39 protein-coding genes, 2 pseudogenes and 1 riboswitch (1 of these 42 running past the window's edge) are annotated in these 57671 nt (G+C 46.4%); of the genes and pseudogenes, 13 read left to right on the forward strand and 28 right to left on the reverse strand.

Going from position 1 to position 57671, the window contains the following annotated elements; genetic code table 11:
* Nucleotides 1-105: 105 nt before the first annotated feature.
* The 3 genes from J4772_RS37145 to J4772_RS24755 all read right to left on the reverse strand — a co-directional run bounded on the left by J4772_RS37145 (nt 106) and on the right by J4772_RS24755 (nt 2863).
* Nucleotides 106-645, reverse strand: a complete 540-nt coding sequence (locus tag J4772_RS37145) for a DUF6431 domain-containing protein (protein WP_247740843.1) — start codon at nt 643-645, stop codon at nt 106-108.
* 428 nt (nt 646-1073) lie between these two features.
* Nucleotides 1074-1769: a hypothetical protein gene (locus tag J4772_RS24750; protein ID WP_209071834.1), complete on the reverse strand. Its 696-nt coding sequence runs from the start codon at nt 1767-1769 to the stop codon at nt 1074-1076.
* A complete protein-coding gene (locus J4772_RS24755) occupies nt 1769-2863 on the reverse strand; it encodes a ParA family protein (protein ID WP_209071835.1) in 1095 nt (364 codons plus the stop codon). The genes J4772_RS24750 and J4772_RS24755 overlap by 1 nt, the downstream gene beginning before the upstream one ends.
* Before the next feature lie 184 nt (nt 2864-3047).
* Between J4772_RS24755 and J4772_RS24760 the strand changes: the two genes are divergently transcribed.
* On the forward strand, nt 3048-4406 hold the full coding sequence (locus J4772_RS24760; protein WP_209071836.1) for an IS4 family transposase: 1359 nt from the start codon (nt 3048-3050) through the stop codon (nt 4404-4406).
* A 257-nt stretch (nt 4407-4663) separates the two neighbouring features.
* Here the strand turns inward: J4772_RS24760 and J4772_RS24765 are convergent, their stop codons facing one another.
* The 3 genes from J4772_RS24765 to J4772_RS24775 form a co-directional block, all read right to left on the reverse strand.
* Entirely contained in the window at nt 4664-4966 is a 303-nt protein-coding gene (locus J4772_RS24765) for a hypothetical protein (RefSeq protein ID WP_209071837.1), read from the reverse strand.
* A 157-nt stretch (nt 4967-5123) separates the two neighbouring features.
* Entirely contained in the window at nt 5124-7697 is a 2574-nt protein-coding gene (locus tag J4772_RS24770; RefSeq protein ID WP_209071838.1) for a hypothetical protein, read from the reverse strand.
* Between the two features lie 1173 nt (nt 7698-8870).
* Entirely contained in the window at nt 8871-10613 is a 1743-nt protein-coding gene (locus tag J4772_RS24775) for a recombinase family protein (RefSeq protein ID WP_209071839.1), read from the reverse strand.
* A 1077-nt stretch (nt 10614-11690) separates the two neighbouring features.
* On the opposite strand from J4772_RS24775, the pseudogene J4772_RS37150 reads away from it, so the two are divergent.
* A pseudogene (locus tag J4772_RS37150) lies at nt 11691-11977 on the forward strand (ABC transporter ATP-binding protein); the annotation flags it as partial.
* Between the two features lie 6 nt (nt 11978-11983).
* Nucleotides 11984-12395 (forward strand): annotated as a pseudogene (locus J4772_RS37155) (ABC transporter permease); the annotation flags it as partial.
* Between the two features lie 148 nt (nt 12396-12543).
* On the opposite strand, the gene J4772_RS24780 reads toward J4772_RS37155, so the two are convergent.
* Together J4772_RS24780 and J4772_RS24785 are read right to left on the reverse strand one after the other, a co-directional pair.
* Nucleotides 12544-14148, reverse strand: coding sequence for an ABC transporter permease (locus J4772_RS24780; RefSeq protein WP_209071840.1), 1605 nt, complete (start codon nt 14146-14148; stop codon nt 12544-12546).
* Nucleotides 14148-15044, reverse strand: a complete 897-nt coding sequence (locus J4772_RS24785) for an ABC transporter ATP-binding protein (protein WP_087568938.1) — start codon at nt 15042-15044, stop codon at nt 14148-14150. Before J4772_RS24785 ends, J4772_RS24780 begins: the two co-directional genes overlap by 1 nt.
* 148 nt (nt 15045-15192) lie before the next feature.
* Between J4772_RS24785 and J4772_RS24790 the strand changes: the two genes are divergently transcribed.
* The 8 genes from J4772_RS24790 (at nt 15193) to J4772_RS24825 (ending at nt 22488) form a co-directional block, all read left to right on the forward strand.
* Entirely contained in the window at nt 15193-15789 is a 597-nt protein-coding gene (locus tag J4772_RS24790) for a TetR/AcrR family transcriptional regulator (protein WP_087568939.1), read from the forward strand.
* Between the two features lie 932 nt (nt 15790-16721).
* Nucleotides 16722-16871: riboswitch (cyclic di-AMP (ydaO/yuaA leader) on the forward strand.
* 130 nt (nt 16872-17001) lie between these two features.
* Nucleotides 17002-17421 (forward strand): universal stress protein, encoded by a 420-nt coding sequence (locus J4772_RS24795; protein ID WP_209071841.1) that lies wholly within the window; start codon nt 17002-17004, stop codon nt 17419-17421.
* Between the two features lie 24 nt (nt 17422-17445).
* Entirely contained in the window at nt 17446-18108 is a 663-nt protein-coding gene (locus J4772_RS24800) for a potassium channel family protein (protein WP_209071842.1), read from the forward strand.
* 31 nt (nt 18109-18139) lie between these two features.
* Nucleotides 18140-19492: a TrkH family potassium uptake protein gene (locus J4772_RS24805; RefSeq protein ID WP_209077419.1), complete on the forward strand. Its 1353-nt coding sequence runs from the start codon at nt 18140-18142 to the stop codon at nt 19490-19492.
* 94 nt (nt 19493-19586) lie between these two features.
* Entirely contained in the window at nt 19587-20189 is a 603-nt protein-coding gene (locus tag J4772_RS24810; RefSeq protein ID WP_209071843.1) for a TetR/AcrR family transcriptional regulator, read from the forward strand.
* A 22-nt stretch (nt 20190-20211) separates the two neighbouring features.
* The gene (locus J4772_RS24815) at nt 20212-21066 is read left to right on the forward strand and encodes an ABC transporter ATP-binding protein (protein ID WP_087568943.1); all 855 of its coding nucleotides are present in this window, start codon (nt 20212-20214) and stop codon (nt 21064-21066) included.
* Nucleotides 21063-21779: a fluoroquinolone export ABC transporter permease subunit gene (locus J4772_RS24820; RefSeq protein WP_209071844.1), complete on the forward strand. Its 717-nt coding sequence runs from the start codon at nt 21063-21065 to the stop codon at nt 21777-21779. Before J4772_RS24815 ends, J4772_RS24820 begins: the two co-directional genes overlap by 4 nt.
* The gene (locus tag J4772_RS24825) at nt 21760-22488 is read left to right on the forward strand and encodes a hypothetical protein (RefSeq protein WP_209071845.1); all 729 of its coding nucleotides are present in this window, start codon (nt 21760-21762) and stop codon (nt 22486-22488) included. The genes J4772_RS24820 and J4772_RS24825 overlap by 20 nt, the downstream gene beginning before the upstream one ends.
* A gap of 538 nt (nt 22489-23026) precedes the next feature.
* Here J4772_RS24825 and J4772_RS24830 read toward each other — a convergent pair.
* The 4 genes from J4772_RS24830 to J4772_RS24845 all read right to left on the reverse strand — a co-directional run bounded on the left by J4772_RS24830 (nt 23027) and on the right by J4772_RS24845 (nt 27875).
* Entirely contained in the window at nt 23027-24424 is a 1398-nt protein-coding gene (locus J4772_RS24830) for a sulfatase family protein (RefSeq protein WP_209071846.1), read from the reverse strand.
* A gap of 16 nt (nt 24425-24440) precedes the next feature.
* Nucleotides 24441-25328, reverse strand: a complete 888-nt coding sequence (locus J4772_RS24835) for a carbohydrate ABC transporter permease (protein ID WP_209071847.1) — start codon at nt 25326-25328, stop codon at nt 24441-24443.
* Nucleotides 25322-26221 carry an ABC transporter permease gene (locus tag J4772_RS24840; RefSeq protein ID WP_087569051.1) on the reverse strand — a complete coding sequence of 300 codons (900 nt, stop codon included), beginning with the start codon at nt 26219-26221 and terminating at the stop codon, nt 25322-25324. The genes J4772_RS24835 and J4772_RS24840 overlap by 7 nt, the downstream gene beginning before the upstream one ends.
* 79 nt (nt 26222-26300) lie before the next feature.
* Complete coding sequence (locus J4772_RS24845) at nt 26301-27875, reverse strand: extracellular solute-binding protein (RefSeq protein WP_209071848.1); 1575 nt, start codon at nt 27873-27875, stop codon at nt 26301-26303.
* 215 nt (nt 27876-28090) lie between these two features.
* Here J4772_RS24845 and J4772_RS24850 point away from each other — a divergent pair, with 215 nt between their 5' ends.
* On the forward strand, nt 28091-30295 hold the full coding sequence (locus J4772_RS24850) for a helix-turn-helix domain-containing protein (protein WP_209071849.1): 2205 nt from the start codon (nt 28091-28093) through the stop codon (nt 30293-30295).
* 456 nt (nt 30296-30751) lie between these two features.
* On the opposite strand, the gene J4772_RS24855 is transcribed toward J4772_RS24850, so the two are convergent.
* From J4772_RS24855 to galA, 3 genes are all read right to left on the reverse strand, one after another.
* Nucleotides 30752-33427, reverse strand: a complete 2676-nt coding sequence (locus J4772_RS24855) for a hypothetical protein (RefSeq protein WP_209071850.1) — start codon at nt 33425-33427, stop codon at nt 30752-30754.
* A 232-nt stretch (nt 33428-33659) separates the two neighbouring features.
* Entirely contained in the window at nt 33660-35162 is a 1503-nt protein-coding gene (locus J4772_RS24860; RefSeq protein ID WP_209071851.1) for a sulfatase family protein, read from the reverse strand.
* 68 nt (nt 35163-35230) lie between these two features.
* Complete coding sequence (gene galA / locus J4772_RS24865; RefSeq protein ID WP_209071852.1) at nt 35231-37729, reverse strand: beta-galactosidase GalA; 2499 nt, start codon at nt 37727-37729, stop codon at nt 35231-35233.
* Between the two features lie 233 nt (nt 37730-37962).
* On the opposite strand from galA, the gene J4772_RS24870 reads away from it, so the two are divergent.
* Nucleotides 37963-38838 (forward strand): helix-turn-helix transcriptional regulator, encoded by an 876-nt coding sequence (locus tag J4772_RS24870; RefSeq protein WP_209071853.1) that lies wholly within the window; start codon nt 37963-37965, stop codon nt 38836-38838.
* A 64-nt stretch (nt 38839-38902) separates the two neighbouring features.
* Here J4772_RS24870 and J4772_RS24875 read toward each other — a convergent pair whose 3' ends face one another.
* The 13 genes from J4772_RS24875 to J4772_RS24930 all read right to left on the reverse strand — a co-directional run.
* Entirely contained in the window at nt 38903-41854 is a 2952-nt protein-coding gene (locus tag J4772_RS24875) for an OmpL47-type beta-barrel domain-containing protein (protein ID WP_209071854.1), read from the reverse strand.
* A gap of 148 nt (nt 41855-42002) precedes the next feature.
* Entirely contained in the window at nt 42003-43664 is a 1662-nt protein-coding gene (locus J4772_RS24880; RefSeq protein ID WP_246608276.1) for an ABC transporter substrate-binding protein, read from the reverse strand.
* A gap of 131 nt (nt 43665-43795) precedes the next feature.
* Complete coding sequence (locus tag J4772_RS24885; protein WP_246608859.1) at nt 43796-44698, reverse strand: carbohydrate ABC transporter permease; 903 nt, start codon at nt 44696-44698, stop codon at nt 43796-43798.
* A 21-nt stretch (nt 44699-44719) separates the two neighbouring features.
* A complete protein-coding gene (locus tag J4772_RS24890) occupies nt 44720-45682 on the reverse strand; it encodes an ABC transporter permease (protein ID WP_209071855.1) in 963 nt (320 codons plus the stop codon).
* 213 nt (nt 45683-45895) lie between these two features.
* On the reverse strand, nt 45896-48094 hold the full coding sequence (locus J4772_RS24895; protein WP_209071856.1) for a helix-turn-helix domain-containing protein: 2199 nt from the start codon (nt 48092-48094) through the stop codon (nt 45896-45898).
* A gap of 106 nt (nt 48095-48200) precedes the next feature.
* A complete protein-coding gene (locus J4772_RS24900; protein WP_209071857.1) occupies nt 48201-49673 on the reverse strand; it encodes an alpha-L-fucosidase in 1473 nt (490 codons plus the stop codon).
* On the reverse strand, nt 49670-51088 hold the full coding sequence (locus J4772_RS24905; RefSeq protein ID WP_209071858.1) for a sulfatase family protein: 1419 nt from the start codon (nt 51086-51088) through the stop codon (nt 49670-49672). Before J4772_RS24905 ends, J4772_RS24900 begins: the two co-directional genes overlap by 4 nt.
* Nucleotides 51081-51518, reverse strand: a complete 438-nt coding sequence (locus tag J4772_RS24910) for an RbsD/FucU family protein (protein ID WP_209071859.1) — start codon at nt 51516-51518, stop codon at nt 51081-51083. The genes J4772_RS24905 and J4772_RS24910 overlap by 8 nt, the downstream gene beginning before the upstream one ends.
* Nucleotides 51519-51660: 142 nt before the next feature.
* A complete protein-coding gene (locus J4772_RS37625) occupies nt 51661-51975 on the reverse strand; it encodes an S-layer homology domain-containing protein (protein WP_371822741.1) in 315 nt (104 codons plus the stop codon).
* 244 nt (nt 51976-52219) lie between these two features.
* On the reverse strand, nt 52220-52492 hold the full coding sequence (locus J4772_RS24915) for a hypothetical protein (protein ID WP_209071860.1): 273 nt from the start codon (nt 52490-52492) through the stop codon (nt 52220-52222).
* Nucleotides 52462-52794 carry a carbohydrate binding domain-containing protein gene (locus J4772_RS37630; protein WP_209077421.1) on the reverse strand — a complete coding sequence of 111 codons (333 nt, stop codon included), beginning with the start codon at nt 52792-52794 and terminating at the stop codon, nt 52462-52464. Before J4772_RS37630 ends, J4772_RS24915 begins: the two co-directional genes overlap by 31 nt.
* A gap of 250 nt (nt 52795-53044) precedes the next feature.
* Entirely contained in the window at nt 53045-54007 is a 963-nt protein-coding gene (locus tag J4772_RS24925) for an aldose 1-epimerase (RefSeq protein WP_209071861.1), read from the reverse strand.
* 96 nt (nt 54008-54103) lie between these two features.
* Nucleotides 54104-57671 carry the 3' portion of an S-layer homology domain-containing protein gene (locus J4772_RS24930; protein WP_209071862.1) on the reverse strand. It continues 1958 nt past the right edge of the window, so only the last 3568 of its 5526 coding nucleotides appear in the window; the start codon falls outside the window, past its right edge; it ends in the stop codon at nt 54104-54106.

Here is a 57671-nt window from a genome sequence, read left to right on the forward strand (position 1 = left end):
TGGCGGAACGGTTCCCAGTATAACAAGTGGCGCTTTCTGTTTTCAAAGAGCAAATTTCTTCATTACAGGAATGGCTCCTTTAATAGACTTCGATTCGAGTCTACCTCAGGGTCTTCTGGACAAAAATGCAGAACGGGTATGTAGCCAATAATTTGCGTTGACGATGGGGCGGACAATTCTCGCTAGCCAGCCGGGTGCATCGCCAACATAACGTCCGATTCTCTGGTGTGTGGACCGCAAAGATGAGGACGAAGTCTCTGCAGGCTCTTGATGATAACGGATTGAAATGGATGAAAGACATCCAAGGAGGTACGTGGTCTGCTCACGAAACCAGCGCCGCCAGCGGTACAGCGTAGCATTGTCTGCAGCTACATCCGAAGCTTGTTGGGACTCAGAAACCACTTGTTCCACACAAACTGATTCATAGCGCTTGTAAGGGACTATGCAATCCGGAAGCTCATGATGGATCTGTCTGCAGCTCTTGCAACGAAGTCTGCGAATGACAAGCAACTTAGCTTCACCTGTGTTAATAAGTAGCTTACGTTTCCGGCTTCCAATAACACGTAGACACTTCCCACAACAAGGGGAAAGAACTGTCTCCACACACCGAACAAAAAACGCTGGGGAACTTCTCAACCAGCTCATATTTTGATATAATGACCATAGGTGTTTTATTGAGGGATGTCTCCAGTGAACCTGCTACCAACAGGCCACATTAATGGAGGCATCCTTTTCCTTTATAGAGATATGGTCATTATATTCGGCAATCCTCGGACAGGCAATCCCGTCAGCTTTTGGACCTTATGAACTAGCTGCAACACCATAAGCATATCCTTTCAAAAAATAATGCTGGTATCCTTAGCAATGTCTTTTTTGTGAAGTTCGCTAATCACGAGTTCGAATTACTTCAGGGATTAAACCTTAGCCAACGCCAAGCTAACAAGTCCTTTCGTCTCGTCTTCGTCCTACTTGTAAGTCGATTCACCACGCTATCTGTAACAGCAAGTTTTGTAAATCAATAAACGAAGGACAGGTTTTGCTAGCCCTTCGTTTATCTTTGCATTAATATTTATTTAAATGTCCCACTTTGATATTCTGGGTAATCCGAAATCCATTTCAGCTTCACCAACAAGCTTCATAACAAAATTGTGGTAATCAGATAACCAGTTATATTTCTCAAATAATCCTGGTTTTGTTACATCGGCTTTACTCAGAAGTTTTAAAATGACATTCTCATGTTGCTTATACTCTCTACCTTCTAAGTAATTAACAAAACTCCGAGTGTCAGAATCCACAGCCAATAAGATCTGCAGTTTTTCAATTAACTTTTCCTTGGAAATAGCCGTTGCAAGAATCAAATCTATAAGATTATTATCAATAATAATTCTTGGTACTCGGGCATTTTGAGATTCTAGTGTATATGCTTCAATTAAACCCTGGCTGAAAACAATATCACCATTCGAATAATGTCTTCCTATAGCAATGCCTCCACGAACTAAAACGCCATTAGATACCATAAACCATTGAACATTTGAAGCTGCATCAATTATTTTTATGGAGTTTTCAACAGAATAGTCAATTGAAAGAACAATCGAATCAGAAAACTGACGTAGCTGTAACCCCTCTTCTAACAACATAGGTCGTAAGGATGACAGCATAGTTTCTATAATCGGTAGAAAAACTGGGGCTTTTGTTCCTGAATCATTCAAAACCATTTGTTTGAATCCAAGAATATCGATAAAACAAACTATACCAGTAGGTAATCCCATTACTTATCCCCCAGAACCTCTTTAGCCTTTTTAAGACGGGCTTCTAAAGAGCCAAAGCTCTCTCTCCATTCACTCATTCTTCGTTGTGCATCTTCCCATACTGAGCCAGTATATTTATAGCCATTAGAGGAAATAATTGAAGTATCCTCTTGTGAAAACCCAAATATTGGCTTTGATAGTTCATGCATTAAAGTTATTAAACTACTAAAATCAGGGAGTTTAGTGGCTCGGGTATCCCCGAAATCATTACATACCTTAAGCAGTTCAATATTAGAATCTGAATATTTCTTTAAGACAGGCACTAATTCTTGTTCTATCCTTTGAGGTATCCGTTCCATCCACATTTCAAAACCTGTTCTTGCTCTCCCACCTCTTGAAATTTTATAGTTTTGAACGATACTACCTAAGAAAAGAGGCCTTCCTTCTGAAATAGGTAACCCTAGCGATTTATAATCATCTATTATCTCTTTGTGCTCCTTCATCCATTTATCAATAATAACAGAAAGAGAACCTATAGCCTGTGTATTAAAGCGGTCAGGAGCAACTGGTACAAAGAAACTGTCACAAGATAAAAAGAATGTACGTGTCAACGCGCCCGCACTTGGTCCTACATCAATCAAAATATAATCTGCATCTATACTTTCTCCTAACCTTCTGACCATATCTGAAACAGCAACATATAGAAATTTAAAATGCATCATCCCTGAACTTCTTTGAGTATGGGCTTGTGAGAAGTCATCCTCAGCTGTACTTAAGCCTACATCCCCCTTGAATAGCGTTAAATTACTGGTATGAGGAGAGGGAACTAATTCAATTTTCTCAATATCAACACTTGAACTAGCTCCACTTATTCTCGGTTTTAAAGCATCTAATAACGTTGTACCCGGTACTAGTGGTATTTCACCTGTAAATGCATACTCTAAATCCAATCTCTCAAATACTGGGCCCATGAATAATTCTGTTAAGTTACACTGAGGGTCTGCGTCTATAAGCAAAACTTTATATCCAGATTGAGCTAAGGCATGCCCAAGGTTGAATGTTGTTGTAGTTTTTGAGACACCGCCCTTGTGATTGTAAAGAGTACAAATAATCACTTAATCCCCTCACTTTCAACCATGTTATTAACTCAACTTTCGCAGAGCACAAATCATCTTGAGAGCATGTCGTTGTAGTCTTTCAAGGTGATCAGGTATTGGGCTTGTAAATAGAAAAACACCGCTTCGTTTGCTAAAGTGAGAGTGTCGAGCAATCACTTCAACCGAAGAGGTGTCTACCCTAATGATAGCCCAACCATCCGAATTGAATCAACTGCCTAACGAACTAAAACCAGCGTTCCAAGAACTGAAAGTCATGCAGCATCTGCAACAAGCTGGATTTCGTAAACGCTTTGGCTTTAGCTGTGCCCGACTATTCCAACTTGTTTTCGTTTTGTTGTTCCATCAGAAAAACTGGTTTCGCCTGCTTGAGAGCCGCAAGGACGATTCCATGCCTGGCAAAGATGCGGTTTATCGCTTTCTCAATCATGCCGGCTTTGCATGGCGCCGATTTCTGACTTCGCTTAGCGTGGCTACCGTGAAGAAAGTGGATGCGCTGACGTCTGCGGATCGGGATGTCGTCTTCATCGTCGACGATTCGATGTTCGAACGCAATCGCAGTAAAGCCGTTGAGTTGCTCGCCAGGTTCAAAGATCATGCCACGGGTGCGTATTACAAAGGTTTCCGCATGCTGACGATGGGGTGGTCGGATGGTCATACGTTCTTACCCATGGACTTTGCGCTGCTAAGCTCTAGCAAGTCGGCAATCACCGGCATGAGCGAATCCATCGACAAACGAACACATGGTTACAAGCGCCGGAAGGAAGCACTTCTGTCGGCTCCTCAAGTCGTTGCGTCCATGCTGGATCGCGCCTTGGCAGCCGGAGCAACCGCCTCTTATGTCTTGATGGACAGTTGGTTCACGCACGCGCCGCTCATTCGCGAAGTCGTCTCCCGCGGACTCGATGTGATCGGCATGGTCAAGAACGACAATAAACGATTCCTTGTGCAAGGCCAGAAGCTGTCGCTTAAAGAGCTTTACTTAGCAGCCGCACCTGTAGCGAGCCAGAAGCGCAGTATTCTCCGCTCGATCCGAACGGAGCTGGCTTGCGGTACGCCGGTGCATGTGGTGTTTGTTCGCAACCGCTCGAAGAAAAATGATTGGCTCGCCGTTTTGACGACCGATTTGACGCTCTGTGTAGAGGACGTCATCCGAATTTACGCCATTCGCTGGGACATTGAGGTTTTCTTCAAATGCACCAAGTCGCTGCTTCGTTTGCAAAAGGAGTTTCAAGGCCGCTCTTATGATTTGCTGATCAGCCATACGACAATTGTCTTCTCACGCTACCTTCTACTAGCCTGGCAGCATCGGCAAAGCACTGATGCACGTACGTTCGGCGGTTTGTTTTATGTGCTGTGCGACGAAGTCGGCACACTGGATTGGACAGTCGCCTTACAACAACTGCTCGATCTTGTCAGCGAAATCGCCACGAAAGCAGGAAAGAGGCTTTCAGTTTTGATTCAGCGTCAACTTCAGCAATGGATTGCCAGTCTGCCCAGCTACATCAAGGCTTGTTTGCCAATTTCATGCTGCGAAAGTTGAGTTATTAACTTTTATACTACTATATATCCCCTTTCCTTTCCAACTGATTGAAAACTTACCGTTACTTGTGATACAGTTCAGCATATCATCTATAGGGGTGAAAAACTCCAAGCAGAGCATGGACAAAAAGTCACTGCTCATTAATTGCAATAATCAAATATTCGTGCATTTTAAGTCTGTAAAATTAAGATGATCCACTCAGTAAATCCTCATAACAGCAGGAACTCTCCAAGTACCTCCGAAAAAATCTATGAAGATCAATGCAATATTTGCTTTAAAGAAAATCCTTCAATTTCTATTTTCAAATTGTATTCTTCCCATAAAAATATTCCATGCCTCGGGAATTTGAGTACCATTTTATTCATTTGAAAAGCATTAATAATTTCATCACGAAATCGTGTTTCACCGAGACGTAAATAACGTTGAAGCCTAGCAGGAAGTCCATCTATTTGGTAAAACTGCTGTATGAATTCAAACGGTGCAAAATGACAATACTCAATTCCTTTAATGTCAACAACTTCTCCATCTCTTAAAAATGCTACAGCAAGGTTTCTTTCCATAAAATTAAGCGCCATAGTTCCAAAATTATTATGAACAATATAGTCTGATCTACAAAGTTGGGAGATCGATTCTTCGATCTCCCTATGAAACAACCGACAATATGCGGATTTGGCGAAGTCATTCACACGATATTGAATTGCCCTCGCCTCCCTCAAATTATGGTCCTTTAAGTTCCAATGTAACTTTATTCGTTGCCAATGTTTTATATTCCGCAAGACTTTCATCCAAAGCTTTTCGTAATACATTGTCAATGGATGATACTGTAACTTGCTCAGCCATTAGGGCTTTAAAGAGATCCCTATAAAATATCTTCCGTGAATTATTGATTTTCACAGAATGCTTACAGAAATTATCGTAAAGATGACAGAGTACCTTTACATTCAAAAAAACCGCTTGTGTGTCATAACTATCATCAAGATGTTCGTAGAAATGTTCGCTCATGGTCTTAAAGTTATTTTCCCTAAACTGGTTAGAAATAAAGATATGACCACTTAATTGATGGCGATCGCTAAACGCCCTAATATAATCATTCTGATTCAACGTGTTTACATACTGCACTGCTTTTCTTTGTTCACTGATATTAAGGTCATATCCCTTACCGTTTGTATTTAACTTACAATCATATGAGAAAACCTTTTGATACACCTTATTTTCTTTATCATCCCTGTATGAAATGGTAAAGATGCCTTCTGGTACCTCTTGACCAGACATTTCTTTCCCCCACTTTTCTGCATTGGGGAAGATGTCCTTTAATATAGCAAATACATGGTCTTCAAACATCTTATCGGTATACTCTTTTTGACTTAACTTTTCTTCTGAGAGATTTGAAATAGCCTGAAATGCAGCATTTGCCGCTGCAGAAATGTATGTCTTAGTTCGACGTTCTAAGGTTTCGTAAATATCATCCAATAAAGACGAGAACTCACGTTCCCCTTTAGTATATATTTTACCAAAGTTTATAGGTTCCACGCAACTATAATCACTATAGTCAATCATCCGTTCTTGTTGACCAATTAAAATTAATAATGTTGGCTTCATCTGTCTATTTAAATACCTAAGTACACTTTTTTTGATCGACTTATCTGCAAAAACAAGCTGTAATTGCCTTTCTTCGTTTTGTACTGCTGCTAAATGCATGCACCTTAGTTTAGTTGGCCCCAAGTTTAACTCGTTCTCTCTGCTGATGAACCATGCATAACTTTCAACTTTAATACGATCTTTTGTAAATTTGTAAACTTCGTTTATATTGACACTTAAAACAGAACCAACTTTAGTTTTAATTTGTTGCCCATCACAACCATCACATTCGTTTGGAACATCTTCCGGATCCTGATAACTATAATCAATCATACAATTTAAACAATAGAAGTACTTAGTGACATTCTCTTCAAGTATCCTCTGCTCTTTTAATGAAGTTATTATTGATCGTTCGTACGGACTAGGCTTTTCCACACTGGAAGCTGTTAGTAGGTAATCGATTTTATCCGCTTTTCCTTCCTCGAAATGTTCGTTTGAAATTTCTCTATATAAAGGTATTCCAAACTTATCAACAAATTTTTTTTCAATTGCTTTTTTTGCAAATTGATCTAAGTTACTATCGTCCATTGAAAAAATTACATTGCCATTATCCAAAATTGTAGATTTTATCAAACGACTTCCTTCAGAAGATTTAAAATGTAGGCTTTCCAAGTCTTTCAGGCTTTCAATGTTAACCGCCCCTTGGGCATGCGCCTCCTCAACCGAAGGCCAAATATCTAAATCATCTAATTCTAACGTTACTTTAGGAGAGTTTTTTAAAGGACTATTACGAAACCTTACTTTAAAAACAGTAAAATCCTCTATCGGTTGGCCAATGGCTGTTGTAGTTGACCCCTTAATAATTGTATTTATGAAAATTTCTTTGCTGTACTCTGTATATACCTGAGTTTGTACGTGACTCAATGGAGACCCCAGTGTTTGCTCTAAGTATCTCTTAATTGAAATTTCTTCTGTAGTTAACGCTTTAATTTCCACTGTTTTCTTTTCAACATCAATAAGAAACAGAGCTGGGGAGACTTCTCTATTTCTTGGTGCAGTAACAAAATCTGGCCGGGGCGCATCATTTATTAGACGATAAAGAAGAATCAAAACTTTGTTACTAACAGCTGAACTTGAAAAAACTCTATAGTAATTTTTACTACCAGATCCCTGAAACAGGGCATCTCTGAGTTGTATATGAAAATTGTATTCTCTTGCTATGTTATAGGCCACAGAAGAAGATATATTCTTGTCGAAAACGAAAAGCTTACCCGATGCCCTGTTATCCCATAGAAACCACGTGAAAATTTGAATAAGATGAACTGGATTGATCCTATAGAGATGAATAAGCTTTGCTAAAGAAGACTTAGTGTATTGGGTTTCTTCTAGTGATAAACTATCATAATATTTATAGATAGATTTCTTTTTTCTATTAGAAAAATCATGTAAAAACAGGATTAGATGTCTTTGTTCCAGTGGAAGTGAGCGCAGTTGATCTTTTATACTTTCTTCATTATCCATTTTAGCAATATCGTATAATTGACATAACTCTAATAGTGCAGGCATTTTAAATGAGTCCAACATAGCCTTAATTCTAGCACTCAATAAAATTGATTCTGTTTCAGTAATTGCATCACTTTTAACTCCTATTTCCCTCCAAAACCCATTATCAACTTTACTCGCATCCTGATACTGAAAATTTAGAATATGCAAGTTCATCCCCCCGTCTTACATAAATTTATTACAATCTAAATATTTCCACAATTATTCCGTTAATCCTGCACCAAGAGACTAATATTGACAAAGTACAAACACAACGTAACCCTCACGTCCTGTTTTAGGGCAGCTCTTCACCCCTAAAAGCGATTAATGCGAAAAATTTCGCCCTACTTGTGAAATGGTTCACTCTCATTCTCTTAAATAACCCCTCCGCTATCTGATCAGAAAACCAATAATCTTTGATTATTCTAATTCAACTTTCGCAGCAAGAACGGCAAACCAGCCTAGGTAAAGAAGCAATCCCCCAGATGAACTTTGCCCTACACAGTTCTAACAAGTCGTCGATCGATGGTAACGAATGCATGTTTATAAGCATCGCCAGAGAATCGCTTCTGTCGGCCCCACCAGTAATCACAACCATGCTTATTCGTGCGCTCACTGCCAGAGCCACCGCATCTTAGTCTTCATGGACAGTTGAGTCACCAATGCACCACTCATTCGTGAAATAATAAGCACCGATAGCGCGATCTTTGAGCATGGCAAGCAGTTCGACAGCTTTGCTACGATAACATTCGGGCATCGAATCATCGACGATAAGACGGCATCAGGTACTAGATGTAAGAGCGTTTACCTTTTACGTTGCAAAGCTATGCGATATTAAAAATCGACTCCAACTAGGCCGGCATGATTGAGATAACGGTAAACAGCATCCTTGCCGGATATCCTGTCACCCTTGCTGCTCTCCGAGTAGATGGAACTAGTTTTACTGATGAAACAAAAGAACGAAAACGAGTTGAAACATCGCTTACGAAATCCAGCTTACTGTAATGTTTGAACCCGTTCAGTTCTTGAAAAGAAGGCTTTTTTCTTTTGATAGTTGATTCAGCTTGGTCTTTTGGTCGATAACGATGGAAGATTCCTCTTCTGTCTGGTAGTAGAAGCTTGACACCCTCACCTTAACAAACGAAAATGGTGTTTTTCTATTTTGCAAGCCGGGTGTCTGATTACTTGGTGGCCTTATAGCATCAAGCATTCAGGAACATTTTTGCTTTACGAAAGTTGAGGTGCCGACATCAAGAAAAAGCTCACGTTTTCTCAACGTGAACTCTTCAGATTTGATAAAAAAGGTGTTTTTTGAAAATAAGGTTAGGAGTACTCGATTAATTGTCAATCCGATGCAACGACACTACCGCTTCCACATGTGTTGTCTGGTGAATGGGGACATGCATCATTCCTCTCTGCTACTGCCAGCTTTTTTTGGCTTTGCATTCCGCCCTTGCCTTTAATACTGCTCTTAACGCCGGTTTTAAATACAAAGGTTAATTGATACGGCTCTACGCTACCGTCATCCTGTTCTTCACCCATTACAACCTTTTCAATGACACTTTCGAAAACACTTCGATCGAATTCAGAAAGAACGGTATTGCTTTGAAGCACGTTACGAAATTGCTGTAATCTTTTTTCAACGTCAACTTCTTCTTGAGCCGATGCCTCCAGTTGTTCTCTCACTTCAATTAATTCTGTTAAGGTGGACTCCAGTTCATCATATTTACGTTCGTAAGCAGATCGATCAATTTTCTCGTTCAGATGGAGATCTATCAGATTAGAACGCTTTTGTTCAAGAGCCTGGATTTCGTGCTTCACTTTGCTTAACTGCTTGTGATGCTGTTGCTCATTAAGCACAGACTCCATCCTTAACAGAAGCTCATTCAGCACATCCTTATGATTGCCGCATACCCGATTGTACGTTTCAACAAAAGCTCCCTCAATTATTGTCTCCTCAATCCCTTTGCTATGCGGACAATATTTCTTTCCTTTTTTTGAGAAAGAGGTACATTGCCAAATGACTTTTGCGTAGGTGGTTCTGCTATTCCAGCTTCTCCGAGAGTAGCTTTTCCCACAGAATCCGCACTCAAGCTTACAACTGAACGTGAACTTCCGACTGTATTTCTCTCGTTTACCTCCGTTTTCAAGTTTCCCCCGCGGCCTTCCCCGTCTGTACAAAATATCCTGAGCCTTCTCAAAAATTTCATTACTTATGATTGGCTCATGATGATTCTTTATGTAATATTGATCCTCTTCGCCACGATTATCTAATCTGCGTTTAGATATAGGATCTAGAGTAAAGGTTTTCCCTTGAAGAAGGTCCCCCTTGTATTTCTCATTCTTAATAATACCGAGTACCGCAGTATCGCCCCACTCCAAATTCCCACGCTTCGTTTTATGTGGAAGTTTGGTTAACTCCTTGGCGATCACTGAGGCTCCAACTCCAGCAATGTAGCGATCAAAAATATATCGAACAACCTCAGCTTCCTCTTCATTTACTGAAATTCGTTTAGTTTTGAGATCATAGTCGTAGCCGAGACAGCTTTGGAAACCAACAAGCTCGCCGCGTTGCATTTTCATCTTCAAGCCCATTTTTACAATAGATGAGATATTCTCAACTTCTTGCTGGGCTACTGAGCTTAGAATGGTTAGCAACAATTCACCGTCCATAGTTAAGGTATTAATGTTCTCTTTCTCAAAAAACACAGCCACATTTCTTTCCTTGAGCATGCGGACATATTTTAAGGTATCTACCGTATTCCGGGCAAATCTTGAAATGGACTTAGTGATAACCATATCGATCTTCCCATCCAGGCAATCGTTAATTAGTCTCTGAAAATCATCACGCTTTTTTACCTGAGTACCAGTGATGGCTTCATCCGCATAAATATCAGCCAGTAACCAGTCGCTTCGCTGACCAACTAACTCTTTGTAATAGGAAACCTGTGACTTATAGCTGTTGAGTTGCTCCTCAGTGTCCGTGCTTACACGTGCATAAGGAGCCACTCTCAGGATTTCACGTTGCCCTCCGGTACGATCTGACAGTTTACGATTCGCTTTTATAACCTCAACTGAAAATGACATTTCCGTTTCCTCCCCTGAGTTGTTCTCTACGCTATTAGCGTAATAAATTCAGGCGAATTCAACAAAGGTGTAATTTTGAGATTTTTAATATCAGCTAAAAAAGAACGAATGTGCGGGCTTATCCAGAAGTAAGATCTGAATAGATGCCATAATCACGCATGGTTCGTTTTTTGAGCAAATCGAATTCTTGTTCATTTATCAAGGATAGTGTCAGCAATTGCCTGAGCAATGCAATTTGCATACTGTACCTCAATAAATCCGTTTTCAAGCGATCATCCCCTCAAACCGAATTTAGGTAGCGATATGGCCAGTAGAAACGAGGCCTTCTACTAACCCTTTCATTTTGAGGGTCAGATCGGGTACCTGATAACCAATATTATGTTTGTTAAACAAACAGCCCCACAGCACTTCGGCAATATGACCGAAGATTCGCAGGGCATTAATATTTTTCTTGCAGGTCACTACACAAAATTTCACAAAAGAAACCAGACTTATCAACTCTTAAAATACGGTCTCCTATCGTCAATAACCTTGCCGTGATCGGCATAAATGAAGACATGCGTAATGTCCATAAATACCCATTTTCACATAGCTACAGAAGACCAAGTTAATGATCCCCATGACAAACTAAAAAATCTCGGACAACAGCGTAAAACTTTAAAGGCTGGCACAGATGGATTAGATCAAGAGAGCTATGGATAACTTCAACTTTGGAACGCGTTCCTTGCTAGCAAAAATCAAGACCAGAATTGGAAAGAAAGTGGCAAACTCTCTATAATTCAAGATATAAAGCGCATATTCCTGTTAATCGTTTCTGTCGGCCTTTTCGAAAGCCTCTCTGCTTATAAAAAGTGATAGGCCAACTGACACCTATGGTTCTTGTTGCAGGCGCCCCCATATAAATGAAACTAGGAAGCAAGCGATTAAAAAACGAACAGAATGCTTCTGGGTTATCGACCAACATGACTAGCAGCAGCAACAATGGCCTGGACTCTATCAGGATACAAATGCGCAAATTTTTGAATCACAAAACCTCCTCCGGAAAACCCTATACTAACAAATCCGCATAATTTTCCTGCCGACCGTAGAGTTTCCAATTATTTGGGCGATATGAGCCGCAAGCTAGACATCGCAATGAGACTTATCGGAAAACCGAAGATTATCTTCCTTGATGAACCGACCACCGTGCTTGACCCGAACGGCGCATGGAGACGGCCAAAGCGCTTGCCGAAGGCGGCATGAGGGTATTCCTGACCACGCAGTATCTGGAGTTAGCTGAATACCTAGCACACCGAATTTCCATATTGCATGAAGGTAGAATTATCGTAAGTGACACTCTCTCAGATCTGAAACAACCGTTCCCGTCCTTCGAGCGATTCAACTCTATGCCGATTGCTCGTACCACAATCATTCTCGTAGCGATCGTGATAAGCTTTCGCTGGACGGCGGGAATACTGTCATAGGCTGTGGCCGATATACTCGCGCTCTTTTCAATGGCCTTGACATGGATCACGGCGATTGCCGGACTGTCGGCAAAATCAGTGGATGATGCAGGCACTTTTATTTCCCTTCTATTTATTAACTCGGCGTTTGTACCCACCGAATCTATGCCGTCAGTCATCCATGTTTTTACTGAAAACCAGCCCGTGACTTCAATTGTGGAAGCCCTAAGCGCACCTATGTCGGCAACCTTTCGGAAATGTTACTGGGGTTGCGCTCGCGTGGTGCCCAAGGATACTGATTGTCGCATATCTATTTGCCATGCGAGCATACAAAGGAAGAGCGTTTAATGTTTGCAAACTATTCCAACACATTTATAACTACGAGTACACGGCGGTTTATATATGAGATCATAGCTGAATAATCGTCAACCATCCTCACCTTGTAACAAAGTGCGGATGGTTGACGATTAACTTGTTTGGCTCTGGGGCTACGGCGCCTCAATATCTCGTCTTCTGAACCCGACAAAGCCTGCCACAATTAACGCAATAGCGATTGCGCCAAGAACGAATAGCGGCAGGAACGCCACTTCGTCAAGAGGTGCGCGCGGCACATAACCATAGGGAGTAATCCGTTTCGTCCACTCTGGCAGCTGCAACAGTCCTCCCATGTACAAGACAACAAACGAATAAATCAGATACAACCAGTTCAGATTGGTCAACTTCGGGAAACAGCCTGCGAATAAGATCGAGATGCCAATCATGACAAGCATGGCTGGATAATAGGCCAACGCCGCTCCGTAAATCGTGCTGAAGCTTAAGCCGTTCTCCATCGAAGCGTTCCCGGCTGACCATAGGCCAAGCGCAGAAAGTGAAAACATCATGAAGCCGTTTAGAACCGCAGCGACCAAATAACCTCCAAGCAGTCGGGAACGGGATACCGCTCTGCCGAGCAGCGGTTCGATTAGCCCCTTCTTCTCTTCGCTTCGGAACCTGTGTACAGCTAACATCGGCGGAATCGTTGCTGCAAGCGTCATGACTGTCATGAGCATCGCAATGAATTGATCCGTTAACGTCACACCTTCAATCTCTCCCATTAGTTGACCCAATATTTCGTTGTTTCCAAGGAATGTTTCCAGATCGCCCAGAATCGAACCGTACGATGCACCGAGGACGTAAATTCCGATAGCCCATGAAAACATCGCAGTGCGCTGCAGTCGAAACACAAGACCAATTGGGCTTTGCAGAAAACGAGAGGCGTGAGTTCTGCCCGACCTTGTCGGCATAAAGCCCTTGTCCAGGTCCCGAATGGCATTCAAACCGATGGCCGCGATAAAAAGAAGCAGAGCCAGTGCAGCCATCAGACCGACAGGCCCCCAATGATTAGTCGAATAGACGCCTGTCTTCGTCACCCATCCAAGAGGAGACAGCCATGACAATGTTTCATTGCCGACGTCGCCCAGTGCACGCACCAAGTAGGAGATCATGAGTACGGTAATGGAATAGCCGAATGTCCCGCGGGAGCTGTCCGAAAGCTGGGCAAACAGTACTGCTACGCCCGTGAATACCAGACCGGTCGCGCCAAGGACAACCCCATACAACAACGAACCTTCCAAGTCCATACTTTCGACTCCGAGCATCGACAGACCGAATCCTGTAACCATCGCGAGCAGCGTAAAAACGCCAATTTGTACAATCAGTGTCGCGTTCAGCCAAGAAAGACGGCCAACCGGGAGCGATCGGATCAGCTCCAGACGCCCCTCTTCCTCATCTCCCCTCGTATGACGCGCCACGAGCAGAATAGCCATGAGTCCGACTACAAGAGCTGTCAAAAGCAGCATCTGGTGTGCGGTCATGGCCCCGACTGTATAGTTCTCCAGATCACCGGGCCCAAGCATCGCCAGCATGGCAGGGTTGGCCATTGTCAATGCCATAACATCCCTATCTTGCTGTGAACCGTACATTTCGGACAAGGCTGGCGGTACAATGAAGGTGAAAAACACAATGCCGATCATCCATAACGGAATGCGAATTCGGTCAAGCCTCGCGATAAATCCGATCAATCGGCCCGTTCTTGCCCATAACGGATTGTCCATCACCGAACGCCCCCTCCAGTTCCTTCATAATGCCGAATAAACAAGTCTTCGAGCTTAGCCGGCGAGCATTCCAGCTTCACAATGCCGAACTGGCTAAGATGCCGAATGACGTTGTCCATCTCTTCAGTATCCATTTGGAATGACAACTCTTCGCCTTTCTCTTCCAGCTCATAGATACCCTTAAACCGCTCAATGGAAGGAATAGCCTGCTTTGTCTCCACCTTAACGTGTGTACGGGTTAAGTGACGCAATTCACGCAATGTCCCGCTTTCAATGATTTTCCCCTGCCGGATAATCCCGACCTTATCGCACAGGCGCTCCACTTCAGACAAAATATGGCTGGACAGGAGTACGCTTTTCCCTTGCTCTTTGACTGCCATCACACAATCCTGAAATACATTCTCCATCAAGGGGTCCAGCCCGGAGGTAGGTTCATCCAAAATATACAAATCCGCATCAGCAGAAAATGCAGCGATAAGCGCCACCTTCTGCCGGTTACCTTTGGAATAGGTTCGACACTTTTTTGTCGGGTCCAGGTCGAATCGTTGAATAAGCTCTTCTCGTTTGCTTTTATCGCTCCCTCCGCGCAATTTAACAAACAAATCTATGACCTCGCCACCGGTCAAATTGGGCCATAGATTGACGTCGCCAGGCACGTAAGCGAGACGCTTGTGAATCTCAACCGCATCTTTCCATACATCCTTGCCAAACAATTGAGCCTCTCCGGAGGTGGCTCGCAGTATACCAAGAAGCACACGAATCGTCGTCGATTTACCCGCGCCATTAGGGCCAATGAATCCAAAGATTTCCCCGCTGCTCACTTCCAGATTCACACCGTCCAGCGCTGTCGATGCACCAAACTTCTTGGTTAAGTTCCTGACTCGCAACAAAGACATGGTCTCACCCTTCCGTTAATGTTTTGAAATATAGTTATTCATATATTTCATATTATATGATGGCGATTCATTTTACAACATGTTTTGAACTTGGTTAATTGTTATATTTCATAACTTAAGTTAAACTATTTACAGAGAGGTGGATGAAATGGACGGATACCAGAAACGTAGAGACCAGAAAAAAAAGGACATCTTGCGAAGTGCCGTTGATCTGTTTTTGACCTACGGCATCCAGAAAGTGTCCATTGCAGAAATAGCAAGCAAAGCCAACGTATCGCAAGTGACGATTTACAACTATTTCGGAAGCAAACATAATCTTGTTGAAGAAATGCTCGTATTTTATCTCGATCAGATCTGGTCGGAGTATGAAAAAATGCTGACCAACGACATGCCTTTTATCGAAAAGATCAAAAGCGTGATGTTTGCCAAGATCGATTCCGCCAATAATGTGCACCCCGATACCTTTACCCATTTCATGAAAAAGTACGCGACCGGCGTCCCTTACCTGGAAAAGATGATGCAGGAAAAAATCATGCCGGGGCTGATGACGCTAATTGAAGAGGGAAAACAGCAAGGGTATGTCGATCCCGGCCTATCTAATGAATCAATCCTTGTGTTCATTCAAATGTTCAAGGATTATATGCAAAAAGAAGAGGCCTTTCCGCACCTGCAAAAGATGACGGGGGACCTCAATAAATTGTTCTTTTATGGACTTGTCGGAAGCAAACATAATTGGGAGGAATGACTAGTTACCTTGCCGATCGCTCTCCGGTCTTAAACATTTCCCTGATTTTAATCTTGGTTCAGGATGTTAGAAATAGGAGGCATCTCTAGACAATCAGAACTTTCTCCTCGGGATACCGGAATTTCTCCCGACTGTGTTTTTGCGACAATGCAAATGCAAGTGTTGTTCGGTAAAAATAATGTGTTAGACTGATGTCGTTGATTTAGCGCGTTTTTTGAATTGATGAATCGTCAGCTTTTAAAAAATAAGTTTTAGACTGATCAATTAATGAAAGAGCGGCAGACCAAGATTTGATAAATAATGCCTTAGACTGCCGCTGTTGTCATCCAACTAACGTTCTCCGTTAGGTTAAAGATGTTGAACTGTTTTATTGCCATTATTATCAGCCAATATGAAAGACACCAATTTTGGTTTTCCCATCAACATCATATAGCGGGATATCACGACCACCCGAAGGTCTATTCTTCTGTATGGCAAGTGCTTCCTCAGGTGTCTTAAATCAGGTCCCGTTTCATTGGAAGTGGCGTCTGTGTCAGAACCGTATGTCTGTCCGTTCTCAATGCCGAAGTGACTTCGAAAAGAACCTCTTTAAAATCCTGCAATCACCACACTCACGGAAATAACCATGACTGTCAAGGCGCGCATAACATAGATAATACGACCACTACCAGCTCACTATAAACTATAAGTCATAAATCCAAGACCGCCAATCTGATTCAAGTGGGGCAAATCTGAACTTATGAAAAACATAACGAATGATCCCCTTTCCATTGCCCACTCAAAAGAAATTGAAACGTCTTTGCTCTATCTTCGTATTATTACCTGAAAATACCACTACATTCAACCATAACTATGCAAGCAACCCATGATTGATTTCCCGGATCAGCTGTTTACTTTTGAAATTAACTGCTTTATGATAAGTTACAACAATTGTATATTCATCGCTTAATCCTCTTTTGAGGAGCGGGGGAACCAACGAAGCATAATCGCTTCAGGGGTGAATTCTTTCTTTTGCAGAAAGAACGGGGACTCTCAGACCCGAATCCGACAGCTAACCTCGTAGGCGTCATGAGAGAGATCATGAATGCGTCTTTGGTTTGTCCTGACATAGCAATCCGAAGCTTGGCAGCAGAATTTCTCTGCTCCAAGCTTTTTTGTCGTTTCACAGCAATCATTCTGTTACTTTCAAGTTTCAGCAAAGGAGTATAGCCCATGTTAAGCAGTGAGAAAATTATGGTATGTGTGTACCACGGGCCAAACGGAGAACGGCTGATCCGGCGAGGAGGCCGATTAGCTGCCCTTTATCAATGCCCATTGTTCGTACTGCATGTACAGACTGAACAAGAGAATAACCAGATTAGCCAAGACAAAAGTGAGCGCATTCTCCATTGGAAAACGATATCCGAAGAATGCCATGCCACGTTTATGACCAAAACTCGTGGCAATCACAAGGTCTCCGATGTGATAGTCGATACGGCTGAGCAAATTCAAATCACACAATTAATCATCGGGCACCCCGGTATGACACGATGGCAAGAGATTTGGAATGGCTCCATTGTCAATGAACTATTAAAGAAAATTGGAGAAATCGATATTCATATTATCGCCTTTCAAGAGGGTCGGGATAGATAGACATAAGGAAAGGATGTGCTATGCATGAAAAAACAGTTTATAGTGATTGGCCTGGGCCGATTTGGGTCTAGCTTGGTGCACACTTTGATTCAGAATGGTCACGAAGTACTCGCCGTTGATAAGGATGAGCAGCTCGTACAAGACATATCCGGCGTAGCGACTCATGCTGTGCAAGCAGATTGTACAGATGAAGGAGTACTGAAAGAACTGGGCGCACGAAACTTTACCCATGCGATTGTTGCTATCGGAGAAGATCTGCAGGCGAGCATCTTGGCAACCTTGTTGCTTAAAGAATTGCATATACCGAAAATAACGGCCAAAGCTAAAAACGAAATGCATGGGCAAGTTCTAATCAAAGTAGGGGCAGATCATATTGTGTATCCAGAACGAGACATGGCTGCTCGCCTTGGAAATCAATTAAGCTCCGACAATCTGATTGACTACATTGAGTTGTCTCCCGTTCACAATTTGGTTGAACTGAAGGCCCCACCTGCAATGAATGAACAGACTCTTCAACAATTAAATATTCGGGCCAAATACGGATGTACCATTATGGCGATCAAAAAAGGAGTTCATATCAATATTTCACCAAAGGCAGAGGATGAAATTAACACGGGAGATATTCTGGTGATAATCGGCAGTAACACGGATATTCGAGACTTGGAAGAAGACTATGAACAGAAATGAAGATCGTATGCATAGCCGTTCTCTTTTCACTATGCTTGTCGCCATCGTAAATCGGCTGAAAACACGAACAAGCCCTCCCCAACTCATCTTGATGATCTTTTTTTGCTTGATCTGGGTAGGCGCTTTGCTTCTAATGCTCCCCTATTCATCATCATCCGGCCAATCGATCGGCCTGCTGAATGCCCTCTTTACGGCAACCTCCGCCATTTGTGTCAATGGCCTGGTTGTCGTGGATACGGGAAGTGTGTTCTCTACCTTCGGGCAAATCGTCATTATGATGCTCATTCAGGTCGGCGGCCTTGGCTTTATGACCGTCGGCGTAATGGTGGCTATCATGATCGGCAAAAGGATCGGTCTTCGCCAAAGGCTGATCATTCAGCAGGCCACGCATTCGACATCATCGCAAGGCTTGGTCAAATTGTCGATCTTTATGGTGCTTATCGCATTTGCATTTGAGGCAATGGCGACATTGGTACTCACCTTGCGTTGGCAAGCCGATATGGGTTGGGGTCAAGCTGCTTATTATGCGCTCTTTCATTCCATTTCAGCGTTTAACAATGCGGGCTTCGCTTTATGGTCGGACAGTTTATCTCCATTTGTTGGCGACCCTGTAGTCAACATCACCGTCATCCTGCTGTTTATTATCGGGGGGCTTGGCTATATTGTCGTCGTGGATGTTTTTCGCAAACGTTCATGGCGCAAATTATCCCTGCATGCCAAAGTTGTCTTGCTTGGTTCCGGTATTTTGTTTGCCGCGGGCTTCTGCTTGATCTACCTGTTGGAAAGCTGGAACCCCGCAACCTTCGGCTCCTTGTCTGCCGGGGAGCGGATATGGGCCGCCTTATTCCAGGGGGCTACGCCCAGAAGCTCCGGGTTTAATACTATAGACATTGGCAGTATGTTGGCCGCGTCGCAATTCCTGATCATCATTTTAATGTTCATTGGTGCAGCTTCCGGTGGAACAGGTGGAGGCATTAAAGTCAATACGATGTTTGTGCTCGTACTTGCAACCATTAATACGTTCCGCGGCGGCGGGCAAATTCACGCCTTCGAGCGCAAAATTGCCATCGAGACGGTCATGCGCGCATTGGCTGTTGTGATCAGTTCCCTTGCGGTAGTCCTTTTGGTCTCCCTTCTTCTGACGATTTCAGAAGGAATGCTGGAGGAGCACTTTCTGGAGATACTCTTTGAGGCCACCTCGGCCTTTAGTACAACCGGATTATCCATGGGCCTCACAAGCGATTTGTCTCCGCTTGGCAAAATCATCGTGACCATTACCATGTATGCCGGTCGTTTGGGTCCCCTTACACTGGCCTTTGCTTTAGCCCAAAAAAAACGTTCTTCCAAAATCGGTTATCCCGAGGATCATATTCTGATTGGCTAGACAGGAGCGGACTTCCGCTCCTATTATTTTTAGCTTGCATCATTTTAATGAATGAAATATAATTTTATTCATACATTCACTAAGAGGTGCCTTTATGCCAAGAAAATTTGATGACAATGAAAAGAACAGAATTCATAACAAATTGCTGGATGCCGGATATGAATTGTTTTCACAGTATGGATTTAAAAAAACAAGCGTCAGTGATATTGCTAAAGCTTCCGGCATTGCTTCCGGGACTTTCTATTCCTTCTATGCTAGTAAAGAAGAACTGTTCTTCGCCTTAATGGAGCAAGAAGAGCAGCGCATTCAACACAGCCTGCTTCAGCAGCTCCACAGCGCTCTCGTGAACAAGGAAGCGTTTATCGTTTTTTTAAAGCAATCTCTGGAACTGATCATCGACAATCCAATTTTGAAAGAAGTGCTCTTGCCTGAGCAACTTGAGTCCATCATCCGCAAAGTGCCCGCTTCCCAGTGGGAAGGCAACTACGCTGGAGACGTCGAGAAGCTCGGGCCGCTTATCGTAGAATGGCAATCACGCAACGTTGTGCGCGCCGACCTGGAGCCCGCGCTGATTGTCAATCTCATTCGTTCGCTGGTTCTGCTTTCGCTGCAAAAAAAAGCGATTGGCAATTTTTCGGATACTTTCGAGCATTTAGCAACTTCGGTTGCACAATACTTAACGACCACTGACCATTAATTAACCCTACGAGGTGAACGATATGATCGAGGCGACCCATTTAGCCTATGTCTATCCTGCTGCCAAACGTCCTGTCCTGGATGGACTTCACTTTCACATCCAGAAAGGAGAAATCTTTGGATTTCTTGGACCTTCCGGGGCTGGAAAAAGCACAACGCAGCAAATTCTTATCGGGAAACTAAAGAAATATAGCGGCTCAGCTCGAGTGCTAGGCCAGGAAATTCGCTCAGCGAATGCAGCGTTTTATGAACGCATTGGCGTCGCTTATGAATTCCCTCATTTCTACAATCGCTTTACGGCGCTTGAGAATCTGCAGCACTTCCGTTCTCTTTATCGGAATCAACTGACCAATCCGGTTGCGTTGCTGAAGCAGGTCGGGCTGGAGGATGCCGCCCACAAAAAAGTAGAAAGCTTTTCCAAAGGCATGAAAATGAGGCTTAATTATTGCCGTTCCGTTCTAAACAATCCGGAGCTGTTGTTTCTCGACGAGCCGACTTCTGGTCTCGACCCCGTACATGTCGACAATCTGAAACGCCTAATCGAAGCCAGACGCCAAGCCGGAGCGACAATTGTCATTACGACCCATAACATGCAAGCCGCCGAGCAGCTATGCGACAGGGTGGCTTTTATGATGGACGGGCAAATCCGCTTTATTGACTCGCCCCGAAACTTAAAGTTGCTGAGCGGCGAACGAAAAGTACGTGTGGAATACGAGCTTGGAGAAAAGCGAGCGACGGAGGATTTTCCAATAGAGGGTATCGGGGTAAATGAGCGTTACCTGTCACTCATTCGCTCGCATCGAATCGTAACCATGCATACGTTGGAAGCATCGCTTGAAGACATCTTTATCGCCGCTGCTGGAAGCAAAACGCCATGAGGTTATCGCGACTGGTTTGGTTCGATGTCTGCTATCAATGGCGGCATCGCTATTATCTGGTCTATCTGATCGTCTGCTCCGTGTACGTTGGCATTTTGCACGCGATCCCGGATTCCTACGCTGAGCACGTACTTGTATTGCTCACCTTTTCCGATCCATCAGCGCTCGGGCTATTGCTTGCCGGCAGTATCCTTCTGCTTGAACGGGATCAGGGAATCTGGAATGCACTTTTTTCAACTCCCTTGCGGGCTTGGGAATACCTGACCTCCAAGTGCTTATCTCTTGGCTTTTTGTCTCTGTTGGCTGCATTGGCTATTCATTTACCTGTTAGCGGTTTGCCGAAATCTCCCTTTGCTTTCCTACTTGGCATCACGCTAACATCGTTTTTCTTTACCCTGTTGGGCATGGCTGCTGCCTTGAACAGTCGCTCGATCAACGGCTTTTTGATACGTTCACAGCTTTATGCCCTACCCTTTACACTTCCTATTCTGGGATATTTAAATGTGGTTCAAATTCCATTGGACCGTCTACTACCATCCAATGGCTCTCTTATTCTAATCTCAGGGTCTGCTCGTCCGCCTGCACCAGCCGAGACTGGATATGCGTTTGCTATTCTGACCCTATGGATCATCGGTGCCGGAATCATCACCTTGTCTTTACTAATTGCGAATACCAGACAGCGGGAGGATCGTCATGGCTCCGAACAAATATAGCGCATTGCTGCGCCAGGATTTAAAAAATGGGTTGCGCGACCCCATGCTTATGCTTATTTTCATTGGTTCTTTGTTGATTATTGTTGTATTTCGATACGGTTTGCCTTTACTAAGTAATTGGCTTTTCGCGAAGCTCGGGGTTGACTTGCAGCCTTATCATTCACATATCGCTGCCTTTCTCCTCTCATTAATTCCGCTCCTTATCGGTTCTGCAGCAGGATTGCTCATGCTCGATGAAAAAGACGAACGCATTGTGGACTACTATGCCGCCACTCCCTTGCGCAAACAAGGCTATTTCATTTATCGCCTGCTCTTGCCTGTGACACTCTGCAGTTTGTTCCTGCTGCTATTTAAAGGGGTCAGCGATAATCCTTCAGCACATTCAACATTGCCTTTGCTGTTGCTTGCTCTTGAAGCCCCCCTGTATGCTTTGTTCCTGGCAAGCGTTGCATCCAACAAAGTCGAAGGACTGGCCTTAACCAAATTTATCAGTCTTTCCGTCCTCGGTGCAATATGCTCAAACTTAGCGACTGCTCCCTGGCATTGGTTGGGAAGCTGGCTTCCGGCTTTTTGGCCGTTTCAGCTTTACCTTAGCCTTGGTCATACAGGGTCCATCCAGGCTGCTCATCTGGTTCAGTTCCTGATGGGCCTCGCTTTTCATTACCTTCTTCTATATGCTGGATTAAGATGCTTCTCCCGCCAAATATAAGCTTCTTACCTAACCCTCGATGTACCGAAAAATCGGAACTAAGCAAAGTACGGTCACTCGGAACAATGTTGTTTTGTAAATGGTCGATTTTATGGAACTGGGGATTGATCACTTTACGATAACCTGCTCTTGTTCTAAATTTTTGGCCCTGCGCAAAAAGGATCATCTCATTGCAAGACAGTGAAGGACTTCGGCATATTGCTGACGATGTGCTCTGTGAGGCATTTCAAGAAGAACTGGGACTCACGTCTAACTCAGCCGCTCAGCTCAGTCGTAAACACGATCAAGTGTATCCAGAGCTGCTGCAGCAAATGTTAGAGCGCATTGTCAAACGGATTTTGCCACATACCGAGCCCCAACTCACCGCCATTCGACGTAAACAGACCCTCATGGATGGATTTCCATGGCTCTGTTGTGTTGAACTCCTAAGTCAAAGAAATTCATCTCACGGGTTGTGGCCATTGTTATCTCGATATTGACAACTTCTATTTTAAGGACACTTAACTCAAAAATGATCGGCTTTTTGAGATGTAATAAGTTAATACACCCATGTCCGAGGCAGAGGCCGTTCTACCTGCAGCGTTCTGACAAGCATTCGCTTACGCATCTCCTGCAGCAGCTCTCTATGCTCTGGTTCGTCTGCCAGATTCATATACTGCATGGGATCCATACGAAGATCGAACAGCGACTCCTTCCCGTCAGACTCGCAGACGTAGCGATGATGCTTCGTGCGAATATTCTTCCAGCCGTGGAACTCCATAAGCGCTTCTTCCTTGCCTTCAAACGACTCATTGCGCAGCAGCCTACGGAACGATTCGCCCTGCAATGATTGATGAATCGGAATGCCCGCACATTCAAGCAGGGTCGGCAAAACATCTACGGCTTCAACGAGCCCATCGAACTTGCGGCCAGGCTCTGCTATGCCTCTTGGCCAACGTACGATGCAAGGTACACGACTGATACAGTCCTCGCCTGGATAGCCCTTCTGATAGCGGAGATGATCGCCCAAATATTCTCCGTGATCGGACGTGAAGAGCACAATCGTATTGTCGGAGAGACCCAGCTCCTCTAAGCGATCCAACAGCTTCCCGACATAATAATCCACTTCACTAATCATGGCATAATAGCCCTGTTTGACGGACCGAAGCTCCTTGTCGGAGAAATGGGTATCGCTTCGCATTTGATTGATACGGGGCGGATAATGAGGAAGCGACAGCTTCTCAGGATCATACAAGTCCAAAAATCGCTGCGGCGCTACCCAAGGCGTATGGGGAGAATAGAAGCCGGCAATGCATAACCAGGTATCCTCCCGATGCTGCTCCATAAACGACTCGGTTTGCTCTGCCACAAAGGCGGAATGCGTCAGATGATCCCGCCCCGGGAACGCTGCGGCATGCTTCGGCTCACGCTCAGGATGTGTCACTTCGTCCTTCACACCCATAATACGATAATAATCCTCTGCTGCAGGCGGGAGGCCCAAGCTTAGATGCTCCAGTTGGTCAGGCTCCTTCGCCCTCACCCATGCCCGATAAGCGTCCTCGTAGCAGCCCGGCTCATCCGAAATTTCCAGGTGGTCAAAGTCATAGCTGGGATGAATGTCACGATGATCCCGATTGGAGTGAGGAAGAAAATGAAGCTTGCCGATATTTCCAGTAACATAACCGTAATTTTTCACCAGCTTGGGCAAGGTGACGACATCCTCTGGTACAGGCACCGCCATATGCGTAATGCCAAGCGTTGAAGGGTATTGGCCGCTTAGGAAGCTGATTCGGCTTGGCATGCAAATCGGATTTTGCACAAAATAATGGGATAGATTCACACCTTCTGCTGCCAGCCGATCCAGATTCGGCGTCAATATTTCCGAATTGCCATTGGCCCTGAGCGCATCCCATCGCTGTTGATCTGTATAGATGAGTAATATATTGGGTCTGTTCATGCCAGTCACTCTCCTCCTAACCTTTCACCGATCCGATTAAAGCGCCCTTAACAAAATATTTCTGAAGGAAGGGATAGACGCAAAGAATGGGCAGCGTAGACACCATAATGGTGGCATACTTCAGAGCTTCCTCGGAGATGGAATAGCTTCCTCCTGAATAGCCCTCATTGTTCATCATCTGTCCCGCTAACACGATGTTCCGAAGAATGACTTGAAGCGGATACAGATCTGAATTTCGCAAATAAATGAGAGGCGTCATGTAATTATTCCAGATAAACACGGCATAGAACAAACCTACAGTCGCCAGCACAGGCTTGGATAGCGGCAAGCACATTCTCCAGAAGACGCCAAAATCGTTCAGCCCATCCAGCTTGGCGGATTCTTCAATTTCTGTGGGAAAGCCTTGAAAAAACGTCCGCATAATAATGAGGTTCCACGTAGAGACCGCACCCGGAATAACCATTGCCCAAATCGTGTTGACTAGTCCAAGCTCCTTCACAACAAGGAAGGTTGGAATCATGCCGCCGCTGAAGAACATGGTAAATATGATGAATAGCATTGTTGGCCTATTGAACACCATCGATCGCTTGGATAACGGGTAAGCGCCCACAGCGGTTATGGTCAGCGAAATCATCGTACCTAATGTGACATACAGCAAGGTGTTTCGGTAACCATTCAAGATTCGCCCGTCCTCGAATACATAACTGTACATATCCAGCGTAAAGCCCTTAGGCCACAGATATACTTCTCCCCTTGCGATATAAGAGGGGCTGCTGAATGATACAGCAGTCATATATAAGAAAGGGTATAAGGTTATGACGACGACTACGAACATGAAAAGAAGGATTACGACGTCTGACCATCCGATATTTTTATTCACGCTGTACCGCCTCTCTCTTACCATAAGCTGTTTTCCCCGAACTTTCGACTTACTGCATTCGCGGTATAGACAAAGAAGAAACTGATAAATCCGGTAAACACATCAATAGCTGTGGCATAGCTATAATTGCCCTGTACGAGCCCCACTCGATATACATAGGTACTAATAATGTCAGCCGTGGAATACGTCGAAGGCGTATACAACAAATATACTTTCTCGAAGCCGATCTCCAGAACGTTACCGATATTGAGCAGCAGCATGATGACGATTGCCGGCGCAATGCCAGGCAAGGATATGTGGAACATTTGGCGAAGACGGCTCGCTCCATCCATTCGTGCCGCTTCATACAACCCAGGGTCGACGGCGGTTAATGCCGCAAGATAAATAATCGTCTCCCACCCCATATGCTGCCAAATTTCGGAGGACACATAGATCGTTCGGAACCATTCCGGCATACTGAGAAAGTTAACCTTCTCCAGCCCAATCGCTTCCAGCAGTTGGTTGATCGGCCCTCCACTCGGAGACAAAAACATAACGACCATACCGGCAACAACCACATTGGATATAAAATGCGGCATATAGCTTACAGATTGGACAAATCGTTTAACGACCTGGAATCGCACCTCGTTCAGTAATAGGGCGAACAGGATGGGAATCGGGAATCCGAAGGCCAGCTTGTATATGCCAAGCAGCAGTGTATTGCGAATCAGCTCAAAAAAATCGGGATTGTTCAGAAACATATGAAAATACTTCCACCCAACCCACTTGCTCTCCATGACGCCGCGAAATAAATTGTAATCCTTAAAAGCAATCAGAATGCCTGCGATCGGCAAATATTTAAACAAAATGTAGAACACTACGATGGGCAATAGCATAAGCAACAGCACTCTATCCTGCCTCATCCGTTTCCATATCATCATAGGTGTTATCACTCCCTGGCAGAAAGGGCGGCAAGCATCGTTTCTTTCACTCCTGTCCGCCCCTTGAAGTTATGCTTTATTGCATAGTAAGCGCTCGATCGTGAGCATTCTTGAACACTTCCACAACTTGAGGAACGCCTAGATCATTTGCTTCCTTCACGTATTGGTCCCACTCAGAGAGGCTTCTTGTGCCAATAATGAAACGAGCTATATTCTCTTGATAGTGCTTCTGTATGCCCTGTCCAACCGTTGCCAGCACTTGAAGCTCCTCCTCCGTCATCGCTGGACGCGGCTGTGGAATCGCCTCGTATTGTTCGACCATACCAAATGCATCGTTTAAGGTATCGGATGCCAGCGCCAGATACGCGTCGAAATCCATGGCGGCATAAGAGCCATTGGTTACCATTCCAGTCTGAATACGCAGATCGCCAAAGTCTTTGAAGTCCGTTTTGAACTCTTTCTTCTCATTTACGATCTGGAACGACTCGCCCTCCTTGCCCCAGCTGACAAGCTCGATGCCTTCCGGCGAATACATGAAGTCCATGTACCGGATGACGGCATCCAGCTTCTCTGTAGTCGATGCGATGGCGAAGCCTGATGTCTGGAAGGCAGTAAACGGATTTTGTTGCTTGCCATTTGGCCCGCCAGCTATTGGCGGCATGTAGGCCAGCTGGAATTCCGGCTTATCCGGAATTGCAGCCTTATATTCGTCAATAATGCCGATGAAGTCCGCCGACATGAACCCCTTGTCTTGAGCGAACAAATCCCGGCTTTGATTTCTCTGAAGCGACATGAAGTCTGGCGGGATCAGCCCTGCCTGATAGAACTTGCTCAAATACTCCAACATGGATTTGAAATTGTCCTCAATAGGACCATATTTCCATTGCTTCGAGCCGTGGTCAAAATAAGCAAGCTCCGACGTGCCATTATAAGCGCTTGTGCCAAAATTGGGGGCGATATTCGTCACCGTTGTCAAATTATCAAAAAAATTCAGCGGGTAGCTTTCGGGATACAACGTTTTCAGCTCCAGAGCTACGTCATAAAGTTCATCATAGTTGGTTGGCACATTCAGCCCATGCTTCTCAAATACATCCTCCCGATAAAGCCAGACGCGCCGGAACTGTTCCCCAAGCCCGTAGTTCGGCATGATATAATTTTTCCCGTCTGCGGACGTAACCGACTGCTTGATATCAGGATGCGCTTCCAAGAACGCTTTGTAATTCGGCATCTTATCCAGATGCTCCGTCACATCAACAAAAGCGCCTTGAGCTCCGAATCGATTCGCCTGCTGAGGGTTGTTCAGAAAGAGAAGATCCGGCAGGTCGCCTGAAGCGATAGTTAGATTTAATGCGTTCTCATAATCCGCTCCTGGGACACCTTCAGCATCAAAGCTGATGCCTGTCGCCTCTTTAATGTTCTGGTATACAGGCCAGTTCTCGTTAAAAGGCCATACTGGATGATTGACAACCATCATACGCAGCGACTCAGGTTCCTTGTCTTTAACTGGCTCCTCTGAAGCGGTTGGCTTATTTCCTTCTGATACGGCTTCATTCCCATTCCCATTGGTTCCCCCGCCGCTGCATCCCGCTATAAGGACAGCTCCTAACAGGATCAACGTCAGCAGATAATGAATACCTCTCTTCTTGTTCATGCGCAACTCCCTTTCTCATGTCGTATTTGTCGTTCACAAGGCTAAGCTTAGTCCCCAGGCAGGGCATGTGGATAGACACGCTTCCCCATATGATTGGCAAAGTTCTATAAATCTGTATACATGACAATAATCTTTAAAGGCGTCAATACCGCTGCATTGCGATATTCTTATAAAATAGATATGATGTTATAGCATCGCAGGAAGGAGTTTCCTCCATGATCACAAAAAGGTCAAGTCTCTTCACCAAAATATTTCTTGGATTTCTAACGATCATCATCTTACTATCTATTATTCTGCTCGTATCCTTTGGCATTTTTCGCAACAGCGTAAGACAGGAGATCGTAAGCTTCCACGAGTTAAGCCTGGCGCATACCGTATCCAATTACGAAAATCGACTCAATATAGTAAAAAACTTATTGCTTACCATGTATTACGATGAGGAAGTCAGTCTGCTGTATCAGCAGCTGCAGCGCGGCAACAAACAAAATGTCGACTATTTGCGTCTTAACAACATCTGGTCAGACATTCGAGCCCATGCTGCCAATCCCCTCTTGAATATTGAAAATATCGCTTTATACTTTGCCCCCTTGTCTTTCGTTGTCGAAAAAGATGGTACCCATGGGGCTGATGAGTTTTTCTCCAAGTACCTCTCCAGCCCTGACTATACACTTGATTTCTTCGACCAGCAAATGTCGACAAGTCAGCTGCTGCAGACGTTCCCAGCTGCCTCATTCAAAAATTATTATCAGGCTTCGAAGGAACTCTTACCTGTCGTATTAAGCACGCCGTCCAATCATTATTTGATTGCGGGCTTCTTGGACGCGGATAAAATGTTCAATACCCTGCACCCATCAGCAGATGGAAACTTCTATATATATAACAAGCATGGCGGCTTGCTTTATACATCAGCCGCTGAATACGAAGACGATTCCATCTTTAACGATATCAATGCTAATCAAGGATACCTTACACAAAACCATCATTATTATTTTTATCATAAAGGCGCATCTACGGGACTTATCTACATCCATGAAGTACCGATGAACCGTATCGCAGCCCGAATCAGCTCCCTTAATCAAATTGCTGGAGCCCTTTTTATATTTGCAGTAGCCCTTAGCATTATATTGGCCATATGGATGAGCCGGAGATTCAATCAGCCTTTGCTGCAGCTTATCCAAGCTGTTGTGAATCAGAAGCCCCCTTCATCCATGACGAACAGCCCGGCGGAGTTTCATCTGCTCCTGGACAAGCTCTCGCACATATTTACGGAAATCAAACGCAAGGATGCCGTGCTTACCAACTACAGCTTTATGAATCAAATGAGAAGAATTCACTCCAGCTCACCATTTCCCATACCGCTGGATCATCGCGATGGTTCCTTCATTCTGGTACTTTGCCATATCAATCTAAGAGAGCACGAGGAAGGGCAGCCAGTGGAGAAGGTTTCATATTTCATAAGAGAATTTATCGACCTGTTCATGTCTGATCGATTCTCCAAGTCTCGTACCTTCCAAATGGATGTCAATGAGGTGCTGACGGTTGTCTTCGATGTAGAGGAGCGACAGCTCCTGACCGAAGCAGCTGCACGAATGAAGCAGATATATGATCAGGATGTCGACCATTATCTGATCACCGTGTGCATAAGCGGAGAATACCAACGCACACAGGAATTTGAAGAGGCGTACCGGCAGGTGCAGCAACTGCTGCGGCAACGAATGATGATTCAAGAGACACAAATCATCTCGGAGCTTGCCACTCATATCGACTTTCCGTTATATCGGGAAAGCGATCTAGAGATTCTGTTCAATCATCTTGAGCAAGGGAATGCCTCCGCCGTCATTGAGCTGACAGACACGCTGATTGAACAGCTAAGGAGGAAGAAAGCTCCTGCCTTACAATATAGACAGCTGGCGGAACGAATCGTTATTAAACGTGACGAGTTGGCGTTCCTTATCCAAGGTCAGTATCAATCAGACCGCCTCAAGGATCGAGACGAAATTAATGGATGTCTCTCTGCCGAGGAGCTATCCGCTTATCTCAGAGGTGTCATTTATGATATTTGCGTCAAAATCGAGGAGCGAAAGCTGGCAAAAGACGATGTCATAGATTTTGTGCTTCATTATGTGGAGCATCATTACAATGAAGATTTATCGCTGGACTCTGTTGCGAGCAAAATCAACTTATCTTCGGGTTATTTGTCCAACTATATCAAACAAAAGACCGGTGTAACCTTCAGTGAGCATATTATGGAGGTGCGAATTCGGAAGGCCAAGGAGATGCTGAGGGATTCGTCACTACCTATAGGTGTTATCGCGGAGAAGATCGGCTACTATAGTGCAACATCATTTAATCGATGGTTCAAGAAGGCGACCGGTCTGTCACCAGGAGAATATCGCAGGCAGTCTACGCTAAAGCACTGAATGCAAATGGCACCAGGTATACAACAAAAGCAGCATCTTGAATATATTATAAGTCTGTACTCTTCACCGAGATGCATACTATATAAGACGGTGTTCTGGTCTATTCTTTAAGCTACTTAAGTCGTTGAGTCTAACATACTCAACGACTTAAGGGGAAACCGCACAAATTTTGAAGGTGAAAAGCTTTTTTTCAGTCATCGTACTTGCGATGCTTGACTAGCTGATGACCGTTCATAAATATTAATATATGAATCGCGACCTTCTTCTACTTGTAATTCAATCGGCTTCACGCAAGCGTTGTTCTTGGTCTTGAGTCAGGTGACGAAGAAATACCCCTTTCATGTTATCGATTGAATACAGCATAATTAATGTAGCCACTCTCAATAACAAAAGCGACGACACACATCGAAAAGACCATAAAGGTAGGTTTGGTCATTCTTCACGCGATTCCCAAGATTACTTTGATATTAGCAAATGATCCATTATAAACGAATTCCCGCTTTGTGGAGCATCCTCCCACAGATAGAAGGTAATAGACTTGATTTGAGTAGTTGACAATCCATTCACCGCCCCCCAGTAGCCGTCAGCTCCAGACGTTTGGGCAGGCGAAGCGCCGAAGCTGCCCATCGTAATGGTGCGAGAAGCATTGGCATTTACGGTAAAATAGAACGTTCTCAGCTGTCCATTGTTATCCAGCACATTGCAGCGAATCTGTATCGGCAATGCGGTTGGGTTGGTCACATCTGCCGTGACTGAGGGTGCAGCCCCTAAATTCCACGGCGAAGCAGGCTTGAGCTCTACTCCAGCATATACCGTATCGAGAGTGCCGACATTGACCTTCATGGCGCGAACGCCATCGGTTGCGCCTTCTGACACATACTGGATAGTCGCTTGGTTATAGGCGCTGATCAGGGATAGATTCTCCGCGGCTTCGAAGGATATCTTCGTATTCCCCGTGCTGCCGAATCTCGTCGCGTAGGCTTGAGCGTGAACCGTTTTGGCGGCATTGACCAGAGAAGCGTATGGCACGTCGGCCACATCTACAAATCCAAGATTGTAATTTTCGCCATCCCAATGACGGCCAAGCAGCGGCTCATCTACATATTGGAACCAATGCGCGCCGACAAAATAAGGATTCTGCAAAGCCGCATTCATGTAATTCGTAAATTTGGCCGCTCGTTCCTGCTGGCTTGACGCGGCGGATTCCGAATTCGGACCCGTTCCGAACATCCCTCTGTCATTCGATCCAAAGGCAAACTCGCCTACAATGGCAGGCTTGTTAAGCGCAGCGATATCCATCCAGCTATGCCCGTTCACTGATTCCTTGTAGACGTTGTAGCTCACCACATCCACATATTCGGCGGCGGCCTCCTGAACCTCCTTGCTAATGCCCCATTCCGCAAACCGGGAGCCCAGATACAAAGTGTTGGGCAGCGCTTGCGTCAAGGTGGCATCTACGATGCTGAAATACTTCCGAGCCAGAAGTTTCAGCATCGTTGAATAGTCGGGAATCATGCCGTTCGAGATTTGCGCCGGCTTGAACGGTGCGTCCATCGCGGTGAAGGAAGCGAATGAAGTTCCCCATTGGGCGTTCAGTGTTGCAATGTTGTTGTTGTATTTGGTTTTTAGATGGGCAATCATTGCACGTTTTGCATAACTTTTGCTATCGGCTGCATTCATGGCTAATATGTTGCTGATGAGCAAATATTTGCTCTGTGTAGTAGCGGGACTGCCCCATGGGATTTCATTATCTACATAAATGCCGATGAGCCATGGGTCCTGCGCTACTCCATACGCAACAATCTGATTCTGCACCATATCGCTCACGCTGACCGTGAACTGGGGATCATACGGATCGGCAACCCCTCCCCACTCCCCGCTTGGAATCGTAGTGTGGGTTCCCCAACTCGTCCAGCCATTGGCTACATACGCCAGCTTGTGCTGGGAGCCCTTGCCGAAGAACAGCGTCGGCTCCGACCAATTGCCAAGCGAGTTGAAGCCCCAATTTTTGAAGCGGGCCACGGATACATCCTTCCACTTATTGATATAATCGGTTCCGTATTTGCGTTCCAGGTTCGCGGAATAGTGATTGAACAGCCAGCCCTCGGTTTGTCCCAGCGGCGGGCTGCCTACTGTCGTTGTATAACGGAAGTGCTCGCCGAGTGAGCTGTTTTTGGCCGGAAGGTCCTTGAACATCGCATCCCGTCCTGAGATCCAGGTGTGCATATCGTCCAAGCGAACGACGTCCACACCGGTTGAGAAGAATAAGTATCCTTCAGGATCAACCAATGACCACTTGCCGCCATATTGAGCAACCCTGAATCGACCTGTCGCTTGCAGCTTGGGACCGTTCTTCCACCCTCCGTATTGGCTTGTAGCAATGGGCTGTGAACCGTTAAGCGCAAGCGCCTCCTCTGCTTTATCGTTCAAGAGATCCTGATCACTGTTGATCTTCTCGCTCCAGCTTGCCCCTGAATACTGACCATACTTATCAACAATGCCGTTCAAGTAGCTTAGATTCGAATTGGGGTCCTGGATCACTCTCAAATTGTCAATGACCAAGGCTGTAGCAGTGCTGGGATACATCTGAAAAAATTGCAAGGACACCACATTGGCTGGATCAATGGACTTATCTCCCCATGCATATCCCATCTGTAAGCCGGCAGGATTAGGCGGCAGGAAGCGCATGCCCAAATCCAGCACCGCGGAGTTGAGACTCAGAAAGTATTGGTTAGTCGTCCCGGCCTTCGCTACCGCCTGACTAACGATAGAGTCCTTCACGCCGTCGGCTTGGGCGCTGTCATCCACACGCAGGTAGAACGTAATATCCTTATTACTTGCATTCGTCAGCTCGAAGGCAATCGCATTGCCGGAGCCTACACTCCATGGCGTAGTGGGCGCAAACTTCACGGAGGGGAAGTCTGTAGCCGCGTAGTTGACCTTGAGCGCCTTAGACCCTGTCGTATTCGTTACAATCTGCAGTGCAGCGTTAGAGCCTGTTACATAGGAGGGAATTACGCCATTGTCGAAGTTCAAAGTAGGGAACGGGGTGGCTGCATTGGCTGTGCCAGGCTGTCCCGCCAGCCCGGCAATCATAGCCAAGTTAAGCAGGCTTGCAAATAGTCGCTTCAAATTTTATTACCTCCCAAATTCATGTGATATGGTTTGCCCCTTATCGTATTGCTGTCCTCCTCTCCCCTTTATTCGCAATCCTTGGATGCGCTCTCATTGTAAAGGAATGTAATTTAGGGTAAGTATGAAAATTTCAACTAAGTCCTATAGCTAAACAAAGAAAATGCGTAAGAATAGCAAAGACGCAGAGCTGCATTCAGCCCTGCGTCTTTACTGTTATCACAATAGATCACTACGTTAGCCCCATACGCTCCAGCAGCTCCGGATAGGCTGAATCATCATCGCCTGCACTCTTCTTTATCGCAAACAACTTTTGTCTCGCTTCTTTAATAAGCTCCTTGTATTCTGGATGTCCATATACATTATTCATCTCGTAAGGATCCTGCCGCAAATCATAAAATTCCCATGATGCAGGCGTCTCCTCATCCAGTGCTCCCGAGGCGTCCAGCGGCAAGCCGTAGAAGAAGATCAGCTTGTATTCTCTCGTCCGCAAGCCGAAGTGCGCCGGGTTATCATGATGCGTTAGATGCATCCAATAACGATAATAGATGGCGTCCTTCCATTCCATCTGTGACCCGTTCAACAGCCCTCTGAAGCTGCTCCCGTCCACTTTGCAAGTATAGTCGGTATCGGCATAATCCAACAATGTCGGTCCGATATCAATATTGCTCACAAGCGACTCCATCACGGTGCCCGGCTCGATCTCCTTCGGATACCGAATGAGGAACGGCATCCGTAGCGCTTCTTCATAAATCCAGCGTTTGTCGATATAATCATGCTCGCCGAGAAACATCCCTTGATCGGAGGTATAGATGACAATCGTATGCTCCAATTGACCGCTTTGCTCCAAATAATCAAGCAATCGGCCTACATTATCGTCTATTCCCTTGACAAGTCGAAGATAATCCTTCAAATATTTCTGATACGCCGCTTTGGTTCTCCCTTCCGCATCCAGACCCGCAAGCTCAAGAGGACCGGTCGGGTAAGACGGATCGCTCTGTCGCAGGACGGCATTCCGCTTCGGATTACGCTCCGACACGGACGTACCGTAGTCTCGAGAGCCTTCCGAACGATGCTCCCGATTCTCCCACAAACTTTCCGGCTCCGGAATTTCTATCCCGTCGAACAGATGCTCATAACGGGGATGATATTCGAAATCGTCATGCGGTGCCTTATGGTGACAATGCAACATAAAGGGCTTGGATGGATCTCGTGCTTCCAGCCACTCCAGACATTTGTCCGTAATAATGTCCGTCACATACCCAGCATGTCTCGTCCCGGTGCTCACATCATGAACATCGGATATGGATGACCAGTCAAAGCCTGACCTTATAAAGCTGGGATTCCAATACGTGCCCTGCCCGGACAGCACATCGTAATGGTCAAATCCCTGCGGCTCGCTGTGCAGATGCCACTTGCCGATAACAGCCGTCTCGTAGCCCGCTTCCCGCATCCTTCGAGGATACGTCTCCAGCTCCGTGCTCAAGCTGTCGCTTAACGTCTTCACACCATTATGGTGGGAATACAAACCGGTCAGAATCGTCGCGCGACTAGGTGTGCATATGGCGTTTGTGCAGAAGAAATTCCGGAATAGCGCCCCTTCCTTGGCCAGCCTGTCGATGTGGGGAGTCGCGCATACCTCAGCCAGCCTGGAGCTATAAGCACTAATGGCATTGGCTGCATGGTCATCTGACATAATAAATAGTAGATTGGGTCGATCATGAGATTGTGTCATATCTGTTGTCCTCCGGTACGTATTGGAATGCTAGACAAGAGAATCGTGCAGCTCCCTATCATTGCCGATCAGACACCGCCGTCGGCTGCATCTCTCCGACCCGTGCCCATTGGAATCAGCTCGGCAGTCCTCAACGCGGACGCAAGCGGTGTCTTACCCGAAGGCACAATGTGAATAGCTAATTCTCCACGCTTGACACCTTCCGCTTCAGCAATCAAACGAATGTCACCACCCGCTCCATTCACTCGCACCAGCACTTGACATAGTCCTTGGAAAGCACTGCGGCAGGGGAGCTTGTCATCCTCATGGCTTTCCGGGTTGCCATTGCCAGTGCCAATTATCTCGCCAGGTCCTTCCACTGAAAACGTCAATGGCGTGTCTGCATTCGGTACGATTCGACCGGCTGCATCGGCAATTGCTGCTTGCACGATACATACATCTTCATTATCGGCTATAAGAGCGGTCCTCTCAGAGCTTAGTAGGATCTGGGCCGGCTCGCCTGTTGTCGCAACAACCTCCGTCAGCACAAGCTCGCCATTGCGGTACCCACACGCCATTAATTCACCCGCTTCGTAGACAACCTGCCATTCGGCATGGCCATGCTCAGGAACAGCTCGCCTCCCTGCACTGTTCCCGTTCAAAAATAATTCCACCTCCTCCATGTTCGAGAATGCCCATACATCGATCAATTCCCCTTCGCTTCCCTGCCAATTCCAATGCGGGAGTAGGTGCAGCACGGGCTGACTCGTCCATCTAGCTTGATAGTAATAATAAATATCCTTGGGGAAGCCGCACAAATCCATAATCCCGTATCGAGAGATGACGCTAGGCCATTCATAAGGGAATGTTTCTCCTCGGTAGTCGAACCCCGTCCATACAAACAATCCCGCTACAAAGTCATGCTCCGCCGCCGCCTTCCAGGCTTCCTCCGGTTGAGCTCCCCACAATGGATACGTTTCACCATAAGCACTAATAAGGCCTTCACGCTCCGGATTCGACCAGATGACTGTTGCTTTGCCATGCTCGGAGATGTTTAACGAGCGATCGGTACATGATTTCCTGTAGACACCGCGGGTGGACAGCGTCGAAGCATTCTCGGTACCGATAAACGGTTTGACCGGATATGCCTTGTGAAACTGATCGTACGCATCCCAATTCCTTCTCATCATATAGTTAAAGCCATGAACGTCGATATGGAAGCCGTTCTCTTCATGATACTGCGTAAGCGGCAGCCAGTCGGCATTCATACCGTACGTGCACTTGCGGCTTGGATCAAGTTTATGCGCAAGTTTTTGCATGGCGTGCAATATACGCACACCTGCGTCCTTCCCTTGAATATTCATTTCCTCATTGCCTAACGACCATAAGATAATGGATGGATGGTTCCGGTCCCTTCGGATGAGACTTCTCAATTGGCTCAGCCCTTCACTTGTTGCATCCGTTTGACGCACCTCATCAATGACGAGCATGCCTAGCCGATCACAAGCCTCAAGGACGGAAGGAGCGGGCGGATTATGCGATGTTCGGTACGCATTGCAGCCCATCTCCTTTAATCGCTGAATACGGAATTCATTAACGGCTGCAGGTACCGCCATTCCGACTCCTGCATGGTCTTCATGGCAGCATACACCCTTAAGCTTCAGCGGCTGACCATTCAGCAGAAATCCTCGCTCGGCATCAAAGGCAATCGTCCGCACTCCGAAGACCGTTTCGTACCTATCAACAACGTCGTCTCCAATGAATAACATACTCTTGAGCGTATATAAATTTGGTGAATCCGTGGACCAGAGACAAGGAGCCTCCAGAGTAACGGACTGCTTGAGCGTTAAACTATCATCCGCGGAGATATTAGTAGATGTAATGGCTTCACCAGCCAGCTCTCCATCTGGCCCCATAATGACAGATTGCAGCTTGAATGCTACGTCTTTCTCGTAATGGCTGTCTACCTCCGTCTCGATGACAACAAGCGCTTTGTTCTCATTTGAATCGAGCTCAGCCTTTACGAACGTTCCCCAATGCGATATTCTCAGCGAGTCCGTCATTACCAGTCTAACATCGCGATATATGCCGCCGCCTTCATACCACCAGCCTTCGAATTCACTTGCATCCACCCGGACCGCTACTACATTCGGCTCTTTGGCATGCACCACCTCTGTAATATCATAAGCAAAGCTGGTATACCCGCTTAAATGACCTCCTACATAATGGCCGTTCACCCATATGGAGCAGTTCCGGAACACCCCGTCAAATTCAATAGTTAATCGTTTCGACGCGATATCCTCGGTCAGCATAAATGCTCTGCGATACCAGCCAACCCCCTTCTTCAGCGAGCCGTGTGACGCAGGCACCAGCATATCATATTCGCCGCGCTCCAGCACAAAGTCATGCGGTATACGAACATCAATCCAGTCCGAATCGTCATAACCCCATTTGGCAATTCCATGATTGCCGGACTTGATCCAATGCGGATTTGAATATCTTTCCTTGTGTACTGCGTCGTAATTCGTATCAACAAGGTCCCCGTAATAAAACTTCCAATCCTCGTTTAAGCTCCATACTTGTCGCATTCTTGTCCCCCATTTCCGATATTAGGCCAAGTAAGCGTATACTATACGATATCGGCCATACCTGAACTCCCTATTTTCTCCTATCATACCGACTTGATATTCGAGTTGTAAGCGTTATACTCGACTTCTTATGATACGATACCGACTAATGCAGATAAGTAAATGTTCATTGACAGAATGGTGAATCGTACCCTATCGTTAAGAGATAGAAAGCTTATGCAGGAGGAACCGCCATGAAGATGCTGGAGTTCATCATACCGCCTTTACCCCAGTTTATAACTGTCGGTCATTCCTGGTGGAAGAAAGGGAAAGCACATTTCCGACGCAACTGGGACATTTACGATCTCATTATCGTAACCAACGGCACTTTGTATATAACGGAAGACGACCAGCCCTATACGATTTCAGCCGGCAGCATGCTGCTGCTGGAGCCGGGTCGCACCCACTTTGGCCATCGTCCCTGCGAACAGAATACGGAAACCTATTACGTACACTTCAGCCATCCTGTTCCTCCTCGCGAGTTGAACAGCGGCGGCTTCGAGTGGTCGCAAACCCTGCAGCCGCCAACGGATGACGATGCCAATCCAAGAGCGCATACGATGTACCTTCCCAAGCATGCTGAGGTTGGCTTGCCCCCTCTACTTCAGATTCTGGATCGGATGGTAGAGATTCGCAATCATATCTTTATACGGAATGCTCTGGAGCTTCATAGCCTGACCTCTCAGTTATTACTGGAGCTGCAGCAGGTCATCCATCAGACGAAACCAATGTCCCGATCACTGGAGCTGTGCACCCGAATGGCGCGATACCTGGAGTCGCATATGCGGGAAACCTATAGCTCGAAGAAGCTGGAAGACGAGTTTCACTTCCACATCGATTATTTGAGCAGATGCCTGAAGAAGCATACTGGCATGACCCCTTTGCAATATCAGCACCATATTCGATTGGAACGAGCCAAACAAATGCTTGCCCATACGATGACCAGCGTTCAGGAAATCGCATACGAACTGGGATACGAGCATAGCAGCTATTTTATCCGCACCTTCCGCAACAAGGAAGGTATCACGCCGGGAGCCTACAGAGACCGCTTTGTTCCTGGAGCGAACTAATCGCCATGCACGGTCCTTGGACAAGCGCATGGCGATTCTCATTGCTCATTTGTATGATTTATGGCTACTTCCCTTTTGTAACTACGATATCCACTTCTGCTGTTTTGTAGTTCCCCGCATGATCGGTTACCGTGTAGACAACCGTGTAAACCCGCTTTTTCGCCTTCGGAGAAAGCTCTGCCCGAAGCTTGAATTCCAAATCATGGGCTCCGAACTCCGCGCCCTGAATATCACCAGGGCTGTCCCCACCGAATAATCCGCTGTCCAATTCGCTGCTAGTTATGGAGGTTAATTGAATATCCCTTATCCCGGACGTTTCGTCCAATGCATGCAACTTGACCTTTATATCGACCAGCTTCTTGTTCGGCGCGCCCAAATCGATATGATAGGGCTGGATGGTCACCTCAGGAGCCGTTTTATCCACTGCAATCGTCCTGCTTTGAACAGGCTCGGCATTACCAGCTTTATCCTTGCTGTAGAACGCTAGCGTGTGGGTGCCTTCGGCGTGAATCTCGAGTTCTTGCTCATATCTGTTCCATTCACCGTCATTCAACCGAAAATAACTGCCCACAACGCCTGAAGGATCGACAGCTTCCAATTGTACGGTTACGTTCGATCGATACCATCCATTCTCATGATCTCCTTCAATATGCGCAACGGTTTCCGGCGGACTCGAATCTGTTGAACTCTCCATCGCATAATGGTTAATGAACGCTACCGTACTAACCGTACCCCCTTGTTGAGGTAGCGAAACGACAACCTGGTTCATCTCCTTGATCTCCCCTGCAGGAATGTCGAAATCGACATACCCGAAGAAACGCCCCGGTTTATTCGTGTAACTGACATCACGTTGATAGTTTTTGCCGTTTACAGTGACGCTCATCGGAACGTTAAAACCATTCTCACGGCCGAATGATACCCGCAAGACAGTGGATTGCAATTGCTCGACAGGAGCAGCAATCTGGAAAGCAGCCGGTTGACCCGTGGCCTTCAGCATCTCATCAGCGTAATACGTTTTTTCCAACAAAATATCTTTCACAACAGGCGATTTGTCCAATGTTATTTTAATGATGGAGGTTTCCTCCACTGCCATAGGCATACTCTTCAGATCAGCCTGTTTCTTCGTCTCATAATGCAGCTTGCCTTGCTCCAGATAGAGCCTTCTCTGCTCAATATCATAAATTTTGGCGCCGCCGAGATCGAGATTCAAATCCAGGTTAACCCGCTGCGGGTTCATATTGTTGACTGCGACATAAATGACATTGTCCGATTGCGTAGCATGAACATAAACCTTGTCATGATTGGCCTCAACCGGGAGCAGGTCTCCTTGGTAATCCTTCCAGAAATCCAGATAATACTTCAGCGGAGTAGGAACTCCCAGGCTGCCGTCTTCCTCATATCGGAAGAGCATATCCGGCGAGCCCTTATCCCACCATTTGATCGGCAACAAAAACGGCACGACCATGTCAAATTCATTTGCACGATTCATATATCGAATCATATAAGCATTAAAGTTTTTCAACTGGATCCAGTAATCAATATCCGTCGCACCCGAATGCAAGGTTCCTGTTTCCGAGATCACCATTGGCTTGATGTTGTTGGTTAACGTCATATGATTTCGGAGCAAATCAAGCACCGCCTCCAGGCGGCCTGTCAAATACCCGCCATAGTTAGCGTCTGTTTCATTCAATATCAAGTCCTTGCCTTCGTAGAAATGATGCGAATAAAAGTCAAGATGTCCTCTCGTCAAATCCATAAATCTCATTTGCTCCCTGGCGCTCGCGAAAGCGCTAGTATCCAGCGTCATATTCGCGCTAGTCGGTCCCCCTACCAGAACCTCGGGACTGCGTTCCTTGATTTTGTCAGCCGTTACATTGTGAAAGTCAGCGAGCAGCCCCCAGGAATCATAGGCGGCATCATTATGATAGATCCACTCCGAACGAATGGTTGATTCGTTTTTCACTTCTATATAGGCAGGTCCTCTGCCATCCAGCTTGCGATTATAGGCTTCCGTATAGAGGGAAGCGAGCTCGGCCGCAGCTTCGAATTTGTCAACTGCCGGCGTCCCCCTTGGATTATTGGGCGTATTGGCAGGCCAATTCCAAGTCGGCCAGTTGTCGTAAGCGATGACATATTTCATGTCCGGCGCATACAGCTTGTCATATTGTTCAATTAATTGTGAATCCTTCTCATAATGCTGATCGAAAAACGACTCATCGGCATATCCGTCCCGGAGAGGGTCCTCAGTCAATAAAGGATCGCCAGGCTTATGACCGATCTCCAGCGCGTCCCGGAATTTGAACATTTGCCTTCCCGGAAGGAATCCTCTCTCGGACAAATAAGGTGCTATTTCATAGGTGACCGGTTCTCCTAACGGATTGGCATACACTCTGCGAAACTTTTCCTCTTCCATGCGGGTAATCCCATCAATGCTGCGTCTCGTGGTTGCGTCCACATGGACCTGTACAGGTAATATCGGTTTGTCCTCTCCCAACACCCCCCACGCTCTTACATCATAAGTAGCCGATAGACCATTCGGCTCATGCAAGACAAGACTCGTTACAGTACCCGTTCCTTTCAACCTGAGCTTAAAACCCTCATATTGCCCTGACTGGACCTTAATGTGAAAGGGGCGTCCCATAATGACAGTCTCTGAGCGGAAATATTCGCTTAACTTCTCCTTGCCTGTCGGACCTTCCCAGTACACTTCCAGGTTCTTAATCTGGCTCCCATTAATATTCAGCTCCCGAAAGAAACCAGCGACTCGCATAATTTCAGGAGGAAGTTCGATAACCTTCTCACCCTGAATCATTCCGGTCTGACTTGCAATCGTAATGAGTTTAACCCGCTTCTCACCGTTATTCACTTGTGTGATATATTCAATTGGATAAGTATCCGCCAGCCCTGCAATAGAATCATAGTTATCTTTCTGAAGCTGCACATCGGAAGGCAGCTCGTATGCCTTTGCAACGCCGCCTGTTTGCGGTAAGAACAATAAGCAGCACATCATCAACATGATCAGATATCTGATCAACCTCATTATCGAATCCCCTCTCCAATGGAAAATGATCGGTCCGCCTGCACGGAACAAAATAACCCCGACGCACTCATCCTTGTTCATGGCAGCAGAACTCTAGATGGTTGTAGGGGTTGGTCATCATTCCTTACTTCTTGTAGCGAATATCGTACGCCTCCTGCATAATTTCCAGATAGCGCTTAATATTCATATTGCTCAGCTCATTCAGGTAGCCGTCCCAGCCAGCTTCCAAATTGGCATCGCCCATGATGAACTGGACAAGCATGTTGTCGACGTAATCATTGATGGTCTTCTGCAAGCCCAGCAACTCCGACGACTGCGCCTCATTGAAGATGAGCGGCGGAACCATAACCGTTTCGTTGCGGAACGGCTCATAGCTTTTGGTCGAGGCATGCAGGATGTACTCTACATTGTTCACCGGATCATTGATGGCTTCGCCAATTCGGAAATCAACGGTCCGATTCGTCGGGTTGGCCTGATTCCAGCTGTGATTGGCAACTTCACTAGTTTTCTTCAAGCGTACGAACGTCGCTGGATTGCCCTCGAGGCCTTTTTCGCCACCCTCAGCTTTTCTCCAGTCCTCGCCTTCAATGCCGAATAACGAAAACATTTGAACCTCTCGATCGTAGAAGGCGTCAGCCAGTCGAACAGCAATTTCAGGATGCTTGCTTGTCGCACTAACTACAAATCGGCCGTTGACATTTCCTTTCCGGTTCTGAGCGTTCACATATTGTGTGCCAGATGGGCCTTTTAGCGGCGGAACAACCACATAATCCTTCCATCTTTCATTATCGGATATCGGGATTGGACTTCCATTTGGAGCTGCGCCCAGAATAACAACATCCCCATTGGCTCCCAGTTGCTTCAACTGATCGCCATCCTGTACGAAAGCCTCTGCATTAATTAATCCTTCGTCGAACAGATTCTTCATATACCGCAGTCCTTCACGGTATTGCTCGGACATAAATGCCGCGTCTACAGCGCCATTATTCAAAAACAATCGCCGTGTCGTATCGCCGTTAATGAAATCATAATAGACGAAAGCGTTCATTAGAAAGCCTTCAACAGAGCTGTTCCACCCTTTGGGTGATCCGGACAGCGGAATTTCATCAGCAATGCCATTACCGTTGGGATCCTGAGTCTTAAATGCCTTCAGTACTTCATAGAATTCATCCGTTGTTGTTGGCATCTCCAGTCCCAGCTTATCCAGCCAAGGCTTGTAAATCCAGAGCTTACCGGAGTAGTAGCAGTGGTAGCATTCATTAATATCCGGCATCGTGTAGATATGCCCATCATTGGAGGTAATCGCCGGTTTTAAGTGCTCCTGCTCAGCAAATATGTTCTGTGTATTCACTGCATGCTCCTCAATTAAATCCTCAAGCGGAAGGAATACTCCCTGGTTGCCATAAATCTCGAGCTGTGCATCTGTAATACCCATATTCATAAAGATGTCAGGATAATCACCGCTCGCCAGCGTCAGATTCAACTTCTCTTTCATGTTGGATTCCGGAACCGTCTCCCACTCCAGATGCACATTGGTCCGCTCTTCCAGCCACTTCGTAAATTCGTTCGTACGGTAATCCTCTACATCCGGCCGTAGTGCCGCAAGCACCTTTAAAGTAACCTTCTCTTCTACAATCGGAAAGGTACCCGGCGCAGAAACAGCGCTCGTATTACCCGCCTTGTCTCCCTCCTTATTGTCCGGCTTCGCATTGGATTCGCTTCCATTGGAGCAAGCGGCTAAAAGCAAACACATAAAGAAAATCGCAAGAGTCCATTTTTGTTTCACTCTGTTTTCCTCCCTTTTAATGAACCTGATTCAAATGGATGACTGATTTGCGGGGCCTCTGACACCTGGTGCCAGGAATATTAGCAAATAAGCATCACCCCTCTCCATAAGCTGTCTTGTTATAAGATGCGCTACTCCTTTAACGATCCGATCATAACACCTTTTACAAAATGCTTCTGCACGAACGGATACAATACGAGAACGGGTCCTGCGGCGACTACGATCAAAGAATATTTGAGAAGCTGCCGCAAGGCATCCTTCTCCGCTATTTCTACGGCATCGGCCACCATGCTCATGTCCACCTTGTTTTGTACCAGAATATCCTTCAATACAATTTGCAAGGGGTAAAGCGATTGATCCTTCAAATAAATAAGCGCGTTGAAATACTGATTCCAGTGGCCGACGGCATAAAATAAACTAATGACTGCGATAATGGGGGCAGACAGCGGAAGCACGATCTTCCACAGGAATCGGAAATCGTTGCAGCCGTCCATCTGTGCCGCCTCCAGCAACTCGCTGGAAATAGTTACGCGGAAGTAGGTACGTGTAATAATGACATTCCACACGCTAAGCGCAGCAGGAATAATAAGCGCCCACCGCGTATCCAGCATACCGAGATCTTTGACAAGCAAATAGCGCGGGATTAATCCACCGTCGAACATCATCGTGAATACAAGCAGAACCATAAACAGCCTGGCGCCATAAAAGTCTCTACGAGAAAGCGGATAAGCCGCCATCAGCGTAAGAACAACATTAAATAGAGTGCCTACAATCATGTAATAGAAGGAATTTATGACAGAGGATACGATCAGCTTGTGTTTGAATATCGCTTCGTAGCCATCAAGCGTTGGTTGAACCGGCCATAGCCATACCTTCCCGGAGACGACAGCTTGGCTATCGCTAAAGGATGCGCTTACAATGTAGATGAGGGGATACAGCGTAATCAGAACCATCGTTAGCAGGATACTATAATTGATCCAGGTGAACGCCGCATCTCCTCTTGATTCTTTAATTCTCTGCTTTGGACTTTTAATGTGATGCACGTGTGCCCCTCCTCACCATAGACTCTCTTTGCCGACCACGCGCGCGATCTGATTGACAGTAATGAGTAATAATAGATTGACGATAGACTTGAACAAACCAATGGCAGAGGCATAAGAGAAATTCAGCCCATCCGAGATTAGTCCGACTTTGTAGACATAAGTATCAATAACTTCAGAGGTTGTAATATTGACGGGGTTCTGCATGAGATAGACCTTCTCAAACCCTGTTTGCATCAAATTGCCCATCGACAAGATTAACAGAATGACCATGACCGGCATTATGCCAGGAAGATCAATATGCCAAATCCGGCGCCACTTGCTTGCACCGTCAACGACAGCAGCCTCATGCAGCGTCGGGCTTACGCCTGCCAGCGCCGCCAAATAGATAATGCATCCCCATCCAGCATTCTGCCAAATATCGGACAGCACGTAGATGGTTTGAAACAATTCAGGCTTCGCCATAAAGTGAACGGGGTCTACACCTATTATCGTTAGAAACTGGTTTACAATTCCTGTTCGCGGATCAAGAAACTGGAGCAGCATACCGACCATTACAACTGTGGATATAAAATGCGGCGCATACGTAATCATTTGCACCGTTTTTTTGAATCTAGCCTGCCTGACGTAGTTCAGGCCAAGTGCCAGGATGATTGGCACCGGAAATCCGACGATTAAATGATAGAAGGCCAGGCCAATCGTATTTTTCAGCACTCTCCAGAAATCGTAAGAACCAAAGAACCTCGTCATGTGCTTCATGCCGACCCATTCACTACCCATAACACCTTTCACGGGAATAAAATCTTTAAATGCGATTTGAGCTCCGTACATCGGCCAATATTGAAAAATAATTAAATAAGCAAACGGCAATGAAAACAATACAAGCAGCTGCCAGCTTCTTTTCGCCTGTTTCAGATGTGCTGCCAGCAGACGCAATCTGACTTTTGGATGGGCTTGTATGGATGTAACCGTTCTCATCGTTTTGTAGTCCCCCTCTTCTATTGTTGAGCCTCTTCGACAATTTGATCTTAGCTGTGAAGGCGTATTTATGCTATCTGCATTTGCCCTTTCTTTATTCAAAAGACCAAAAAAGCTGTCATTCCATTGATTTTTCATTATTCATTTTCATAACAATACAAAAAAAACAGCCGCTGCATGCGGCATACAAGGAAGGATATTCAATTCTTAGATTCACTGACCGGAAAATGCTCGATAATGCGTAGGCGTTACGCCATGCATACGCTTGAACGCTCGGCTGAATGAATTCAGCGACGAATATCCCACATGGTCAGCAATTTGTTCAATGTTGAGCCTGGACTCCGACAATAGCTCTTTGGCAGCATTCATACGCTTGGTGTTCACATATTCCGTGAAAGAGCAGCCTGTATGTTCTTTTACCAGCAACGAAAGATAAGTCTCTGATATTTGGAATTGATCCGACAGCATGGGCAGACATAAGGAAGGGTCTGAATAGTGGAGGTCCAGATAACTGACAATTTCGCGCATCAGCTCTTGATTCCGAATACGCTTCTGGTCAATGGTCTTGCTCGCAATGTGTTGGTACAGCCTTGTGATTTGATAAAAGCAGGCCTCTGCTTCACCTGCTCCATGAGGCAATTGCAGAAAAGACATCATATCTATACTTTCATCCTCGAACATCTGCGTGCCCGACTGATCAATAAACTTGAGAGCCGTACTGACCAATTCGGACAACAAGAGCCGTAGGACAGGTTCGATTAAAGAACGCTCAACAAAATTTTCGACGAACAAGTTGCCAAAGGTGTTGTCAAGCTCCTCCATGTTCCCGCTTCGCAAATAGTTAAGAAGCTTCTGCTCCAGATCAAAAGGGTAATAATACGATTGCGGATGTCTGGGCAACTCATCGTAATAGGGCATGGGACTAGAGGAAGGCATACCGAAGGACAACGCAATGGAGGCCTCTTCGGAGGATGCCGACACATCCATTAATGAGGAATAAGGTCGTCCTATGCCGAACTGCAAGGCATGTTGGAAGCGTGCGAGAAACAGCTCCTGAATGGCACTGAGCTTCATGGTCAGCTCTTCCTTCCAAGCATCCTCACTGACTGTATCAGAGGAATAAATCATTGCCAGCCGGCTCTCGCCAATATCCAGCATACAAGCGTGATTTCCTTCCAGCTCCGCGATACATTCCCTCAGCCCTGCTTTTTCCAGATCCAGCTTCTCCAATGCTCCCATATCAATCGACTCCAAGATATAGGGTAATTGAATAATGATAACGGAATATCTTTCGCCCTGTAAGGGAATATCCAAATATTGCATCACAGACTCCATTTCTTTCTGTCCGGGATACGCACCATCCAGCAGCCGTTGCAGGAATGCCGCCTGCAGCAACGGTTTTTGCTCTTCAATGCTTCGATGCAGCCGCTCATTATGTGACTCTAATTGGAATACAGTCTGAATAAGTACTTTTAATGGTCTGCTGTTGCGATAAGCAAACAGCACAGAAGCCACGCCTCCAATAGCCAGCATGCCGAAGATAATAACCGCAGATATTTTTTTGACATAGTACACCTTTCGCAGCACGATATGCTCAGGCTGTACGGCAACGAGACTCCAGCTGCCGTTGTCGAGCCCAATGGAGGTGACGAATTGACCGGAAGGCTGCTCATGTCCACTATGGCTGGTTCGAGGAAGGAATTCGCCGCTGCCGGCAACACCGGCAATAATGTCACCCTCCTGGTTGGCAAGATATGCATAACCGCCCTCCGAGAGATCAATCGAACGCAACGCATTCCTTATAGAAGAGCTGTCGATGAACATCACAATATGTGACAAATAATAGCTTGGATAACCAATGGTATGAATGTAAGGAATCAGCCGGCGTTCACCATTAGCGTTGCGGAGCTTCAGCTCCGGCATTATCTCCTGATAATAGTACCGATCCTCAAGACCCTCAATAAACTTGTGGACGAAATCCGACTGCGCTTCCGCGCTGGAAGCTCGGGATAATAAGCTTTGTTTATCAGGTGATATTACAAATTGGCTTTTTATATAATGAATGTAGTAATTTTCAATGGATGGTGTAACGGCCGAATAGCTGCCCAGCTGCTTCTGCAATTCCATCAGACGTGTAATGCTGCTTCGCTCATATGGGTTCTCAATTTGCTGCATGGCGAGCACCCTCGGATCCTGACTTAGGCTAATGGCAAGCTGATTGGTCTCTACAATCTGTCGATTCAATTGCTGCTTAGCCAGCTGTAGGACGGCCTGGTTGCGGCTCGACACCTCTTCCTTCACCACACGGCTCGTCTGCTGATACATGATGACAGATACCAAACTGGCAAGTAGCAGCATGCTCAAATAAGGTATAAGAAATTTGAACACCGGCCTCCCGCGACGATTGGACATGTTCTCCCCCCTTGACTCGTTCATTATTCGAGAATAAGAAAGCGTTATCATTTTATTGTCGCAAAACACGAATGCATATAGTGCATTCGCGTTAGATATACGGTGACTACTCCATCCCAATTTTGAAGCCTGTCGGATACGGAGTTAAAGCTAGAGAAGAAACATCGATCCGCAACCCCTCATCGGAAACTGTCCAATCAAGCGACAAGCTGCCATCAAGAGTGTTTACACTTGTAACGACACTGCGGAAATGTCGTGAATTCGTGGACAGGGATCGAATCATAATGGTTCCGCTAGGGGGCAGCTTCATAACGAAAGCATATAACGTCCCATCCTTAAAGGTAAATCGAATATCTTCCTCTGTATAGGCACTCCGTTTGCCTTCCGTATGCATTTCTTCTCCGGATTGGGTCGGTCCTTCACCGTATATTTTCCAATGCGTCGTATCGTAAATGCCTTCCCCGTTCACGGCAAGCCAATCACCTATCGCAAGAAGGATGGACTCGTCTTCCTGAGGAATCGTTCCGTCCGCCTTCGGTCCAACGTTCAACAGCAAACAGCCGTTCTTGCTTACAATATCGATCAAATCGCAAATGATGTCCGCTGGTTCCTTGTATTGATTATTGACACTGTGAGACCAAGAGTTGCGGGCAACAGATGTGTCGGTCTGCCACAGCTCGGGACGAATGCCATTCAATTGGCCGCGTTCAATATCGAACACCGCTGTGCCATGCATATAGGCGTCCAGCTTGTAATTAATCGCGACCTCCGTCCCCCACTCCGCTGCTCGATTATAATAATAGGCTGCGAATTTCTTAAGATATGGCTTGAACCGGACATTCATGATCCACCAGTCGAACCAAACAATCGATGGCTGATATAGGTCAACGAGTTCGCAAGTTCTAAGCAGCCAATCGGTCAAGAACGCTTCGTCCGGTCCATCCCCGTGAATCGTCCATTCCGTGTCCCTTTGCTGAGCTGGACCATACAAGCCGCGGAAGCTGTCATCCTGGACATCGGAATGAAAGGTCATTCCACCGTCGTAGAACCACCAGTGCTCCGCCCGATGTGAAGACACGGCGAATTTCATTCCTTGCTCCTGCACAGCTTCCTTCAGGGCTCCGATGATATCGCGCTGCGGCCCCATCTTCGCTGCATTCCACGGCGACAATTGGCTGTCGTACATTTGGAAGCCATCATGATGCTCAGCGACGGGCATCACATACCTCGCGCCCGCTCTGCTGAATAAGCTCGCCCAGGCCTCCGGATCAAACTTTTCTGCCTTGAACATCGGAATAAAATCCTTATATCCAAACTCATGCTGCGGGCCATAGGTTTGAATATGGTAATCAAACATGCTGACATCCTGCCGATCCCGTCTGGCGCTATCCTTCATGTACATTTCACGAGGATACCACTCATTCCCATAAGCAGGGACCGAGTAGACTCCCCAATGAATGAAGATGCCAAATTTCGCCTTCTTATACCAACTGGGTACGGTATAGCGGCTTAACGATTCCCAGTTGTCCTGAAACGGACCTTTCCCAATCACTTCATTTATTTGATTTATATTTATCATAGTTGTTCATCTTCTCCTTGCTTATGTCTGTCGATTTGCGACCAAAACTGTTGTCCTGCTGGATGCATGCGATCTCCTGAACGATAGCTGTGTTCTATCAATTCTTTCATTAATATTTGCTCCATATGGGAGGAAGCCGGATTACCAATTAGATTGTATCGCTCCAAAGGGTCCTCGCTTAAACGGAACAATTGGGACTTATGGTGATAGACGATGAGCTTGTACTCTCTGCTCTTCACGGCTCGGACAAGGTCGGCATAGGCGAAATACAGCCTATCCCGATCCGGGATTGCTCCGTCGCGAGAGAACAGAGAGGCTAGACATGCTCCTTCGACTGTTGATGGAATCGGAACTTCCGTTAATTCGCATAAGGTAGGGTAGATGTCGGATAAATATACAAATTCATCTCTTCGCTGGCCTTTCGGAATCCCCGGCCCAGAGAAAATGAGCGGAACCCTTACGCTATGCTCATAACAGCTTTGCTTGCCCATTAGTCCATGCTGGCCTACCGCGAGTCCATTGTCTCCTGTAAATACGATAATCGTATTATCGAACAGGTCCGTTTCCTTCAACGCATGGATAATATCGCCGATTCGATCGTCCAGATGTGTAATCATGGCATAATATTCTGCCAGATGCCCCCGAATTTCTTCTTCAGTTCGCGGATATGCCGCCAGCCTCTCATCTCTTATATCACGTATGCCATAATCGAAAGCATGCTCACACGCAACATTATCAGGAAGCGTCAGCGATGCTGGATCATACAGCTTCATATACTTCTCCGGCATGCTTCGAGGATCATGGGGAGCCATGTAGGACACATACAGGAAGAACGGCTCCTCCTCCTTACGCTGATGAATCCATTTTACGGTGGTATCCGAGAACAGGTCAGTTGAATGAACGCCAGCTTGAACCTTGTCAGCAGGCCGATATTCCACTTCGTTTGACAACATACGATCTCTAATTACAGGAATTGTCCCCGAGTAGTTTCCATCCGAATGATAATGGAAAGCGGGTACATTCCAATGATCCTCCATTCCTCCAAAAAAGATATCCTCTCCGTCACTGAAGCTCCGGTTAAAGGAGGCGGCGCCGTTATGCCATTTGCCAATGCCGAAGGTGGCGTAACCCGCTTGCCTGAACGTTTCCCCCATCAATACATGCTCTTCAGGAATGCTTCTTCCGTCGTCATGAATATGGAACAACGTTCTTCCTGTATGCAGCATCGCGCGGCTGGGCATACAGACTGCACCTACCGTGCCGCCTGGAATATGAGCCTGGCGAAAGGCGGTGCCGTGCTCCAGAAGGTCATCCAAATGCGGCGTATGAATGTCGGTATTGCCCAAAGCGCGCAGGGTATCAAATCTTTGGTCGTCTGCGAACAAGAACACTATATTGGGTCTCTGGTCAATCATGCTCACGAACGACCCCCTTCTTCAGAATCAGGTTGCCGTATTGTGCCCGTTCACCAGTTGCAACAATAACATACGCTGAACTGCTCCGTTCATAGAAGCTGAATCTCTCAATCGATTCCAATGAGGATGACAATCCTGTTTTTCTATTCAGTATCGCTTCATAGGAGTCCCAAATCGTTGTCTCTACGGGATCGCCTGGGACAACGGCCATAACCGCCGCAGGCTTCTCCACATAATCGTCCAGTGGAAGCACCTTGACGATCGCTTCCAGCAATTCAACAATGCCAATTCCATCGCATCGCACAAGTCGTTGCGCATGGCTTGCAACTGGAAAATTGGCATCCGCCAGTACCAACTCATCACCATGTCCCATCTCTCTCATCCATTTCAGCAAATCCGGCGGCAATAGTACGGGAATTCCGATCAGCACCTGTGTTCCCCCTCATGCTGTCCTCTTTTGCGAGACGATATTTTTCTTAGCTCGCATGGGTTGAAGGACTATGACATTACTTCTGTAATCAGCATAGTCCTTCAACGCTGTAGAGAGAAGATGCAATCTCGACTTGCAATGTTCAAATATCGACTTCTAACACATACTTAGACAGAAGCCAATGGATCCAGACCGCGCTTTCTTCTCTAGTTAAGTACACAAGCGTTTCATCTTGGGGAGGGGCTTCGAGAGCAGCCAAGCCTGTCAGCTTAATAGCATTGCCCAGCATTTCAAGGCCTTCTTGTATGGTCAAGACTTGCATCGGTCTGAACGTATGATCCCCATAACCTCGAATCAATTGATGCTCATGAGCCGTACTGACGTAAGCGCCATACCAGCTCCTCCGCTCTAGCCAGACAAGCAGGCATCCCCCATTAGCTAAGGAAGAGTACGACAACTATGAGTGAAGCATTGCCCCATTTATTCATATAGGGTTTTCCTTCCACAGTTATTTGTGCCAGGCACGGATATAATCTACCTCGAAGAGGGAATTCAAGCTGTCTCCCGGAAGTCCGTCCCATTCAAATATTTCAGTATCCAAAAAAATGTATTGATTCTCGTACATAAATGTATGAGATTTTGTACGAATCAATTGACCGTCGAAACACCATCGTATCCTTATGAGTGTTCCTCTTCTTGGATTAAATGACCGCAGATGTAATATAATTATCGCTGAGCATCGTTTCTCCAGATGCTGCAATTACCTTTCGGACAACAGATACTTCATCTCCATAGACAATACCGCTTCCTCCGGCGTTATATACGTATACCTCAGCACTGGTATTAGTTGAGCCCGTCGTGAACTCCACAGTACCTGACGTCCAGCTTGAACTGGTTACTTCTTTCAACTTTTCCGTGCTGCCATAATTTTTAACGCCTACATTCACTTTGGTGCCCGATCCTTTTTTAACCAAGCCGAAAGCTTGTAGGTCGTATTGGGCTGCAGACCAGTAATAATCTGCTGAACAGCACCTTGACCATTAATGACCACGCCATATAGGTCGCGATATTGGGCTGAGACGGATGCTGTTTTCATCCCTGAACCCCAAGCAGACCAATTGGACAGATTACCTGTTTCAAAGCTTCCATTCTTTATTAAGTTTTCATTTTTGGTACGAAGCTTTGCCGTACCATTACTTACCCAGACGATCGAAGGATCGAATTGGGAGGGATTGCGTCCACTCCAATACGTATGTTTATTAAACCATTTCCATATTGACTAGCCAGAAGACGATCTTGCCCTTTAGAACCTTTGCCATTGTCATCACTCCATTCATCACAATATATAGAAAGCGCTCACTCGAAAAGAATGACCCCGTTTCTTAGTCCGTGTCATTCTTTGTAAAGGAATTAATGAGCCTCCATAATTAACATTTTCGACTAGTTGTTTCAGAGTAACTACTACTCCATAGACAACACTTTGTAATAAAATCGCTTTTGCACTTTGGTCATCTCACTGGAGATGTCTACTCCGCCCACATACAAGTCTCGAACGTCACTTGCTCACCAGGAGCGATGCCTCTTGCTCCCGTCATCTCCGGGGGATATGGCAGATTGAAGGCGTCAGTCAGACAGGAGTATGGCTCCAGGCAGATCGACTCCGACCAATTGGGACGGAAGATAAGCAGATATGGGAAGGTGTTCCCAATGGAATAGGCGATCGTATAGCCTTCTTCTATCATCTGCAGTCGGCAGATACGCTCCTCCCCCTCCTGAAGCTCCACCATTGCTGAGCCAAGAGGAGCAATACGATCCAGCGGAAGCCCCGCGCGCAGCTCTGCCGCACGTTCGGTATCGGCTGGGGTACCCTCAATGAAGGTGAAGCTTGAGATTGGCCATTCCTTGGCTGCCGGAGCTTGCAACAGTACTTGTCCGCCCCGCAGATTGAAGTAAGGATGTAGGCCGAAGGCGAACGGGGCCTCGTCCACGCCCTCATTGACGATGGCGCCGTCCAGTCGAAGACGTCCACCTAGCAAGGAAATTGTCACGTTGAATACGAGAGGATGCTGGAAGTAAGCCAGCATATCCTCATGATCGGAATAGCGAAACCGAAGCACAACATAGGCCCCTTGTGCTTCCGTTCCTCCCCATTCCACGACCTCCCAGCTTCTTCGCGCCAGCTCGCCATGCAGATGGCGGTCCGGCTGCTCATTGATTGGCAGCTGATAGGGTCTTCCCTTGAATGTAAAGCTTCCGCCTTGCACGCGATTAGGCGGGAATAGAATGGGTGTGCCGTACATCGTTTCACTTGCTCTCAAATCATGAATAGAGCCCGGCGCAGCTAACAGCTCTCGCCCAGACGAATGAAACCGAATCAGATTCCCGCCAACTTCCGGTACAAGCTGCGCAAAATCTCCGCGCTCTGTATCCCGCAGCTCTACAACCGAATATCCATCCTCGACTTTACAAATAACCTCATATTGATTCATGCTTCTTCGCCCTCTCTTCTTAATATGCAAGAGGCCTCCATATAGAGGCCTCTCAAAAAAAGACTTATAGTTCTTGTTCAAAAAGTTCTTTAATGATTAGATTAAATTAGATTGCTCCAGAAGTCTACGAACAACCTCCGCGACTTCTGCTCTTGTGATAGCTGCTTTTGGAGCAAGCACTTGCTCGCTTCTGCCCAGCAAGAGACCTGCCTTGATGCTGGCTGCTATGCCGCTCTTGGCGTAGGCTGCCGCCTCGGAGCCATCCTTGAAGCTGGACAACAGCTCATCCGCATCTATCATCTCTGCTACAGAATCAAGCCCTGTGAGCGCCATAGCTCGTTCCATGATGCTCATGACCTGCTCACGCGTGATGAGATCATGAGGTCTGAATTCACTATTGTCATAGCCGTGAATCAAGCCGTATGCTGTCGCCGTATTGAGATAGGCTTCATACCAGCTACCTTGGGCAACATCGGCGTACACCGACTCTCCTGCCTCTGCCTGAAGTCCCAGAGCTCTTACCAGAATAGCGGTAAACTCGGCACGTGTGATGGAGCGGTCCGGCTCAAAGCGATTGCCGTCAACCCCAGTTATGATCAATCTGGAGCCTAAGTCATTTACAGCATGTTCCGCCCAGTGATCCGATACATCCTGGAAAGCCACTTGATTCCAGATTACCGCGTAGGTGCTGTTCGTCAAGCTATTCATAACCGCATAATAGCTGCCATTCTGTCCAACCAATTTAGTCGGAATCTGTCTAACTGTTCCATCCTCTTCCACCACTACCCCCGTAGTGATTTGATTCGGATCCACACCTTCTGGAATGAGGATAGATCTCTCGACAAAAGAGTCGAATTCATTGACTTCTACTGTCTTACCCTTGTAAGTGTACGTGATATGGAACTCTACAGGAGAGGCCACTACCGTGAATCCGTCTTGCTCAGCCGAATTCTCCAGCACCTGCTCCGCTTGCTCATCGGCTTGACTGATCCTTATATTGATGATTAGATCCTCCAGCAACACATCAGAGCCCAGCTCCTTAATAATATCATCCATTTGAAGCTCCTCAAGAGGGAGCTTATAGGAGGCAGCAGCTGTTCGAAGCTCAAGCGCCACATTTTTCTGCTGCAGATCCTTAACGATCGCGCCATTAAGCTTGCCATTCACAACAGGGGAGCCGCTCGCGTCAGGAATGGTAAGAACAGCGTTATTCGCTATAGTGCTCAGACTATTCTTAAGCAGCTGCTGGTCGACCGTAATCGTTGTCACCTTGCGCCCCGCCTCGGTCGCGGTAACCGCGCTTGCTATTTTGTCCAGCTTCTTGCCATCCACGAGAACCTCAGCGCTGGCTGCTGGCGGAGCTGTTGGCACGGGTACATGAATGATTGGCGGAGGAGGAGTCGCAGCCTGCTCCAGCACAGTTACTGTAATGGCCTTGGTTGCGCTTGCCTCTCCAATAGTGACGGTAGCCGTCAGTGTCACAATCTGATTCCCGCTTCCATGCTGAGGTCGAACAACCGTCCCGTTAGCCGCCACTGTCGATGGATGGCTGGAAGCCCATGCCACGCTTGCTCCATGCAGGCCAGCAGACGGCAATGAAATAGCTCCTGTTACGGCTTGCGCTGTGTCTCCCTCTGCGAATGTTAACGAGGCTGCCGATAACGTATTTGCCGCTTCGGCTGCCAGCTGCTCATCTGTTGGCTGGACCGTCCCGCTGCCTATCATCATGTTATCGAAAGCAAGCTTCGCATGGCCCACGGTTACAGCTGTAGGCTCAAATACATACAAACGAATAGCTTTCAGCTTGGTTGTGTCAATTGCCGCCGTTCTTGCGAAATAGCCGTCTGCCAGCCAGCTAGCCGCAGAGACCCCAAATTCGGATATCGTAAGCGTTCGTGCTTGATTGGGCGCTATGGCAAAATAATAAATGCCTCTATGATCCTGAACGTCGGTAACCTCAACGCGAAGCTGTGCTCCTGTGTTCACGAGATTCGTGACATCCAATTGAAGCGGCTTGCTGTCCAGGCTCCAGCCTTCCTGCGGCGCAGTGAAGTCTATGCTGCCTGAATATCTGCCGCTCGTATCCCAGCTGTATGCGGTGAAGGTAGTAAACTCCGTATTTAATGCTTTGCTGCCATGTGTCGCGCCCTGCTCGGATCGGGAAGCGGTAATCCCTTGGCCGTTGGCCGAATAAACAACCTCTTCCTGGTCCTCGAAGGACAGGAACACACCGTTCGGATTGACAGGACCTGGGTCTGGATTCGCGACAGTGCCGATCACAATATTGTCAATAGCAAGCGCTGCATTCGTAACCGAAGCGGCCGTAGGAGAAAACACATACAATCGAATGGATTTCAGATTATTGCTATCGATAGCTGCGTTTCTCGGGAAATTGCCGTCCGCTAGCCATGTGCCGCCCGCAACGCCGAAATCGGCAATGCTGATGCTCCTCGAAGCATCTGCTCCGAGCGTAAAATAATAAGTGCCTTTTACGTCCGAAGTGTCCGTAATTTCCACTCGCAGCTGCGTGGCGTAGCTTCTTAAATTCTTGACATCGAAGGTGAATGGAGCAGCTCCCAGGCTCCAGCCCTCCTCCGGCGCCGCAAAATCAAGGCTACCTGAGTAGGTGCCTGTTGTATCCCAAGCGTAGGATGTGAAGGTCGTAAACTCCGCTTGAAGCGCCTTGCTGCCGTCCGTTGCGCCTTGCGTGCCTGTCGATGCCGTAACAGCATTTACATTGTGGGTATAAGCTGCCGTTTCTCCGTCCTCGAAGGAGAATTTGGCCCCTCGACTGCCGCTAGGCGACGATTTGGTCTTCGTATATTGATCAAAAATCCCAGCCGCCTTGGCTAGGTCTGCCAAAGCTTCTGTCACTTCAGCATTTGTCGCCAAGGCATCCTGTGCAACAATCTCAGCTTTGGTTACTTCAATATTGAGAGTGTCTCGGTACTGCTTTTTCACCCAGCTCTTGCCTGGCTCAACCTCATTGCCTGTGGACGAAATGATAGTCGACGCAAGCTTCGACTTAGCGTCCGCAATAGGACCAGCAAGCGCACTCGTGGCGACGCCTGTTGGAGCCGACTGCTCGTGATACTCGATGATTTGTACGCTTGTTATATATCCGTCATCGTCCGGAAGCGAGATTTCAATCGAATTGTTCGCCAGAAGCTTGCTGGTATCCAGCTCAAATTCAGTAAAGGTCAACAGGTTGCCAGGCTTATTCGTGTAAGCCAAATCCTTGCTGAAGCTTTGCATATTGGCCGTATCACTAGGATTTACAGCCACTTGCATGTCCTCCGCAAACCCGCTGCCCGTCTTGCCAAAGCCAATACGGAGAGTCGCTTTGGCGAGATTCGCAGGCCTTGCTTGAACCGTAAATGAGGCGGGTGCATTTACGCTCGTCGGCACAAGTTCCTGAGGAGCGTACGCAAATTCTCTCTCCCATGATTTGGTGAACGCCGGATTGGAATCCAGCGTAATCTCGAATACGCTCATTTCCTGCACGCGCATGTACACATTGTCCAGATCTGTGACATTCTCTTCCTCGTAGGTCAGGTCGCCCTTCTCCAGGAAGAAATGCTTGCGCGTTACGCCAGCAATATTGGCGTCTCCCGTGAACACATTCAGATCCAGGTTGACGCGCTGCGAGTTCAGATTGTGAACA

The sequence above is a fragment of the Cohnella sp. LGH genome (genome assembly GCF_017671885.1).
GTDB lineage: Bacteria > Bacillota > Bacilli > Paenibacillales > Paenibacillaceae > Cohnella > Cohnella phaseoli.

Bases quoted from the DNA above. Each gene is read 5' to 3' on its own strand.
- J4772_RS37145 (WP_247740843.1), bottom strand. From the start codon at position 645: ATGAGCTGGTTGAGAAGTTCCCCAGCGTTTTTTGTTCGGTGTGTGGAG.
- J4772_RS24750 (WP_209071834.1), bottom strand. From the start codon at position 1,769: ATGGGATTACCTACTGGTATAGTTTGTTTTATCGATATTCTTGGATTC.
- J4772_RS24760 (WP_209071836.1), top strand. From the start codon at position 3,048: ATGATAGCCCAACCATCCGAATTGAATCAACTGCCTAACGAACTAAAA.
- J4772_RS24765 (WP_209071837.1), bottom strand. From the start codon at position 4,966: ATGGAAAGAAACCTTGCTGTAGCATTTTTAAGAGATGGAGAAGTTGTT.
- J4772_RS24775 (WP_209071839.1), bottom strand. From the start codon at position 10,613: ATGTCATTTTCAGTTGAGGTTATAAAAGCGAATCGTAAACTGTCAGAT.
- J4772_RS24780 (WP_209071840.1), bottom strand. From the start codon at position 14,148: ATGGACAATCCGTTATGGGCAAGAACGGGCCGATTGATCGGATTTATC.
- J4772_RS24785 (WP_087568938.1), bottom strand. From the start codon at position 15,044: ATGTCTTTGTTGCGAGTCAGGAACTTAACCAAGAAGTTTGGTGCATCG.
- J4772_RS24790 (WP_087568939.1), top strand. From the start codon at position 15,193: ATGGACGGATACCAGAAACGTAGAGACCAGAAAAAAAAGGACATCTTG.
- J4772_RS24795 (WP_209071841.1), top strand. From the start codon at position 17,002: ATGTTAAGCAGTGAGAAAATTATGGTATGTGTGTACCACGGGCCAAAC.
- J4772_RS24800 (WP_209071842.1), top strand. From the start codon at position 17,446: ATGAAAAAACAGTTTATAGTGATTGGCCTGGGCCGATTTGGGTCTAGC.
- J4772_RS24805 (WP_209077419.1), top strand. From the start codon at position 18,140: ATGCTTGTCGCCATCGTAAATCGGCTGAAAACACGAACAAGCCCTCCC.
- J4772_RS24810 (WP_209071843.1), top strand. From the start codon at position 19,587: ATGCCAAGAAAATTTGATGACAATGAAAAGAACAGAATTCATAACAAA.
- J4772_RS24815 (WP_087568943.1), top strand. From the start codon at position 20,212: ATGATCGAGGCGACCCATTTAGCCTATGTCTATCCTGCTGCCAAACGT.
- J4772_RS24820 (WP_209071844.1), top strand. From the start codon at position 21,063: ATGAGGTTATCGCGACTGGTTTGGTTCGATGTCTGCTATCAATGGCGG.
- J4772_RS24825 (WP_209071845.1), top strand. From the start codon at position 21,760: ATGGCTCCGAACAAATATAGCGCATTGCTGCGCCAGGATTTAAAAAAT.
- J4772_RS24830 (WP_209071846.1), bottom strand. From the start codon at position 24,424: ATGAACAGACCCAATATATTACTCATCTATACAGATCAACAGCGATGG.
- J4772_RS24835 (WP_209071847.1), bottom strand. From the start codon at position 25,328: ATGGTAAGAGAGAGGCGGTACAGCGTGAATAAAAATATCGGATGGTCA.
- J4772_RS24840 (WP_087569051.1), bottom strand. From the start codon at position 26,221: ATGATATGGAAACGGATGAGGCAGGATAGAGTGCTGTTGCTTATGCTA.
- J4772_RS24845 (WP_209071848.1), bottom strand. From the start codon at position 27,875: ATGAACAAGAAGAGAGGTATTCATTATCTGCTGACGTTGATCCTGTTA.
- J4772_RS24850 (WP_209071849.1), top strand. From the start codon at position 28,091: ATGATCACAAAAAGGTCAAGTCTCTTCACCAAAATATTTCTTGGATTT.
- J4772_RS24860 (WP_209071851.1), bottom strand. From the start codon at position 35,162: ATGACACAATCTCATGATCGACCCAATCTACTATTTATTATGTCAGAT.
- galA (WP_209071852.1), bottom strand. From the start codon at position 37,729: ATGCGACAAGTATGGAGCTTAAACGAGGATTGGAAGTTTTATTACGGG.
- J4772_RS24870 (WP_209071853.1), top strand. From the start codon at position 37,963: ATGAAGATGCTGGAGTTCATCATACCGCCTTTACCCCAGTTTATAACT.
- J4772_RS24875 (WP_209071854.1), bottom strand. From the start codon at position 41,854: ATGTTGATGATGTGCTGCTTATTGTTCTTACCGCAAACAGGCGGCGTT.
- J4772_RS24890 (WP_209071855.1), bottom strand. From the start codon at position 45,682: ATGAGAACGGTTACATCCATACAAGCCCATCCAAAAGTCAGATTGCGT.
- J4772_RS24895 (WP_209071856.1), bottom strand. From the start codon at position 48,094: ATGTCCAATCGTCGCGGGAGGCCGGTGTTCAAATTTCTTATACCTTAT.
- J4772_RS24900 (WP_209071857.1), bottom strand. From the start codon at position 49,673: ATGATAAATATAAATCAAATAAATGAAGTGATTGGGAAAGGTCCGTTT.
- J4772_RS24905 (WP_209071858.1), bottom strand. From the start codon at position 51,088: ATGATTGACCAGAGACCCAATATAGTGTTCTTGTTCGCAGACGACCAA.
- J4772_RS24925 (WP_209071861.1), bottom strand. From the start codon at position 54,007: ATGAATCAATATGAGGTTATTTGTAAAGTCGAGGATGGATATTCGGTT.